This is a genomic window from Halomonas sp. NO4 (assembly GCF_010994375.1).
Taxonomy (GTDB): Bacteria; Pseudomonadota; Gammaproteobacteria; order Pseudomonadales; family Halomonadaceae; genus Halomonas.
The window spans coordinates 1-55,015 of record NZ_WHMA01000021.1; the positions used below are offsets into that span (position 1 = coordinate 1).

Consider the following 55,015-nt stretch of genomic DNA (forward strand, 5'->3'; position numbering starts at 1 on the left):
CCTCCGAAAAGCAATCTCTGCACCATCGCGAACGACCTTCCACTTATCGAAGGTGAGAAATTGATTAAATGAGGCGATGTGCGCATCCAGCTCGGGAATTCTCACGATGAAATTGGCCGGATTGAACACCGTCCGAATGCACTTATCTAGCTCTGGCGTTCCATTAATCGCTTCTAGGCGCTGATCGGTATACATCCACCGGGACGGGAAACCTTGGCCATACGAATCATTGAAGCCGAAACGGTTGAAAAACTGCACAAGCTTAGGGCCCGAACGGTATTCGGTCTCCTCGTTGATTAGTTCCCGCAGTTTTTCCAAAGATGTTGGGCTGAGATTCATATGACTACTATGCTTTCCGAGACACATAGCTGTTCAGCATTTCTTCGCCGTGCGGAGCATGGCGTATAAATGCCTGTTGGACTAAGCCGCCCATCAGGCTGCTACACAGCTTCTATAGGGTATTGTATTGGCCGGTGTGCGGCCTGAGACGTCAGGTCGCGCGCAGTCGGAGCTGTTGTGACGCGTTCGGGCCGTGATGTTGGCCATGATCCCAGTTCCCTCCGGGTCCAATTTGCCCCAACGTAGCGCGCCTGCTGGTCAAAATCCATCACCGGGACGAGCGCCGCCGCGACCCGCGAGCGGGCCGGATCGCCGAGTCCGTTGTGTGAGTAGGGCGTCAGCTCATGCTCGATAGCGTTGCTCCCTGTGGTTGTGGGGGCGGCTACGTTTGAGTCGCCGGGGCGAGAGGGTCCCGCTCACCCGCAGTGTCGGTTGCCCGCAGTGGGGGCAGGTATAGGCCGGCTCCGGGTCACTGGCAGGCGTACCGGCATCCGGTGTCACCTCGACAACTGCCAGAGCTTGGCGGATCTGTGCCAGGCGTCGTCGCCGGCAGCGATTGGCCAGAAAGCCGTAGTGTCGGACCCGCATCAGTCCCTTGGGCAGGACGTGGAGCAGGAAGCGGCGCACGAACTCCTCGCCATCGAGGACGAGCTGTTTACGCCGGTCACGGTCGCGGTAGTCCTTGTAGCGAAGGGTCACCTGGTGGTCGTCCACGGCGAGGATGCGGGCGTTGCTGATGGCGATCCGTCGCGTGTAGCGCGCCAGGTAGCGCACCACCGTGTCGGTGTGTTCGAGACAGTCCTTGCTGTAGACCACCCACTCGGTGGCCATCAGAGTGTTGAGCTGGTCATCGACGTCACCGGGCCGGGTGACCCGGTGGAGTTCGCCGGCAGTGGCGGCCTGACGCAGGGCACTGACCAGGTGCCCGCGAAAGTGGCGCGACAGGGCCCGGACCGGGAACAGGGTGTGGCTGCGAGCCCCATGCCAGCCGCCATCGTCGCCCAGCGCACCGCCGGGGACCAGGCAATGCAGGTGCACGTGCTGGCTCAGGTTCTGGCCCCAGGTGTGAAGCACGGCGCTCATGCCCATCTCGCCGCCGAGACGCTTGGGATCGCGACCGAAGGATCGGAGGGTATGCCAGGCGCTCTGGAACAGCAGTCGGTAGATCACCTCGGGGTGAAGCTGGACCCAGCCGTTGAGGCTGTGCGGCAAGGTGAACACGACGTGGTAGTAGCGCACTGGCAGGATGTTCGCCTGCTGACGCTCGGCCCACTGATGCATGGCGCGGCCCTGGCACTGCGGGCAGTGGCGATCGCGACAGCCGAAGTAGTGCGGCTGGGTGTGGTCGCAGTCCGTACACTGCAAGACCGTCCCGCCCATCGCCTCGGTGCGACAGGCGAGTAGGTGATGGCACACGCGTTGGCGCTGACGATCCAGGCCGGCCGGGTTGAGAAAGCGAGCCAGGGCCTGTTGGAGGGTGGCGGTCTCAGCCATGGCCCACCTCCAAGCCGGCCACCAGATCGATGGGACCCTGGCTCGCCCCCTGCTGGCCCGGCAGCCAGTGCAGGTAGCGCATCGTCGACTGAACGCTGCGGTGGCCCAGCAGCCGTTGAAGCTGATGGACGGGCATACCCTGCTCCAGGACATGCGTGGCGTAGGCATGGCGCAGGCTGTGAATGCCACCGATCCGTTCGACCCCGGCCTGGCGCTTGGCCTGGCTAAAGGCCTTCTGCGGCGCGCTCGGGTGCAGCGCACGATCCGGGAACAGTGCGCTCGGGAACAGCCAGGTCCGCGGCCGGTAGGCACGCCAGTAATCGCGCAAGCGATCGAGCAGGGTCGCCGGCAGCAGGACCATGCGATCCTTCGCGCCCTTGCCCTGCGCGACACGCAGCTGGCCACGCTGGCTGTCGATGTCGCTGACCCGCAGGTGACAGACTTCGCTCACGCGCAGTCCGCAGCCATAGCACAGTTCGAGCATCATGCGATGCTTGGGGTTGTGGCATGCGGCCAGGATCCGCCGGACTTCGTCGCGGGTCAGCAGTTCCGGAATCCGTTGTGGTGTCTTCGGCACCACGGGGGATACCTCAACCGACGGCCAGTGCAACACCTGGAGGTACAGGAACCGCACACCGTGCAGATAGACGCGGCAGCTGGCGGCGGACAAACCACGTTCCTGGACCAGATGATTGAAGAAGCATTGCAGGTCGTCGGTGCTCAACGTGTCTGGCGAACGGTGGAAATAGCGCGCCAAGTCCGTGATCACCATCAGGTAGGTATGGTGGGTGCGTTGCGCGAAGCCATGCTGACGCATGGCCTCGATCATCGTCTGTCGTAAGGCAGTCATCGTCGTCACTCCTGTTCATTGACCCTCGTGGGTCAATGAACAGTGTGGTTCGATGAGGCGAGGGACAGGATTCGACGACAGCTACCGCGAAGCGGTTTAGTTCAACAGGTATTAGACCGCGTGCCTGATATTTCACTTAAACGCGCATGCGCGTTTAACAATGTTATGTTGCACGCTCGAACACAATGCATCCTATTGAATCCCTATGTATTAAGTATAGCTAGGCAGTATAACACAGACCATCGTGGCAGCTGCATAACATGGATCGAGGTGGCCGCAGCCATTGCCCAGTTGTCGGCTTTGGGTCGTCATCTGACGCACATTGTTCATCAGCATGGACTAACATTCCTCATTCGGCCAATAACGGACATTCAGTTAACCCTGATATAACGATACAAGCAGGGTCATATTTTGCGTTTTGAGCGCAGCGAAGCAAAATATGTCCCACTGCCTGGACTTGTTACACTTATTAACTAGATGTCATCGTGCCAATCTAACCCGGAGTCGTCTAGCACGCTCCTGAAAAGCAGTTTCACCACCTTCCAAAATGTCTCGAACAGCCTTTCTAATATCTTCACTCTCTAATCCACCCGCTCGATATGTGATCGGTGGCAGACCTTCTGCTTGATGCGGTCCGGATTCTGCAATAATAATTTGGTCCGCATCGGTGTTAATAACTAGGTTCGCATTATGTGTAACCATAATAACTTGACGCTTTGCCTTCGCAGCGATAAAAAGCGGAACCAGCTCATCATTCACAGATTTCGGATCAAGATTCTCTTCTGGCTGGTCAATAATCAGTGGACGATCATCATTCTCATCTAAAGCCAAATAAAGAAGTAGTAGCACAACCCCTCGTGTCCCTGGTGATAGCTTTCGAATATCTACTCCATCATAAAGAATCTCGTATCGAATGGAGATGTGATCAGTTCCATAAAGCCACTGAGCAAACTTTTTCAACCATTCTTTGTACTCAACTTGTTGCTGTGGATTAAAGGGTGCATGCGCCAGGATATCGGCCAGGTAAGTGGAAACGAATTCCTTAATGGAAGATTGAATATCTATTGCGCTTCCATTTTCCCATGCGCTCTCTAACATCTCTCTAGCACGAGATGTTAGAGCGCCTCGTCCATTAAATGGACCAGCCTTACGGCGATCAAGAAGGTGCTCTTCAGCAAACTCTCCCCATCTGTCTACATCAACAATACGTCTAACATAAAACCCAAGTCTACCTAACGTACCGGAGGATGCTGAAAGCCGCTGCATTAGTGGCGCATACAGATCCGCAAGAGCAGTCTGCTCAGTTATGATTGCCTCAAAAAGTCTTTTATATGCGCTATCACGTTCAGCTTGAAGTTCCTTTCTTCGATCTGCAGCACCACGAGCATCTGTGAGCTTTTCTTCTAGTGACTTGAGGGCGGTATTCTCTTGTGCAATTCTTTTAGTAAGCGCGGCATATTGATCTCGAACTATTTTATCGGCACTGAAAAGCGCTTCCAATCTTGTCATCTCTGCAACGATTATTGCCAAACTTTGAGTGTTTAGGTCAACATCATCAGAAATGTATGGTGTATTTGGATCACCTATGGCAATGGGCTTTCCGCTAAGTTCAGAAATATGGTTATCCGCCCATTTAATGTACCCAGCAAGGCTCTCGTCTACATTTCCTTTATATACAAGCAGAAATTCGTTCCATTGTTGATCGTTAAGCCCACTTAGGTTATGTCTTTCTCTAACTTGACGAAGAAGTTCGGGTGCCTTTGTCTCTCGGGTGCTGGACACCTCATCCTGCATCGCTACGAAGGTCCTGCGCTGATTAGTAAAAGCCTGAATCCTCCCTCTCACAAATTGTACCGCTTCACTAAGCTCTGCATGACGTTTTACCTGAGATTCAGTCCCCTTAACAACAAGCTTCGCAAGGTCGGTATTATAATTCCGAATGAGCGCTTCCTTTTGAACAACTTGTTTGGAGAGAGTATCTACCAACCGCTCTTTTTCTAGCTCGGTAGAAATCCGCTCAGAAAGGTCAGCAATAGCCTCAGCCTCTCGGCTACGAGCCTGCCGGAATCTACTTGTTTTATTCTCGCGAAATTCCGAAAAATTAATCGCCCCATCACGCTCATCAAGCGAATGTGACTCCAAGATCACTCTCTCAATTTCGTCAATGAGACCGTCAGATATACCACTTGCTGAGCACAACTCTTCTACAAACTGTTGTGATAAATACCTTGCTCGAGGATAAGAAAAGTGGTTATTAGCGCTTTCTCCGTTAAGTGCACGATTTGATTCATCCCCGCCACCCCAAGAGAGTGTAACTGTTGCATTCCCTAGGTATTGACTTGCTCGCGTTAAGAAAGACGGACTGGCGTTACCTCTTCCACTCCAAGCGCTCCGCGTGATGGAATCGCACCCTGCTGCTATCATATCTGCTAAAGCTGTTTTGCCTGAGCCACGAGCACCAATGATTGCTACCAAGCCCGAATTTAGAGGAATCTGAGGGGTTTGTGTCCAAGGCGCGTTTGCTACATATGCGTTGGATATGATTTGCGATGGTATAGCAGATGGCGGTGGTTCATCTCCAACAAACGCACGACCTTCCGGATCAATGCAGGCTTGCCGCAATGAATCGAACTCCAATCCACCTTTAATCCAAGAAAATCGATTGGCTGTCGGCTGCCCAATGGTTTCTAAATGATGCGCGTCACTACCATGAAGGCATGGTTTACAGCCATCATACCGCGCCTTTAACTCGTCAATCGAAACGCTGCGCTGACCAAGCCAAAATTCCCTTTGGGCTGCACTGCTAGAGAAAATTATATGGGCGAATTTTTCAATCTCTTGCCGCATAGTTGTGTCTGCAGCTTGACGGACACCGGATGTACCATCACTTGCTCCTCCAGCTACAGCAATAAGAATGTTTTTCTTAGCCCAGTCACTTTGCTGGTAAACCTCACGCAGCTGCGTAAAATTAACTTTAAATTGTGTCACGCCATATTTTAGCGCAGCATGGTCGTCTATAATCGATGGATCTGCGCGTTTTCCAAGTCTAATTAGTTCACTTCGTGTGCAGTCGAACGTGTCACCATGTGCTTGGAATTGTAAACGGATTAGTATTCTCTGAATTTCAGAAATGTGCTCTGGGTCATCTGGGCTTACTAGCAAATGAAGATTTACAAACCCGGATTTAGCAGCCACATCTAATCGAAGTTCAATATTTGGAAAAATCAGCTGGACGTTAGGCAACCTACCTTCTGCTTTGTGACTCAATACTTCTTCGTATGTGTCAACTAAATAGTAATCGGTAACAGCGATAGCTTCGATTGTTGGGCTTGACACTTCAAGAGCAGTCAAATATTTACTCCATGCATCAACACCCTTAAATTGATCGTTAAGGACAGTGCCTGGAGCATGGATATGAGGTTCCCATCGTCTCCACAGTGAACCGCGACTTATCATCGCTCCTCCAAAAGTATTCTTAATGTCGCTTTAAATATAACGCCCGCAGCACGCGCGGCTTTGTAGTGAAGGCGAAGCCGCAACGGAAAAGCCGTCGCTGTGCCTGCGTTTGTTAACTGTATGTTGCACGCTCGCTTGCATCTCTTTCCTTATCGGGATCTTCTCGGCTGTTTGTGGCTGACAGGGCATCTAGGTACGCAGATGGAACTCCCGTTTCTTTCGCACCATTTATGACGTGATGTAAATACCAAGAGTAAGGCAGCAATGACGGATCTGTGTTCGTTGCATAGTAGGTAACAGCTTCATGGGTGTTCCATTGGGAACCACTTACCGTAATCCGCTTTTCTTCATAGCCGTAGCCCAGCCCCTCAGCTCTGTCTAGTACGCTTTTTTCGTCATTTGATATTTCGAACAGTGCGCCAATTACGTAGTCATCAGGATTTCCAGTAAATAGCGCATCGCATTTTCCTGAACCATCTTTCTTGCTTACCTTGTGAAAACGGAGAGTATGCTCAACAAGAGTGAACACTCCTATTCGCTCAGCACTTGGAACCCTCGCCTTCAACCTTGGGAGCGACATATTTGATCCATAAGCGAAATACTTCACGCTTCCTCCGTACAGTTAACAGTTGTATTATATAGCGTTCTCAATATTCCACTTTAACGCGCACGCGCGTTCAACACTGTTATACCGCACGCAACAACACTGACAACCTATTGAAAACCCAATGATTTAGGTATGGCTCGGCAGTATAACACCAATCATCGTGCATGCTACATATCAACAATAGTCGTGCTCGCCGCCTTTTGCGGGATGTCGGCTTTGGGTCGCAAGGTGCCCTATCAGGAAAATGCACCTCGCCCAAAAACCACTCTCATTAGTTTACATACTGAATACATGTCACCTTGCTTGCTTCTTGCGAGCCCGCTCCCGCCTTCTCTATCGCACTAACACACTGAAACATCTTATACGCTTGAAGTAATATTGGAGAGAGCAAAATTGCCATTGCAACCAATATGGCGGATAAGAGAATTGTTCGCTGCAAACTCATAACTCCTCCTATAGTGTTCGCAAAAGACAAAGTTTCATAACAAAGTTCCGGAAAGTTTTCATCATTCCCCCTCGTCAATAATCTGGGAAAGACCTTCATTTCCACCGGCTGCATAACACCGATGACGTGCCTGCTGCCTTTGCCGGCATGGCTGCTTAGGGACGATAGCTGCCATCAATCCGATCAATCACCATCTACGAGGCCATCACCAACACCACCCTTGGCTCGCGACATGAGTGCCAATCTCGACTGAAGCCCCGACTACAATACAGCTTCCACAGTCCAACATCACGATATCAGAACTGCTCAACCCCTCTGTCGTTGCACGCCATGCGAGTGCTTTGAAACGATCAGGCTTCTTTCATAGCATCCTTGTCTACGCCACCGCCATCGTGCGAGGCGCAGCCGGAGGCTCGCCATGATCAACAATGGCAAGATCTCGATAGAATGCCCCGAACAATCAGCCAGGCTTCGTCATGAGTGAATACCAGTACTACGAATTCCAGACAGTGGACCGCCTGCTGACGCCCGTCGAGCAGGCGAAACTGCGCGCCATCTCGACACGCGCGCAGATCACCGCCACCTGCTTCACCAACGACTACCAATGGGGCGATCTCAAGGCCGATCCGACGGACCTGCTGTTGCAGTATTTCGATCTGCACTTCTACTGCGCCAACTGGGGCTACCGACGCTTCGCCTTCCGCCTCCCCGAGGCCGCACTGAGCTCAGCAGAGCTCGATCGTTTTCCGTTGGATGACCTCGAGATCCTCGCGGTACGCCTCACACCACAGGGCTGGCTAGTCGACATCGACCATGAAGACGAAGAGGTCTGGTATGACGTCGATGATGGCAGCGGCTGGATGGCGCCGCTGGCCAGCCTGCGCAGCGACCTGCTGGCCGGTGACTACCGCGTCTTCTATGTCTGCTGGCTCTGGGCCGTAGAAGCCGGCTATATCGACGACGATGCTAAAGAACCGCTGCCCGGTATAGCCCCGCTCACCCCTGGCCTCCAGACACTCGGCGAATTCCTGGACCTCGATCCGCACCTGCTCAAGGTGGCGGCCCGGCGGGGAGAGAACGCCATAGCGGATCCTGAGGGTGTTCGGGACTTCATCGCCGCCTTGCCGGAAGACGAGAAGAACCGTTGGCTCGAGCGGATGGTCGCCCAGGACCCTCTCGCCCCGGTAGAACTGCGCCGACGTTTCCGCCAACAGGCGAGCGGAACCGTGTCGGCACCCTGCCGCCGTGTCGTCGAGCTGCGTGACCAGGCCAGGCAACTCGCCGCCGCCCATCGCCAGGCCGAACACGAACGCGCTGAACGCCTGCGCCGTCAGCAGCAAGCCGAAGCCGAGCGCTTGGTGGCGGAACGCCGCGCTCGGGTCGCGTCCTTGGGTGAGCGCGCCTGGCAGGAGGTTCAAGAACATGTTGCCAGTCGCCAGCCCCGTGGGTACGAGCGGGCCGTTCAGCTGCTGCGCGACCTGCGCGCGATCGCCGACGATCGGGGCTCCCACGACGACTTCGATCATCGGCTACGGGACCTCATCACCCTGCATCACCGCAAACAGCGCTTCCTGGAACGGCTGACGCAGGCAGGCCTGTACGGTGAAACCTGAACCGCGCAGTGCCCCCACGCTACCGCCAGGCGATGCCGCGTCGGGTTTCGCCATCCTGGTTGCTCGGGATGTTCCTTGTCGCCCATGACACTATGTAAGGGAAATGAGGTACCACGGGGCCCATCCTTTTGTATCGAGCCTACTAAAGAATGTTTCGGTTTGTGTAGCAGAACCATGGAGAAAATGTCGTATCAGGGGATGGGGGCGTTGCCAGAGGCGCAATGTTGGCGGTCATCACGGCGCTATAATTGTCAGGTCTGGGGGTCACTCCACGATCCCTCGTGCCTCATCCAGACGTTGCGCGATGCGGATCGCCGCCTCGAGCTCCGAACATCCCAACTCCCGCATCACCCGCATGCGCTCGGCCTTCTCCTCGCCCTCGGTGCCGGCGAGGGCCAGATAGAGGCTGGGCGGTACCACCCGGAACAGCGCCTCCAGACGCCCTGACAGCACCACCCCTTCGGTGTATTTCTTGGAGACCTTGGTGGCGGAGGCCATCAGCTTGCGCTGGGTGGCGGTGAGCTCCTTGAAGCGGCTGACCTGCTCGATCTCGTCGGGGGGCATGTAGAGGCACAGCCAAAACTCGATCATGTTGAGCAGCTTACGGGCTGCGTCCGGGAAGTCTTCGAGGTTCTGGGTGGCCATCCAGATCCAGTGTGAGAGCTTGCGCCCCATCTTGCCCACCTTGACCAGGTAGGGGCTGAGCAGCGGGTTGACGGTGAGCAGGTGGCACTCGTCGATGACCTGGACGATGGGCCGGCCGCTGTACTGGTCCCGCTCGGCCAGGTTAGTGATCATGTCGGTCACGCTGATCACCGCCAGGGCGAGTTGGGCCTCGTAGCCTTCTCTAGCGAAGTGGGCCAGGTCGATGATGGTCACGTCGCACTCCGGCCAGGCAGTCCCGGGGCGGTTGAACACCTCGCCGTCGAAGCCGTCGCAGAACAGCCCCATGGCCTCGCCCATGTCATAGGCGCGGCGCTGCCGCTCCTCGGGGATCGCCGTGTCGCGTGAGATCGCATAGAGCGCCTCGCGCACGTCCTGGGTCATGCAGTCGCGGCCTTCTGCCCGGCAGCGCTCCGCCGCCTGGTAGATGGCATCACGCACCATGCGCCGGTCGGCGCGGCGAAACTCCCGCTCCTCCTTGGGATCGCCGCCGGTGATCATCAGCCGGGCGGTGATCTCCATCTCGCCCAGCAGGTCGCGCTCCTCGTCGGGCTGCTCCTCCTCTTCCTCCAGCGGGGCCTCCTCGAAGGGGTTGGCGTCCTCGACATCGCGGGCCAGGCGCCGCTCCTCCACCTCGTTTTCCAGAAGCCGTGTGGCCGCCGCAAACGGCGGCAGCCTCGCCCCGCAGCCCGGCGACAGCTTGACCTGGTTGACGCTCATCCCCTTGCGCTCGAAATACTGGCCCAGCAGCCCGAAGCTGTTGCCCACCTCGATGATGAACAGTCGCGGGCGGTGCATGGCCATGACCTGGCTCAGCACACCGTTCAGGGTGGCCGACTTGCCGGCTCCGGTAGGGCCGAACACCAGCAGGTGGGCGTTGGCCGAGCGGTCCTCGAGGTTCAGCGGATCGAAGCTGAAGGTCTCACCGCCACGGTTGAAGAAGGTCATGCCGGGGTGGCCGGTCCCGCGGCCGCGCCCGAACACCGGCGCCAGGTTGGCCAGGTGGTGGACGTAGTTGAACTGGGTGTACCAGCGATTCTTGCGATCCTGCTCCGGGTCGAAGTTCATCGGCAGCCAGCGCAGGTAGGTGTTCAGGCCGGCGACTTCGTCCTCCGGATCCACCGGAGAGAGATTCACCTGCAGCAGCTGAGTGGCCAGCTCCATGCTGCGCTGCTGAAGATCCTGCTCGTCGTCGCCCATCAGATAAAACGCCAGGGTGCTCTGGTAGAGCTTGTGGTTCTGGCCCAGGTAGCGGCGGGCGGTCTCGCAGTCTTCGCGGACCTGGCGGGCCAGCACGCTGTCGCCCACCGCCTTGCTGTGCAGGCGGTTGATATGGTCCTCCAGGGGTTCCTGAGGCGTCGCTACAATGGTCAGCACCGCCTCGGTGCCCTCGGGCAGCTTGTCCATCAGGGCGTTGCTCGCCTGGCCATCGGAGCGGCGCACCTCGCCGGTGAGGTGCCCTACCACCGGCGCCCGGCGCATCTCCTCCACCACCACGCAGCACTGGGGCAGCCCATCGAACCACCACAGTCCGGTCTCCACATCGCCGCGGGGCGAGTTGAAGAGCATCCCCTCGGCCAGGTCGTAGTTCCAAGCCACGTCACTGGCATCCTCGGGGTAGTCGCACAGGGCGTAGAAGCGCGCCGGGTCATCGGGGGCCAGTCGCGGCCGCGGATTGAAGCGCGGCAGCAGCCAGCGGTGAAAGGCGCGCCCGTCATAGCGCTTCAGGCGCAGGCCCGCGCCGTGCAGCGCGGCGGCCAGCCGCTCGTAGACCTGATTGGCGGCCTGCTCGGGGGAGAGTCCCCGCTGGCGTTCCCCCGCCTGGCGCTTCTTGCCGAGCCAGCGGTAGAGCACCAGGCGCGTGCGGCGGGTCTGGCCCCGCCAGCGGGTCTGGGTCACGCCGTCATCCTGGAACAGCCCGCCCGGTTTGGAAATGGCCTTGAGGTGAGCGCCCATGCTCGCCAGCCAGTCCTGGGTGAACTCGGTCTCCCGGGCCCGCGGCCGCACATAGTCGCGCATGCGCTCCAGGTCGGGGCGAGCGTCGACCTCATCCTTGACGAAAAGCTGCACCACCCAGGGGTGCTGCTCATACTCCGGCAGGCTGTCCTGGAAGGCAGCCTCGATCTGGTCACGAATCGCCTCCAGGGACTCCGGGGCGCGGCCCTCGGTGGCAATGGGAAAGATCTCGGCCACCACGCCCACCGAGACCCCGTCCTCGAGGAGGAAGCAGCCCGATCCGGGCAGGTACTCCACCCAGGGCAAGTAGTTGCTGAACGAGGGCGCCCGGCGGAAGTGCGAGCGCAGCTCGGCAACGGAAGGTGCCTTGCCCCGGGGCAGAGCCAGCGGCCGGCCCTGCACGTCGCTGCTGAGCGCGACCAGCCCCTCTGGCTCGGCCGCCTGAGTCTTGTGCTCTTCGGACTCATCCCGGTCTGATAGCACGGCATCCAGCACCTGGCCTTGATCGCCCTCACCCGCCTTGGCGCTGCCAAACAGCCGGTTCATCAGGTCGTCGAACTGGGACATCAGAGAGCCCTCCCGTCGAGCCACTCCGCGGTGGGGCGAGCGCTCTCCCCGGGCATGGCGTATTGGATGCGCTGGTAGAGGGGAAATACCGTCGAGTAGCCGGGTACCGGCACCTGCTCCGTCCCGGCCAGATGGGGGAAGACGTACATCACCAGGTCCGGGTTGGGCAGGCGGCGGAACTGGCTGTAGATCTCGTTGCCCACATCCCGGCTGTAGCGCAGCTGCTCCGTGACCATGTCGTCGCTCTCCAGCGGGCGGCGCAGCTCGCTGCGCACGTCCAACAGGCGGCGTTCGCCGGTACTGTGGCCGGCCTGGTGCTGCCAGATGTCCCTCATGGTGGTATCGCCCACCGGCATCAGCTCTTCCTGGGAGGTCGCACAGCCCGCCAGCGCCAGGGTGGTCATCAAGCCCGCCAGCGGCATGGCGGCGCTACGGCAAATCGAGGTTGCCCGCACCAGAACGGTCATATCGCACCCTCCTTCCTTGGGTTTCATAGTCGATGGGCAGCTCACGCTCGATATGAATGGCCACCGGATGCCCCGGCGGCACATAGACGGCGTCGAAGGTCTGGCCGAAGCGCTCCTGCACCCACTCACGCACGTCCGAGACGCCCCCGGCCAAGGCCTGACTGGCGGCATAACGCCCGGAGTCGCCGGTAAGGCCGCTGACCACTCCACTACTGTCCACGCTGGTGGTCACCTCGTTCATGGCCATGGCATCGGCGCCGGCCTCGGCAGCGCCCAGGATGAAGCTGGTCAGCAGGAACTGCTGGGCATTGGTCTTGCGATCCCCGGGGATGCAGGGCAGGCCCCGCGGGTCGGAGAGCCAGCCGAGGGTGGTGCGGCCCGAACTGTCTCCGGAATTGACGTCCTCCGGGGCCGGCAGGGTACGCAAGGTGCCGTCTTCGAAGACAAAGGTCATCGAGTTGACCTGGCCGCGAACGCAGGAGAGCGTCCAGTCGCCGGTGGCGGTGCCGCTGACGATGGCGCTCTCCACCTCCGGCAGAGTGACGCCGTTGGCGGTGAGGTTCTCGCGCCCGATCACTACCTTGAACGGATAGGGGTCGTTAACCGTGCCATCGATCGGCACCCGGCCCAGCAGCGCCGTCATGGCCACCGAACCCATCAGGGTGGAGTTCTCCGGCAGGGTGTAGACGGGCTCCACGGTGGATTCATCGGGGCGCCCGGTCACCCGGCTCTCTACCGCACTCGAAGTGCTCCGGGCCGCCTCGTCCAGCTCATCCGCCACCTCACCGAAGCGGGTCGGGAAGGTGGCGTCTCCGCGCCCACGCTCCTCCTCCTGGGCGTCCAGGGGCTCGACCCAGGTCAGCGCCTGCGCCGAGCCGGGGCCCGAGTAGGCCGCCCCGTTAGGGCCACCGCCGCCCTCCAGCCCCAAGCCAATGGGCAGGTCATCATCGCGCTGCCCATCCACCTGGCGGCGCAGCTGGTCCAGCTGACGCTGCATCGTGCCCAGCATGGAGCTATCCGGCTGGGACTGACCGATCTCCTGACGCAGCCGTTCGCGCTCCCGGCGCAACGCCTCGTCGATGGCACCGTCCACGTCCTGGTTGCGGGTCATCAGCCGCTCGTTCTGGTCGCGCAGCGCCTGGGTTTCCGCCTGGGCCTGCTCCAGATCGCGACGCATGGCCTGGACGTGGCCCACCAGGGTGGCCACGGTGTCCCGCGGGGTATCCCCCTCGATGCCCAGCGCCTGCAGCTCATCGTCGCTCAGGGTCAGCGTCGGGTCTGCCTCCGCGGTCTCGGCATCCGTGCCGGCGTCGCCACCGCTCAGGCCGCGCACCACGATCAGCAGCACGATCACTAGCAGCGCCGGGACCAGCACCTTCAGCAGGGTATTGCTGCGCAGTGTCATGAGGTGCCCTCCTCGGCGTCATCCGTCTCCTCCAGCCGAATCAGAGCCCTGTCTAGGCCACCACGCCGAGTGACCAGGAATACCGTGGTGGTGTCCTCCACAGAGCCCCGCGGAGCCAGGTAGGGGTGCATGAAAGTCGCTGAGTAGAAGTCCCCCTGCAGCCAGCGCGGGTCGAGCTCGAAGGCGCGCTGCCGGTCGTTGTTCTCCAGCTTCACCGCGGTGACCGTCCAGCCGTTGAGCCGCCAGGCGCCCAGGGGTGTGGCGGTCACCGGCAGCGACGGCAGCAGGGTGCGCAAGGACTCAGGTAGCCGCATGGGCACACGGGAGACGCCGCGCAGGGGCTCCATGGTCCGCTGTGGCGCGTAGAGGGACTGGGCCGCATGCCGGGTCAGCAGCACAGGCACCGGCGTGGCGGTGGCCCGCTGAGGCTCACCGCCTGACGCTTGAGCCGCCGGCCGGGACGCCTCTGACGCCTGCGCCCCGCGGCTGCCCGAGGACGAACCCGGCGAGGCACGCGACGCGCTTGCCCTGGCCGGCGACGCCTCGCGGCTGTCCACCACCAGGATCTCCTCGCTGCTGGCTCCCTCGCGGGCCGAGAGGTCCAACAGCAGCACGTCCCCGGTCTCCACGTCCTGCACCCGCACGCGCTGGGTCTCGAAAGTCTCAAAGGCCTTCAGGTAGAGCACGCCGCCGGTGCTCTGCACGCGCAGCACCTCGGGGTTGGCCAGGGCCGGCGGCAGCCCCACGCGCACGTTGCGATCCAGGGTGACGATGCGCTCCTCATCCACCGGCAGCGGTATCTCCAGGGGGCGGCGCTCCCAGTGCATGATCTCCACGGCCATGGCTTCGCCGACCAGCGCCACACTCGCCAGGCAGGACAGTATCATCCGTTTCATGAGGAGCCTCCTTGCTTCGCTGCGTCTGGTAGAGACAGGCGCTGGGGAATGCCATCGAAACAGTCCACCTGCAGGCCCCAGGGGTTGCGCTGCGGGTCCACGTCGGCGCGCACGATGCGCAGCGGATAGCGAATGAACAGGTCGCGCACCGGCGTGCCGGCGTATTGCTCGTCGATGGCCATGTCCAGGGTCACCACCCAGGCGTCGCGACTGAGGATCTCCACGGCTTCGGGACGATAGCCTCGCCCGGGAATCTCGTAGATGCCGCGCACCCGCCCGGAAAGCTCCTGACGGCGGTTGCGGGTCTCGTAGTCGTTATCCAGGTAGCGCTGGCAGGAGGGGGTGAGAAAGGGCGAGTAGGCCTGCAGGTTGCGCCGGTAGTCGGTCTGGCCGTCGGCGGGCCAGCGGTTGATCTGCTGCCAGACATAGAACCCGAAGGCGTAGACGCTCGACGGGTCGACCTCCCACCAAGCGCGGGTGCTGCCGGAGCGCAGGTCGGGCGGGTTGTGGATGGTCAGGTTCTCCGGAGCCGACTTCCAGCCCCACCACAGGCCGGCACTCAACAGTGCCAGCACCACGATGACCAGGCGCAGGGTGGTGATATGGGCATCCCGGGCGCTCAGGGCGTGACGAAAGCGACTCATGGTCGTCCTCCCGGCTGGTAGCGCATCCGCCGCCGCGAGTAGGGGCCGGAGCGGGTGATCAGGGTCTCGCCGCCCCACAGGCGTATGCCCTGCCGGGCCAGGCGGAACTGAAGGCTGCGATAGAGCCAGGAGGCGGGACGGCCGCGACGCAGCCGCCGCATGACGGCGCCACCGAAGTAGAGCGCCATGCCGGCACAGGCGAAGGCCACGGTGGGCACCATGGCGATGGCCCCCAGCAGCCAGGCACCGATCGCGCCCGGTAGCAGGCCCGCGGCCAGGCCGCCCAGGGCCATCATCCCAACCTCATGCCCGGTCATCCCCCGAAACACCACCGGCGCGGCGTTCAGGCGGGTCGGCAGAAAGTCGAGACGGTTGGCCATCAGAGAATCTCCGCCGCCTTGGTGGCCAGCCAGATGATGGCGATGATCAGCACCACCCCAACCACGACCACCACGCCGAACTTCGACCACTCGCCGCGTACCCGGGCCTCGTTGAAGGTAGCGATGGCAGCGATGGCGACGATCAGGAAGGCCACCGTGGCCAGGATCAAGCCGCCCAGGGCGCCGAAATCGAACAGGTAGTTCTGCAGGGTGGTCAGCAGGCCATCCCCTTCGCCCCGGGACGGCGCCTCCATGGTGGGAAGCCCCTGCGCCATGGCCTGAGCAGGGACCAGCCCTACGGCAGCCAACGCGGCGAGGCCCCGGGTACGGGCACGAGAGAAGAGTGAACGCACGGTAGTCATAACGAGCTCCTTGTTGAATGACGGAAGTGCGAGGCCTGCGGCCTCAGAGGAAAATCCAGAACATCACCACGACCAGGAAGACGGCGCGCAGGGCGGCAAAGCCGAAGTCGTCGCCGCTGACGCGCCCCTTGGCGTAGCCTCGGTAGGAGGAGATGGCGCTCCAGCACGCCCAGAGCAGCACCACGGTGCAGCCCACCCCGGCAATCAACGTGCCCAGGGGTGGCGCATCGAAGCCGGCACCGGCGGCGAAGGCCTCCATCAGCGCATCTCCCGGAGGTAGTCCCCGGCAAGCGGCGCCGGCCGACGAGGGGGAAGACGCGGAGGTGACAGCACTTCATCGATGCCCTCGGCCACCGCTTCGATGTCATGGCGCAGACGCGGCACGTCCAGAAAGACGCGGGAGGTGTGGGGGTCGAATTCACCGACGCGACTCTCGAGCCGATCCACGATGCGCTGGATCTGGGCCAACTGATCCTGGATCAGGGCCAGATCCTGGCGGGCGATTTCATCGCGCACGCCGTCGCGCTCGTCGGCATAGGTAGCGCCGAACTGAGCGGTCAGCAGCATCAAAAACAGGGGCGACAGGGCCCGTGGCAAGCGGCGAAGCGTCATGGCAAGACAGTCCATCCGTTGGCTGGGATTGCCGTCATCCTGTCGCCTGCCAGGGTGCTGTGCAGCAGGAAACCATAAGAGCCGCACACGACGTTTATCTGTGCCAGTCCGCCGTAAATGACGCTGAAACAGACACGGAAATACCGGCGTTCAGCCAAGCTCCGGCCGGTGGCTGTGGCCCTGCTGGGATGCCTCAGAGGTACTTCTTGAAGCTCCCCGTGGCGATGCTGACCAGCAGGCCAAAGAGTGCCGCGCAGGGCAGCAGGAAGGCGTTGGGGTGAATGGCAAAGGGCACGCTCAGGTAGAGCAGCCAGCCCACCACGAAGACCGGCGTGATGGCCCGCTTGGCATGGTGGTAGATGAAGGCGGACTCGCGCCCCGCGCCGAAGCGGCGCAGGTCACGCCGCACCAGGCCATCGACGAAGCCCACCAGGGCCGCCAGGGCGAAGAGCGGCGAGGTCAGCAGCAGGATGACCACCCGGGTCAAGGTCATCAGCGTGACGTAGAGCGCCGCCTGCACGTAGACGTGCAGGGTGCCGAGCCAGCCGCCGTGATGGGCGCTGGTCTCGAGCCAGGCCGATATCCCGCTCTTCACGAACAGCCAGTCGTAGGCGCTGCTGACCGCCCCCGTCGCCAGGGCGACCGGGTCCGAGACCAGCAGCGAGCGGGTGAAGGTGGTATCCAGCCGGGCCACCTCCGCTTCCAGGGTCTCCAGGGCATGCTGGGCCCCGGGCTGGCTCCACCACTGCCAGTAGATCCCCGCCCATTCGATCAGCACCGACATCAACAGCGAGACCACCAGCACCGCCATGATCTGAAACGGCAGACCGAACAGCGTGGCCATCCAGCCGCGTCGCGTTTCCTGGGCGCCCTCTGTCGTGGCCATCTCAGTGCACCCTCACCGGTGTCAGCGAGCAGAGCAGCGACCAGCGGCGGTCGTGGTAGTGCAGAATCAGCCGCCCCTCATGGGGGTGCTCGCCCTGCTCCCACACCGGCGAGAGCCCCTTGCGATAGGCGCGCTGGGTCAGCTCGACGCGGTCGATCCCGATGACCACGTAGTCGAGCAGCCCGAACAGGGCCTGAGGCAGTTCACTCAGGGAGCCGCTCTCCAGGGAGACACTGGAGACGATAGCGGTTGCCGCGGTATCAGGCGTCATGGGCGTTGTCTCGATGATCATCGCGGTTCTCCATCTCTTGAGCCAGCGGCCACTCGTCGAGCAGCTGATCCTCGGCCTCTTCCCCCTGCCGGAGCGCTCTGTTCGCTTCCTCCGGCACACGCGGCGGCACCTGGGCATCGCTTCCCCGCACCGAGAGTTCAGCCCCCAGATCGCCCAGCTCCAGGTTCACCGGCGGCGGCATCACCGCGGTCCACCACTGCTCGCCGGTGGTGTAGTCGCGCTTCATGCGCTCGGCCAGCTCGGCGATGCTGCCGGGAATGTCCTCGTGCTTATCGGCCAGCGGCAGCGGCATGCGTACCTTCCAGAGCTGGCCGCCCTCGAGCAGGGCAAAGGCCTGCCCCTTGGGCAGTGAGACCACGTCCGCCGGCTCGATCATCGGCACCTGCACGGTGCTGATGCGGTCGCCGCCGGAGCTGGTGAAGTCGATATCGTTGGCGATGTCGCTGGAGTCGGAGGCCATGCTGACCAGCATGCGGCTGGCCACGTTGACCTGGCGCAGCTGCCGGGTCAGCAGCTCGGCGGTCTTCTCCTCGCGCACCCGCAGCATGACCAGGTTGTTGAAGTTGCCGACCACCTGGCCGGCCTTGGCGGCATTGCCGATCCGCGCCTCGATGTCGGAGAGGGTCTGGGTGTAGGCGGTGACCTGGATGCCGGCGCCGCCGCCCTTGTTGATGAGCGGGATGAACTCGTCGCCCATCAGCTCGTTGAACTCGTCGCAGTGCAAGTTGATCGGCACCTTGCCCATGCGCTTGCCGTTCACCGCCGGCAGGCCGTCGTCGATGCCGTGCTTGTAGATATGCCCAGCCACCGAGACCAGGTCGGCGAACATGGAGTTGCCCACCGCCTGGGCCACCTCGAAGTCGCTCATGGCATCCAGGCCCACGTAGACGATGCCGCGCTTCCGGATGATCTGCTGCCAGTCGATGATCGGCCTGGGGTCTTCGATGTCGTCGTAGTCCGGCGAGAGCAGCTCGGCGATACGCCCGGTGGTCAGCTTCTCCAGCAGCGGCAGGAGGGAGGCCACGATCTTGTCGAAGTAGGTCTTGTCGTAACGCACGGCGCTGCGCAGCCCCTCGAGCACGGCATCCACCACCTTGACCTGCTGCAGGTACTGCTCGATCGCCACTACCCGCTTGTCGCGCCCTTGAAACTGGCGGGGGATGTTCTTGTCGTTGAGCTTGCCCTCGATGGTGGTGATGCGCTCCCAGGCGTGCTGGTCGTGGCGGGTCAGGGTCTGCTGGGCGTACTCGATCATCAGCCCGTCGATGTTCACCACGTCCGAGAGGATCTGCTCATAGGTGGGGCGCTGCCCCAGGGCATGACGGGCCCGGGCCACGATGTTGACGAAACGCCAGGCGAACTCGCGGAAGGCGGCGCTGTTGCCCTCCCCGGAGAGCTGGCCGGCGAGCCGGGTGGCCACCTCGGAGATGCGCCCGAAGCGGCCCACGGCGTTGTAGCGTGCCGAGATATCCGGCCAGCCCAGGTGGAAGACGTAGAAGGCGTCGCCGCGGCCCGCCCGCTGCGCCTCGGCATACATGCGGATCATCAGGTCGGCATCGCCCTTGGGGTCGAAGGCGATCACCACGTCGCCGCGATGGATGTCCTGAGTGATCAGGATCTCGGCGAGCCGGGTCTTGCCCACCCGGGTCGTGCCCTCTACCAGGGTGTGGCCGACCCGCTCGCCCAGGGGCAGGTAGACGTCGCGCTCCTTCCACTCCACGGCATGCAGTGCCGCCATGCCGCCCACAGGCGGCAGCGGGCGCACCGGGTTCCAGGGCACATCGGCGGCGAGCAGCTTCACCAGCGGCCGACCGGCCCCATAGCGTTCCAGCCGATTCTCCAGTTCACGGGCCACGCGGTAGGCCGGCCCTGGGCGCAGATAGCGCTGCACGTGAGGCTGCTGGCTCTCATGCAGCCGCTGGGTGTGGCGCGCCTCCCACTTGAAGCCCTTGCCCATCCACAGCAGCCGCTGGCTGACCGGAATCTGCAGGCTGCGCAGCGCGAAGCGCGGCAGGCGCTTCATGTTGCGACGGTAGCACAGCACCACCCAGGCTTGCCGGGCACGCCACAGCCCGAAGGCAGAAAAGCCCGCCGCCATGCCGTAACCCACGCTCGGCGACAGGGCCAGGGACCAGGGCGCCATGATGCAGAGCACCGCACAGGCCAGGCAGACCAGGGCGGTGTTGAGCTCTACCGCCGGGCGCAGCAGCGCCTCCAGGGGGTGTGTCTGGTTCATCGCACGCTCCTATTGCTCCAGCCCTTGGGCGGTCACCAGCACCGGGTAGTGGGCCAGGCCCAGCCGCTGGGCCAGGTCGTCCCCCGGCGTGGGTCGCAGCTCGAGCCCCGGCGCCGCCTCGCGCAGGCGCTCAAGCCCCTCGGGCGTGGCCACCTCGACGATCAGCCCCACCGCGTTGAGCTCGCGCAGGATCTCTCCGCGGGCCTCCAGCCAGCGCAGCGACAGTGCATCATCCCCGACCAGGAAGAAGGGCGTCATGCGGCTCGGTAGCTCCAGCGGGCGAAAGCGCACCTCGCCGGGCGACAGCCGCTCACTGCTGACCGGCAGCATATCCGCCTCGCTGAACGGCACCGGCGCACGCGGATCCGGCGCATAGCCCTCCTCCTCCGGCACGTCGGCCATGCCGATGGCAACGAAGTAGGGGCGGGCTGGCTCCCCGCCATGGTCGGCGAGCACCTCCAGAGCAGGGCGCTCGGCCAGGGACATCCGGGGGATCGTCTCCGCCTGGGCACTGGCTGCGGCGAGCCCGAGAACCAGTCCGAGCCCCGTCACGGCGTACAGTACTCGGCGATAGCATTCACGCTGCAGCATCAGTCGAATCTCCCTCAGTTGGCTGCCAGCTGCCGCTGGCGAGACGTTCTCAGCCGCTCGAGCTCAGCGGCGACGATGCGGCGATAGCGGGCCGCCGGCTCCCCGCCGGCGGGACGGTGGTAGCGCCCGGCCGCCTGCACCCAGTCGCCGGTGGCATCAAAGTGGCCGCGCAGCAGGCGCGCCGCTTCCTCCAGGTTGGCGTAGGGATCCAGGGCATCGCAGGGTTGAGTAAAGCGCTTGCCGGCACCAAACAGCTGAGGCTGCCAGCGCACATTAAGCTGGGTGATTCCCACGTCCACGACGCGGGTCTCCTGCAGGGCCAACGTCAGCGCCTCGCAGGCCGCCTGGCGGGTCGCGAAATGAGAGCCCTCCCCCGCCACGTTCAGGGTCCATGGCCAGGGCCGGCGCCCCGCCTTCAAGCTGACCACCGATTCCGCGGTGGCCACCGCGTAGAGCACTTCGGGCGGGACCTGATGCAGGCTGGCGGCATCGAAGTAGGCCGGCGGCACCGGTGATGCCGTAGCCGGCGATGACAGCACTGCCAGGCCAATCGCCATACTCCCCATCCAATGCTTCAGCCTCATGCCTACCCCCTCCCTCACCTGGGATAGACCTGGGGCAGTGACCTCGCGGCAATGCCGCGCTCGGGGTCCGGCTGGCCGTGGTTGAGGGTGATATTTCTTGCCCGCACGCGGTCAGCCGGCACGCCCACTCGACGCGCCCAGTCGCGTATCACCGCGTCGTCGCCGTCACTGTCGAGCACGAAGATGTCCATCTGGGCGCCCTGTGCCATCAGCTCGCTGACGGTGCTGTCACAGCGCTCGCACTCCTCGGCCGCCACGTACACCGTCAGGCGGGCCTGTAGTGCGCCCTCATCGGTAAAGTGAAATGCCGAGCGCGGCCGCAGGGTGAACTCATCCACGGGCATCTCATCGGGGTAGAGGCGCTGCCAGGCCTCGTCGTAGGCGCGCTGGAAGGCCAGCTCACGCTCGGTGCGAGCGCGCTCCACCTCCACCAGCAGCTCCGCATAGCGGCGGCGCTCCTCGGCGCTGCGTGCCTCGACGCCGAGTGCGGTGATGGGATCCAAGTTGGGCGACCAGATCCCCCGAGGCCCCTCCATCAGCGACTCATAACGCTCCCAATCACGCTCGGTCAGCCTCCAGGCCTCGGCCTGCTCCGTGCGCGTGCGAGTTCGCTCGCTCTCGAGCATCCGCTGCGCCTCCTGAATCACGCCGGAGGCATCGGGGCGGCTCTCCGGGATGGACTGGGCATAGGCCTGGCTCCCCAGCAGCGTCATAGCCACGGTCGCCAAAGGCAGGGCAGCGCGTTGCATGAATGTCATCGCAGGATCTCCGGTGGCATCAGGGAATCTGTACGTCGACCGAGTGGCCGTTGTGGCGGAAGACCACGTGGGAGCCGCGAATCGCCGACAGCTCCCAGCCATCCTGGCGATCGCCCACGCCCAGCAGCCGGATGTCGCGCAGGCTCGACAGGCCGTTGGGTGACACGCCCACATAGGGGTGGCCACCGCGGGACTCGACGCCGGTGACCTGGAACGGAGGAGACGGCGGGGCCGCTGACCGCGGCGCCTGGCTTGCAGGTGCCGGGCGTGGCGCGGCCTGCTGACGCTGGTTCTGCTCGAGGCGCTCGCTCAGCGTCTGGATCTGCTCGTTCTGGGCGGTGACGCGCAGGTTAAGCTCGCTATCCAGGCGGCTCAGCTCCTCGGCCAGCCCAGCGAGGCGGGGCTCGAGCTGCTCCAGCTGAGCTTGCTTGGCAGCGATGCCGGCAGCGCTTTCCTTAACTCGCTGCTCGGCCAGTTCGAGGCGCTGATCCAGGTCCGTCAGGCGCTGCTCCAGAGTGGCCTGTTGGGACTCTACCCGAGCCAGTACCTCCTCTAGGGGCACCACCGCCCGCTGCACCTGGGACTGCACCAGGGATTCCGCCGCCACCTCGTCGGGAGCCGGTCTCAACAGCAGGGCCCCTGACACCACAGCGCCGACCAGGCTGACCGCCAGCAGGCCATAGAGGGCCTTCCTGCCGCCCTTCCCTGCTCCTCGCTTACCGCGGTGCTTCGCAGAGGAGGCAGGACCAATCGGCTTGTGGTCGGGCGACAGCTCAGTGGGCTCACTCATCGCTCACCTCCGCCACCGTCACGCTGCTCTCGTCACGGCTGTCGTCGTCATGGCCAGGCACGTAGCGGATATCCCGCACCTGATAGCAGACCTCTCTTGCCACCGGGTCGACCTCCAGCTCCCAGGCATCGCCGCCCAGCACCTGCAGGGCCTCGCGCAGCGGCATGGGGCCCAGCCGGTAGTGGGCCGCCGGTAGCGGCTTACGATAGAGGGTGCGCTGAGCGGGACCGGGTGCCGGACATAGCGAGTAGCCGGTATAGCGCAGGGTGTGATGCAGCGCGTCTTCCACGGTGGTGGTCATGGAAGCGGGAATACGCACGTCAATGGTCTGCTCCATGAGGTGGCGCTGGCCCAGCGAGGCTTGAGTCGCCACCAGCTGGTAGCGCCCGGTGCGAATCACCTCGACGGAAGGCAGCTCGTCGCTATAGATGTCCGGTGTCACGGCCTCGGTTGTCGGCGGGTTGAGGCCGGTGATCACTGCCCGATGCCGCTCGCCGTCTACGTCGAAGTACGGCAGCGAGAGCACCAGAGAGTCGGCGTTCGATGGTTCGGGAGTCTGTTGAGGCTGATGGGCACAGCCTGCCAGCAGCGTGGTGGCGATCAGCGCAGCGGTCGAGAGAGTGGGAAGGTTGATCATGCGTTGCCTCAAGGGAGTCCATTCAATGGCGTTGAGGCAGGAGGTTCTCGGGTTTGCGGGGGCGGGTCGATTGGAAAGCGTAATCAGGCGGGGGAAGGAAAAACGCCCCGGGGTGGGGCGTTCTTCGCGGGTTGACGATCGTCAATGCAGGGGCATGACGTGGCGGGGTCATTCCCGCCAGGGTGAGGTTGATCGAAGCGCTGTGGATCAGTGCATGGCCGGCGAATCGAAGGAGCCGGCCGCTTCTCCAGCGTGGGCAGCGGCGTAGCCGTTGCCTGCTTCAGGCGGCTCCGCTGAGGCAGCGGATCTGTCGTTGCTGGCACCCTGATCGTCGCGGCGGGGCGCCTGGTAAACCATCTCGCCGTTCACCTTGATCCAGCTGATGAACAGCAGGCGCGCCTTGAGACTGACGCCGGTCTGGCCAGCCTTGTCGCCTCTGGAGAAGACGAAGGTGTCCGTCCAGAGATCGCCCAGCTTGAAGCCCACCAGCACTTTGCGGCCCTGATACACCGCCTGACGGCAGCGTTTGACGAGCGCTTCGGCCTCACGGCCGCTGATCCGACAGTCGAAGCGGGTGTAGCCCACATCGTCTGCGGGGCCATTCAGGGCCGCGATATCGCATGCCCAGAACGCGTCTCCACGCTTCGGCTTTACCTCCCGGATGCGGTTGAGATAGCCAAGGCCAGTGATATGCAGATCGAAGAAGCCAGTAGTGGCACTCTGGTGAGTGGTGTCCGTCATGGTGTGTCTCCTCGGTGGGTTGCAGTTTGCGCCCGGGAGACACTCGCCCCCTCTGGGAAGTCGAATGGCTTCCCGGGTGGGCAAGGGGTGGATTCAGGCGCTGGCTCAGCCCATCAGCACGCAGTGGTGCCGAGAGCCCGCCAGGTTGGTATGGCAGCAGTCGCAGGATGATGTCGAGAACGCTTCGTCTTGCTCGCTATCGCCAACGACGAGGAAGTTCCCGTTGCGCTGCGCTGCGGCGATGGAGTGACGCACCTCCCGCTCGCGGGCGGCGGCGCTCTCTTCATCCAGGAAGTGATCCAGCCCGGTGGCATCGTCATTGGCGATGATCATCAGGCAGTCGTCACAGACCATGACACGGTCGTCGACAATCGTGGCCATGGGGCATTCCTCCAGGTTCCAGGGGGTCCGCCCCCTGGGGAGGCATCTCCCCGAATGGGTGGTAGCAGTGGCATCCAGCCCTGATGGGCGGCCTCGTTTCGGGATGCGCGAGGCCTTGGGAGGTGGCGTACCGCCAAGCGGCGCACCCTTGAAACGCCTGGGTGCCTGGGGTGTCTCGGTTGGAGCCGGTCGAGACCACCGGGCCGCCAGCGGCGGCACTTGCCTACTGGGAGGCTGCCTGTCACCTCGGCAGCACTTCCTCAATATCCCCACTCGCAAGACGCGGCACGCCACGTCTTGGGATTGAAGACCATAGAGGGCATCAATAGGGTCGTCGCCGTACCGACAAGCACCAGGATGTCCGCCATGCAACTGGAGCCAAGGCATGTCCCTCGTTGCCATGCTTCGCTCACGGTGGCACCCGAATCTCTTCGCGGACGCATTCGGTCAATCAAGCACAGATCCCTGTACAAAGGGCTCCCGTTGGTGATGCGGCGGGCTCCGCAGAAGGGCAGGCGTTTCCAGCGTGGAAACGTCAACCGGCCTGCCGGCTACCCTGGATCAAGGTAGCTGGCAGGCCGGTCGTCGTATGAGACAGGTGGCCAACCAACCAAGCTGGCCTAGGACTAAGGAACCTCGAACCCCGACTGTTGATGATGCAGTGTGAGCCGTAAAGGCTGGATGGGGCGTATTCGTCGCGCGAGGTGCGAATACTTCGGGGGAATGAGCGTTGGCGCTCAAAGGGCGTTGCGTGATGACCGTCAGCAACCAACGGGGTGTATTCATATTATTGAGGCTGCCCTCTCCACGGTCAAGGCGATACCGCTTTACGCCTGCTATCGGAGCCCTTCCTGGGCGCCTTATCGCGCAGCATTCCCTTTCACTCCGGGTAGCGCGTGCAGCCCCAGAAGGCACCGTATTTGCCTTGGCGCTTGCGCATGGGCGCCTGACACTCCGGGCACCTCTTGAGGTCTTGCTGAGGCATCGTCACCGTAGCTTCCCGCGCATGCTGGACCAGCTTCTCAACCATGCCGGCTTGTCGCGCCATGAAGTCCTGCAGCACCAGGCGCCCTGCCGCGACGTCATCCAGCGCCTGCTCCCAGAGCGCCGTCATTCCGGGGTTGGTGATGGCAGAGGGGAGTGCATCAATGAGCTGCTGGCCGGTGGGGGTGGAGACCAGTGCGCGCTTCTGCCGCTTGATGAAGCCCCGCTTCAGCAACGTCTCGATGATGCCGGCCCGCGTTGCCTCGGTGCCGATCCCGGCGGTCTCCTTGAAGCGGGCCTTCAGGCGCTCGTCTGTCACGAACCGGGCGGCATGCTTCATGGCGGCGATCAGGGTACCCTCGGTAAACGGCTTGGGCGGCGTCGTCTGCTTGGCCAACATCTCGAGGTGCTGCGCCTTGCAGGACTCTCCCTCGCTCAGGGCCGGCAGTGGGGGCGTCTCCCGGTCTTCCCCGCTGACCTCGTCCGACGCCGCTCGAGGGAAGAGCAGGCGCCATCCCTCCACCCTCACCTGCCGTCCCGAGGCCAGGAACGCCTCACCCTCCAGGTCCACCCCCACCTCGGTCTGATCATACTCGTGAGCCGGCAGAAACTGAGCCAGGTAGTGGCGACGAATCAGGTCATAGACGTTGCGCTCGGCGTCACTCAGCTTGGCCAGGTCACACGGCACCGCCGTTGGGATGATGCCGTGGTGCGCGGTGATCTTGCTGTCGTTCCAGACACGGCTCGTGCGGCTCGTTTCCAGGAGCTGGCTAAGCCGCGACAGCGTCTCATCCGAGTGCAGCAGCATCGTCATGATGCGCTCGGCATCCCCGAGCTGCGACTCCGGCAGATACCGGCAGTCGGTCCGGGGGTAGGTCGTGGCCTTGTGGGTTTCGTAGAGTGCCTGGGCGGTGTCCAGCACCTGCTGGGCACCGTAGCCAAAGCGGCGAGAGGCCTCCTGCTGAAGCGATGACAGGTCCATCACCAGCGGGGGCGACTCTTTCTTGTGGGTCGTCTCGAGGTGGCTGATGTGTCCCTGCTGCCCGGCGACTCTCTGGACCAGTGACTGGGCCGCGACCTCGCTGACGCAGCGCCCGGCGGCATCCAGGATCGAGGCGTCGAGTGGCTGCCACTTCGCCTGGAAGGTGCCGCCCGCCGTCTGGAACTGAGCCACGACTTCCCAGAAGGGTTGGGGCACGAAGTTCGCAATCTCCCGGTCGCGATCCACCACCAGCCGCAGCGCGGGCGTCTGAACGCGCCCCACCGAAAGCACGCCCTGGTGCCCCTGCCGCTGGGCCAGCACCGTATAGGCCCGGGTCAGGTTCATCCCGACCAGCCAGTCGGCCCGACTACGCCCCAGCCCTGCCAGATAGAGCGGATAGGTCGCCTCCCCGGACCTGATGCTGGCCAACGCCTTCCGGATCGAGGCATCGTCCAGAGCCGAAAGCCACAGGCGGGTCACCCTCCCCCGGTAGTCGCAGTAATCCAGTAGCTCGCGGGCGATGGTCTCCCCTTCCCGGTCGGCGTCGGTGGCCACCACTACCTCGGTCGCCTGGCCCAGCAGCTTCTTCACGACACCGAACTGCTTGCGGCCACTCTTCTTGACCTCCATCTTCCAGGTCGAGGGGAGAATCGGCAGCGCCTCCAGGGACCAGCGCTTGAGCGCCGGGTCGTACTCCTCTGGCGGCGCCTGCTCGAGTAGGTGACCGAACCCCCACGTCACCACGTTCCCGCCGCCGTGCAGGTAGCCCTCGCTACGCTGGCCAGCACCTATCACACGGGCAATATCACGGGCCTGCGAGGGCTTCTCGCACAGGAATACACGCATTGGCTCATCTCCCTCATGAACGTCGAGGGCAGCATGGCAAGTCCATAGAAGCGAGCGAAGAAAGAAAGGAAACGTCAGCGACGCGGCTTTGTACCACCAGGCATCAGGCTTTCGCCATCAGCTCAGCAGCGTCCATGACGTCACCCAGGAGAAACAGCATCTGGGTGCCAGACGAGCCGGCGCCCCTGACGATAGGCCGGGGTGGCGCATGGCCGCGAAGGTCGCGGCCATGCCGAAGGGCATGCTTGAGCTCGGTGACACGGACGCCGAGCAGCTGAGCCGCATGGCCAATGCCGATCCGCTCGTTTCTCAGCTCCTGTGATGTCACCAAGTACCCTCCTCCCTGCGTTAACGAAGCGCCGTGCGGAAGCGCTGCTCGAGCGCCTCGCCCATGGCATCTCCATCGTACCTGGCATTAGCAGTCGGCAGGTACTCCACGTTGATACGAGAGCCGCTACCGTCGCGCTGAATCTGGACCTTCAGCACGAGAGAGTGCTCAGCACCGTTGACGGTCTGTCTGGCGTAGTCGCTCATCTGATAAAAGGCGCCGGGCGTGGCATCAATGTGCCATGCATTATCCATCATCGCCCACTGGTCAGAGTTGCTGTTCGGGTTGAAGTCCGCCTCCGAACGGAATCCGAACTCAGAGCGCACCCTCGCATAGGCCGTATCCACGTCCAGCGGCGACGCCATGCTGAACCGCCCATGCCGATTGCCTGCAGCTGTTCCCTGGTCCCGGCCGGCTGCCACAGCGTCTTCTTCGATAGCAGGCTGCTGCTCGGGATCGTAATTGATAGGCTGCCCCGTCACCGGGTTATTGATGCAGGTCAGGCAGCGCCCTTGAGAGTAGAGGTGGTCCTGAGTGGTACAGCCCGCTGCCACAGTCACAATAGCGCCAAGCCCAACCCAACACAGGACTCTCTTCGCCCCCTTCATCGCTCTCCTCCTTGATTCATCCATGATCAATCAGCGGTTATTCCCCGTAGCCTTCCTGGCTCGCTCCCGGGCCGCTGGCATATTGCTCCGCCGGCTGCTGGTGGCTATGGGGGGTATCCATGATTACCTGGGCCACCCGATGAGGCAAGATGGCCACTCGCTCAGCCTGTACCTTGAAGGCCGTGCGCGTCTCGCCGTTCTGCTCCCAGCTGTCCTGAACCATCTTGCCCACCACCACGACCCGCATCCCTCGCTGATACAACCGCGACCACCGCTCTGCTTCCCGGTGCCACCACTCCACGTCTGCCCAGAAACCGCCGCGATCCACCACTTCCCCATCCTTGGGGGCCAGATTATCGAATCGCACATTGAGCCTGAGCAGTGTGCGGGGCGGCTGGTTGTCACGCACGGGGAAGGTCCTGACCTCGGGGTCACTGCCGATATTTCCCTCACCGTAGAAGCGTGTGCCCATGGGTATCCTCCTTGGTAGTTATCGCTGAAAAGAGACCGCGTGTTCGATATCCGCCAGCGCCTTACCGATTCGCTTGATCGACCAGTTGATCGTGGCCGCCTTGGCATTGAACACGCAGCGCTGGACTTCCAGGTCGATGACGGATTGCCGCATCGCCTCGGATATGTCATCACGTGACAAGAACGTCTCCAGCAGCCAAAGCCCCATGCTTCTCTGCTTGTTATCACGCCACTGAAGCGTTCTGGCCGGAATGCCTGATTTACCCCAAGGGGTCAGCCATAGATCGGTCGATTTCAGCAGACCGCCATTCGCCTGAGACGCCATATCGATCGCCTCCTGACGAGCCACTCTTGCCGAGTCTTCCAGCTCATCACGTAGACGAATCAGCTCTCCCTTACCCTTAAAGGGTTTTAAAAAACCCTTTGCGTAGCTGTTGAATGCGTCATTGCCATAGCTGTTCGATGCGGTATTCAAGCTGCCCCCTCACTCACTCTCAGTGATTCCACTGGAATCACCCAAGACCTGTCCTACGGCACTGCTGCCGAAGTGATTCCACTGGAATCACCCCAAGACCTGCCCTCCGGCGCCGTCGCCCAGGTGATTCCAGTGGAATCACCCCAGAGACCTCCTCCGGCACCACCGCCCTGGTGATTCCAGTGGAATCACCCCAGAGACCTCCTCCGGCACCGCCGCCTAGGTGATTCCAGTGGAATCACCCTGCCGACCCTCTGGCCACGCCCAAGACCTAAGCAAACTTGATGACAGTGGAATCACGCTCCCGGCACTCCGGCCACTACTCCTCCGCCGAGGGCGGTGGGTCACTTTCCACCGCGCCTGCGCCACTGGCCGCCTTGGCCTCCGCCGGCTTGGTAATCGGCGGCGCAAACTCGCTGCGGTGCTTCGCGGAGAGCACATCGTCGGGCAGCGCACCAAACTTCTCGATGGCATTTCGGGCCTTGGCGTTGTTGGCAGCGAAGTCGTCGCGGGTGGCACCGCTGAAGCCCGGGTACTTCTGTGTACTCGCACACAGGCTGCGCAGGAGGTGTCCGCCAACCCGGACGTACTCCTCCATCTGGCGCCGGCTGATCAGGGCAATGTGGTGGGCAAGCATGACGCGCCTGACAAAGCGGTCGAAGTCGATCAGCAGGCGCAGGGCGAGCCATCCATGCTGGCCGCCGGTATAGACGGGGATCTTGAGCGGCTGCTGGTTGAGGTTCTCCTCGACATCCAGCTCTGGCGGCAGCTGTGCCATCAGGCTATCGAGCTCCTGGAGACGCTGGTCCAGCTGAGTGCGAGTGTCGGCAAGCTTGGCATCCAGCTGCAGCAGCCAGTGATCCGCATAGGGGTCATCCTTGGCTGCGTTCTGCTTGATCGCACCGCAGATCAGCAGGAACTGCCGCATGCCGATTATCTGTGGGCGACCCGTCTCGACCCCACGGCCCTTCCAGATCCGTGCAGCGTGGTGGGTATGGAGCGTCAGCTCGATCTTGCTGCGCAGTGCTCCCAGGCGATCAACGGCCATATCGCGTCGTCCTCATGCTGATGTGTTTCCGCGGTATGGCAGGCACTGTCAATCAGTTGGTAAGTGGGAGACAGCGGAATCGTTAATGGCTGTTGAGTGAGTTTTTCCCGCCAGCCGGCCATAGCCCCAGCTTGCGCAGGCACTGCTCTCGGGCCGCCTGGGCCTCCTCGGGCGACGTGGTGCTGGACGGAGTGCTCGATGCCGTGGGTACTGAGGTCTGCGTAGGTGACTGAGTCGCAGCACGTGGTGCAGGCCGCTGCTTAGCGGGTGGAGCGCTCTGGCTCACACTGCCCGCCCGGCGTTCGGCCTGGGTCTGGGCGTAGCCGGTCGCCACGAATTCGCCGCCGATAGCGCGCTTGATCAGCCCCCGCAGGAAGCCCTTGGGGTTTCTCACCGAACCGCTGCTCACGCGGCCCGCCGCCTCATCGAGAATGGCTTGCTGGGTGTCGCCTGATAGACCCGACATCAGCAGCTGAGTCGCCTGACGCTCGCTATCATCCAGCGAGAGACACGCCGGCCAGTGCAGGTTCACGGCTGACGTACCTGTAGGTTTTACACAGTGTGAAGTACGTACTGTACGTGGAGAACTGCCCGAGTTTTCATGGAGAACGGCATCAATGGCCTCATAAGCTCTTGATTCCAGACTTGGTTCTCGATGAAAACCGGGGGAGTTCTTGTGGCTCACCCTGCCGGGTTCTCGCTGAGAACTCGGCGCTTCCCCCTGGTTCTTTTCCTGGGTAACGGCAGAGAACTGGGCAGCCCCACACCTGGCCGGCGACTGGTGCTGAGTCTTCCTGGAACGAGACGCCAGGGTATCGAGACGCGTCGGCAGCTCATGGAGCGCCCCGGCCTCCTGGAGCTCCTCGAGCACAATGGCGGCCACGGCCTTGACCACCTTGTTGTGATGATCCAGACAGCGGCACACATACTCAACGTAATCGGCATCCAGTACCGAGGCCTCGGCGGGAGAGAGGGGCTCATCGTGCAGGATATAGACGTTGCCGATGATGCGGCCATTCTGCGCGTTTCGCGCTCGATGCCCGAGGCTCACCCAGCGTGTCAGCCGGAGAACGGCGATGACGCGGGCGACCGTGGCCCGCGAGGCCTTCTGGCCCGGAGCCCCCCTCAGCAAGGGCTGCAGTTCGTCATAGGTCGGCACCGCGGTGGTTCTGTCCGGATTGACCAGCATCCGCATCATCTGCCAGCCGAGCTTGTCGACATGCCCAAGACACGGATCGAGCAGCAGCGCCCGCGGCACGGTCTCATGGGGATTCCCGAAAAACAGCAGCCCATCCAGCCCTGACGAAGCGTCACCTGCCTGGCCTGTCTCGTTGCCTGCAGTCGCAAACGCCGGGGACTCTCCCCGGCGCTGGGTCATCTCGGAAGCCGCTCGGCCAATCAGGCGATCCAGCCCCTGCCGAGTGGCATCGCGCAGCTGCACCATCACCGCTCTCCTTCTGGAGCCGCCCACTCCTCGACCGGGGGCGCCGTGCGCGGCTGGCCAGGGTCGCCCCACTGCTTGATGAGGTGCCACACCACCGCCAGCGGAATGTCGGTCTCCTCGGCGAGGGTGACCATGCCCTGTAGGTCATCAGTCGACCTGGGGTCCAGGGCGATATGCTGCCAGCGCTCCCAGGCATCGTGCTCGGCCTGCTCCGATGGCATCGCCAATCGCCCCTGCCGCGGCGCAATGCCCAGCAGCTGACGGCGCGTCGAGCAGTCGTTGCCGGTCAGGCCGAAGAAGGCCCCCATCATGCTGACGCTGGCCCCCAGTCTCAGGCAGCGGTCGATCAGGGTTTCCCGGTCCTGGTCGCGGTCAATACGCGCCAGAACACCGCGTAGCGCGGCATGATCCACCGAGAAGCGCGCGACCACAGGTCCCGCGCAGGCCAGCGAGTCGATGTCACTCGCTCTCAACCGACGCAGCGTTCGCAGCTCCTCCTCGCTGAAGCCGAGGGCCAGCGCTCGGCGCATATTGCCCTCTCGAAGAAACCCCATGACCTGGCTGAGCAGCGCCTGATTCAGGTTGGCGGATGAAGAGCTCATGACTGGGCCTCCTGTTGTACCTGCAGGTGTTCACGAAGGCGGCGGATCAGCCGCACCAGACGGAAGAAGCGAAGCAGTACGGCATCGTCCCAGGCGCTCTCGTCCACCTCTTCTCGGTGAGTGCCGAGCAGCGCTCCCCACAGGGTGGCGTCCGAGGGGTATTCGGGGTTGAGCTCGCCGCGCAGGCTGGCCAGCGCCTGCCAGGCTAAAAGAGCTCGGCGGTCGGCGGCGTCCGGCAGCGGATTGAGATCGAAGCCGATGCCGTTGTCATCGGCGATCACCACATCGCTGCCGCCAAAGCCACCCCAGCGGGCAATGACCTGGACCAGCTCACGGATGCGGATGCGCAGCGAACGGGGCTCATCCTCTACCCCTTCGATGAACCAGACGTCGGCAATGGGCGGAGTGGTCTCGCCGGAGAGCACCGGCGCCGCCAGTGGAGCCAACTGCTCGAAGTCGAAGCTGGGCACGCCGAGCTCACTTGCCAGGTGGTGGCGATAACCGCGCTTTCCCGGGCTCTCTTCCCAGCTTGACTGGGTCAGCCCTTCGAGGCGGGCGGCCTGTTCGGCCTCCGTCCGAGCGGCGCCCACAGGCCAGTCGATCTCCTCCTCAGAGAGCGAGGCCATGGGCGCAGGGCGAGGTACCGACGCCGGCTCTCCGAGCCCAGACACCACGGGAGACTGCGACTCGCTCAGCTGCTCCTTTTCACGCTCCAGCGCGGCGACCTGCTGGCGGAGCCGGAGCAGCTCGGCGCTCTCCACTCTCCCAGCGTCGGGATTCACGTCTCTCCCGCTGAGGGTGCGCGGTGACGGCAGCTGCTCGGTTTGCGGTTCAGGGCCAGGCTTGGGCGCCTTTGCCTTCTGCGCACTGCCCGCTGCCGGCTCGGCAGAGGTATCGGGCAGCGGTGGATAGAGCGAGGGTGGCTGGGCATCGGGATCGCGCATCTGCTGCAGCTCAACGTCCAGGGCCTCGAAGGCCTGGTGCTCTTCCAGGTCCCAGCGCCGCTTGCGATAGGTGACGATATTGTCGAGGGTCAGCTCGCAGACGTTGAAGTGCACGCCAGTGTGGTCGGCCAGCATGCCGCAAAGCCGATCCACCACGATGCCCCAGTTCATCTCGGTCTGACCCTCGTCATCGAACCAGGCAATGGTCTGGTGCCAAGCTTCGGCAAAGCCCTCGGGCTCGACCTCCTGGGTGCAGCGCTCCCAGATCAGCCGGCAGGCTTCCCGGTAGCTGATAAGCTTCTCGACCTGCGGCCTCCCCAGGCCGCTGTAGAGGGTGTTGGGCAGCGTGGGCAGCAGATGCTCGACGGTATAGAGCATCTTGCTGATATGGCTCTGGGCCACCTGGTAGCCGTCCTCCGACAGGCGCTTGACCAACTCGCGCTGCGATAGCAATTCACCGCTCTCTTCCTCGTACATCGCCTTGGCATCCATCACCCCCTTGGCTCGCTCGATCCAAAGCAGCTGGCCACGGTTGTCGTTCTCGCTGAGGTGACCCGTCAGCATCTTCACTTCCGACTGCCAGGGTCGGTATAGGGCATAAAAGGCATGGAAACGCGACTCACCGGTCTCTTCGTAGAGCTCGCGTAGGATCTGCAGGCGGGTATTGCCGCCGTCGCAGATGGTGTAGTGCTTCTCGCCCGGCCGCTGGGTCACCGGGGGCTTGTGCTTGAGACCCGCGGCACGGATCGAGGCCTTGATATCCTCATACTTGGGGTTCTGGACCTGCCGGGGGTTGTGCTCATAGGGCTTGAGCATGTCCAGGGTCACCCAGACCGCCATCTCCTGGTCTGGCGGCGTGACGGCGTCGACCGGCTGCCCCTGGCGCCTGGGTCCCGGCTGCGTCAGTCGGTCCCGCAGCTGTTGATCGGTAGGACGCTTCATAGGAGGGCTCCCTCTACGATAGACACGACGGAGGTGATGACAGTGGAATCACTCTTCATGGCGGTACCGCCTCTCCCACTCCGCACGGCGCAACTGGGAGCGCGCATTGAGCTCGGCGCGGCGGTCCTTGGTGGTGAAGGAGGTGAAGACCGGCGCACAGCCTGGCTTGCTGAATCGCAGGTGACCACCGCTAGTACGCTGCACTTCCCAGCCCTGGGTCGCGGCATAGCGAATCAGGCGCTGCATCCCCTTGCACCCCCGCGCTACGGAAAGCGACTTACTCATCTGCGGCCTCCTCGATCTCCCAGAAGCGTTTCAGCAAGGTGTCACCGCCTTCGATGAAGGTGTGGATCTCATGGCCGCTGTAGGTGGCCATCCGAATAACCGCGAGGGCGTCTGCCTGAAGGTCTGCATCGAGCCCTCGCAGCCGCTGCATCTCGAAAGGCCAGCGGTAGCCGTTGTAGAGCCCGAGCAGGAGGCGACGAAGATGGTGGGACTGACCGCTATGCCCCTGGGCCACACGGACCAGGGGCTCCAGAGCGGCAAGGCCCTGCTGTTCAGCCTCGAGCTGCCGCTGGCGAGTCTCGTGCATCACCTCGGCCAGGGCTTGGGAGAGCCGGGAACGGGGCTCCGGTGTGCGTACGCGGTACTGGCTCATGGGGTCACCTCCTGGTGCTGCCACGCCAACGGCTTGAAGCGCGCCGACTCTCCCTGGAACGCCAGGTGCACGGTGCCGGTCGGTCCGTTGCGCTGCTTGCCCAGGATCAGCTCGCCCAGGCCATGGCTGTCTTCGTTCTCGGGGTGGTAGACCTCGTCGCGGTAGATGAAGGCGATCACGTCGGCGTCCTGCTCCAGCGCACCGCTGTCACGCAGATCGGCCATGCAGGGGCGCTTGTTGGGGCGGGTTTCCAGCGAGCGATTGAGCTGCGACAGGGCAATGACCGGAGTGCGCAGCTCCTTGGCGGTTTCCTTGAGAATCCGGCTGACCTTGCCCACCTCGAGGGTCCGATTCTCGCTGCCCGGCTCCTGAAGCAGCTGCAGGTAGTCCACCAGGATCATCGAAGGGCGACCGAAGCGGCGCGTCATCCTGCGTGCGCGTGCCTTCAGGCTGGAGGCGGTGATGCCGGAGGCATCATCGATAAGCAGCTTCCCTTCCAGCTGGGTGAGCCGATTGACCGCGGCAGTCACCTTCGGCCAATCCTCGTCTTCCATCTTTCCGGTGCGCAGCTTCTGCAGGGAAACATTGCCCAGGCTGGCGATCAGCCGCAGCATCAGCTGTGCTTCCGGCATCTCCAGGGAGAAGATAAAGACCGGACCCTCAAGGTCCTCTGCCGTCAGCGCATGCTCCGCGAAGCCGAGCCCCATGGCGGTCTTGCCCATGGAGGGACGGCCGGCCAGGATGATCAGATCCCCGGGCTGCCAGCCCGCGGTCATGGCATCCAGCTCGCTCAGGCCGCTCGGGATCCCCGTCACTCCGCCCTGCGCATTGAAGGCCTGATCGATGACGTTGATGGCCTCTCCCAGCATCTCCTTCATGGAGCTCAGCCGCTCATGCCGGTCCTCCGTCAGGGCGAAGAGCTTCTGTTCGGCCTCCTCGATCAGCTCGGCGGCCGGGCGGCCCTTGGCATTCAGGGCCTGCTGGTTCAGCGTGAAGCAGGTATGGATCAACTGCCGCAGCGCATGGCGGTCCCGCACGATCTCGGCATAGGCCTCGACATTGGCCGCGCTGGGCGTATTGCGTGCCAGCTCCGCCAGGAAGGCGAGACCTCCCACCTGTTCAAGCTGACGCGCTTCTTCCAGCGCTTCGGACACCGTCACGACATCCATTGGCTGGTCGCGCTCCGCCAGCCCCTGAATCGCCTGAAACACCAGGCGATGGGCCTGCTGGTAGAACATCGCCGGCGCCAGGCGGTCAGCAACCTCATCCCACATGGCGTTATCCAGCAGCAGACCTCCCAGCACGGACTGCTCCGCCTCCAGGCTGTGCGGCGGCAGGTAGCCGGCCTCCGGACGCTCCTCGGCCACCCGGAGCTCAACCAGGTTCTCAATGGCACTCATCGTGGCAGCCCCCCTGCATGGCGGTGGTGCAGACCATGGCGTCGATCAACGGCTGCCACTCGGGGTTGAGCTCACAGGCCATCGCCTTGACCTGATCGGCGGCGGCGGGCGACTTGCGCCCGGCGGGCTTGCGCGGTTCGAACTGATGCGCCGGCAGGCCGGCGCTGGCGGCTTGTCGGAAGGCGACACCGGCGCGGATGGTGCTTTGCATCACGCTGACGCCCTGCTCGCCGGCGGCGAACATTTCGGCCAGCGTCTGGTGGATGCCCCGCGCATCGGCGGTCTCATCCAGACGGTTAACCAGGACGGAAACGGGGGGAACGGAGAGGTGGGTGAACTGGCTAAGCGCTTCGAGATCGCGCAGCAGGCCGACGGTGCCGCGCACAAACTCGCGGGCGGAGAGCAGCTCGGGGGTGATGGGGGAGAGAGCATGATCGGAGGCCAGGACGGCCATCTCCAGGGTGATGGAGCGGGCCCCCTGGGTATCAATCAGGATCAGGTCATAGCCCGACAGGCTGGAGAGCAGCTGGGCGAGACGGAAGCGGCCATCCGGCGCGTTGAGCAGCAGCTGAGGGAGCTGGCCGGCGTGATCGTTGGAGATCACCACATCCAGGTTGGGATGGGCGGTATGCGATATGACATGGGCAGGAGCGGTATCGCTGAGCGCGATCAGCTCGTAGGTGCCGCCGGGGGCTTCGGTGCGGAGGGGATAGTAGCTGGAGAGCGTGGGCTGGCTGTCCAGGTCGATGAACAGGACTTTGAGGCCCGCATCGGCCAACAGGCCACCCAGATTGGCAGTGACGGTGGTCTTGCCGACGCCGCCCTTGGTCGAAACAACGGAAACAACACGCATAACCTCACCTCGGTTCCAGATGGAATCAAGTGTGAGGCTGATGATCTGTAGCTATTACACGAAGACGGCTCGATCCACACCACCCCGAGCGGGGCTTCCACTTCTCGCTCGCAAGACGCTGATTTCGAGAAATTTACGTGGTGCCGGCACCAGGAGTCGAACCCGGGACCTACTGATTACAAGTCAGTTGCTCTACCAACTGAGCTATGCCGGCTCGGGACCGACCAAGGCGAGAAACGCGATCGGGGAATAGGTTGGCGTGGCTGGGGTACCAGGATTCGAACCTGGGAATGCCGATACCAAAAACCGGTGCCTTACCACTTGGCTATACCCCAGCATGTGGTGGCCAGAGACGGAATCGAACCGCCGACACGGGGATTTTCAATCCCCTGCTCTACCGACTGAGCTATCTGGCCGCTGCCAACGGGGCGTATTAAACCCCAGCCGACCTGGCGCGTCAACCCTTGGCGATTCAAAAAGATGGCGCCTCAGGCACAGGCCGCGTCACTGGCTGGGCGGTACATAGCCTTCGGCCTGATCGGTCTCGCGGTTGTCGAGGAAGCGCTCCATCTGGTCGTTGAGATAGGCGCGAGCCTCAGGGTCGAGCAGGCTGAGGTGCTTCTCGTTGATCAGCCGAGTCTGCAGGGCCTGCCACTCCTCCCAGGCCTGCTTGGAGACACTGGCCTGGATCTCCTGACCCTTCTTGCCCGGCAGCGGTGGAAAGGGCAGGGCCTCGAGCTCCTGCTGGTACTTGCGACAGAAAACGGTCTGGCTCATGGGGGACTCCTCAGGGGTGTATGACGTCGGGAAAGGCTGTCACGGGCCCGGCGTGGCATCCAGGGTGAAGGTGGCCAGGCTTGCCAGTAGCGACTTGACCGGCGCGGCCAGGCCGATGCGATCGGGGTCATCGGGATCGTACCAGCGCCGCGCCTCGCCCACCGAATCGAGGCCGTCGATGACGGCCGGTTGCGGGGTGATCTCCAGGCGGAAGTGGCTGAACACATGGGTGAAGGTGGCCCAGGGCGTCTCGAGGGCGGCACCCGGCGCGTGGACTTCCAGCCAGGCGCAAAGCGCCTGATCGTCGTCGAACTGCGGCAGGCTCCACAGCCCGCCCCACAGCCCGCTGGGCGGGCGCTGCTCCAGCAGCACCCTTCCGGCGGCATCGCGAAGCAGCAGCATGCGGGTGGTGCGGGTGGGCAGCACCTTCCGGGGCTTCGATTCGGGGAAGCGGCGCGCCTCGCCGCGGGCATGGGCGAGGCATACATCACGGAAGGGGCAGTGCGCGCAGTCGGGGGTGCCGCGCCGGCACAGGGTGGCGCCGAAGTCCATCATCGCCTGGGTGTAGTCGGCCAGGCGGCTGTGGGGCGTGTAGTGCTCGGCCAGCGCCCACAGCTGCAGGGCCACGGCGGTACGTCCCGGCCAACCTTCGACGGCGTGCAGGCGAGCCAGGCTGCGCTTGACGTTGCCGTCGAGGATCACCGCGCGGCGCCCGGTACTCTGGGCGATGATCGCGCCAGCCGTGGAGCGCCCGATCCCCGGCAGCGCGGCCAGGGCGTCGAGGCTATGCACCGGCAGCTCGCCGTCGTGCTCCGCCATCACCTGGCGTGCCGCCTTGTGCAGGTTGCGCCCGCGGGCATAGTAGCCGAGCCCCGTCCACAGGTGCAGCACGGCATCCTGATCGGCCGCCGCCAGTGTGGCCAGGTCGGGAAACCGCGCCATGAAACGCTCGAAGTAGGGGATGACCGTGGCCACCTGGGTCTGCTGCAGCATGATCTCCGAGATCCAGACACGGTAGGGCGTGCGCTCCCGCTGCCACGGCAGATCGTGGCGGCCCTGGGCGTCGAACCAGGCCAGCAGCCGCTGCTGGAACGTCTCCGCAGGCAGGATCAGTGTCGGTGTGGGGGTCATGGCTCTCCCGGCAGCGTCGTTACCAAAAGTCGTCACCAAAAAAAGCGCCGACAGGGGAGCGTCGGCGCAGGGACTGACAGGCTTGGGGTCAATTGAAGAGACCGCGCAGGGCATCGCGAAGTTCCTCGCCGGCCTCCTCGCCGATGCGCTGGTCGAGCTCTTCCAGGGCCCCGCCCAGGCGCTCCTCCACGGCCTCGCCGGCGCGCTGCCCGGCTTCGTCGCGCAGCAGCTCCGCCAGGGTCTGCTGGAACGCCTCGCGATCGAAGCGGCACCACTCGCTGCTGTCGCCGGAGTAGCGGCCGGAGCAGCGCACCGGCAGCGGCACACGCTCGAGGCGTGGATTGACCCGGCAGGCGGCATCGGCGGTGTCGACGAAGCGGGTGGCGGCACGCAGGTCGAAGCGCTCGGTCACCAGATCGAGCTCGCCTTCGCCGCTGACCGCGATGCCCGGCAGGGTGATCTCGATGTCGTCGCTGCGCGCCACGCCGTCGCGAATCGCCACGCTCAGCGCGGCCCGGTCGAAGCGCGTCTCGTCATTCCATTCGCGGGTCATCTCCTCGCCCTCGAGGACCGCGGCCACCGAGCACAGCTCGCGGGAGACGTTGACGTCAAGGATGGCCCCCTCCTCGACCCGGGCATTCAGGTCGCCGTTGAGATGGCGGCGCAGCCGCGGCCAGGTGTTGCCGCTGGTGGTGAGTTCGCCCTCGGTACTCAGGCGCCCCCGCAGCGGCGCCGGCTCCTCGCTGCGATTCAGCGCCTGGTGCAGCGGCTCGAGGCGCACCCGCGACAGCGTCGGTGCGAGCCGCCAATGGATGGGCTCGCGGGTCAGGTCGAGCTCGCCGGTGGCGGACAGGTTGCCGTCGTAGAGACGCGACGCGAAGCGCTCCAGGCGCTGGTGGCCCTCGTTGCCGGCCAGGGCCAGCTCCACCTGAGTGAAGTCGAGCCCCAGCAGGCGCAGGCGATCCAGAGAGAGCTCGCTGTCGAGGCTGAGCGCGGCGAGCCAGTCGGCAGGCACCAGCGGGGCTTTTTCGGCCTCCTGGGCGTAGGCTCGCCCGACACCCGGCAGCCCGAGGCCGGCGGATGCCTCGGCCGGTGCATCGTCGGGCGGCAGGTAGCCATCCAGGTCGAGGCTATCGCCCTGCAGGGCGACGTCCAGATACTCCCCGTCGAGTCCAGCCGCGAGGCGGCCGGTGAAGGTGCTGTCATCCAGCACCAGGGTCAGGCCGGTCAGCGCCAGGCGCGACAGGTCACCCTCGACGGGGCTGGTCAGCGCCACCTCGGTGAGCGCCTCCGGGTCGGCGGTGTCGGGCAGCTGGCCCAGTCGCTCCAGCCAGGGGCGCAGCGACAGCGGGGCGAGATTGAGCTGACCGCGGTAGGCCGGCGCCTCGCCCAGAGCGGTCAGGTTGAGGCTGCCGCTGAGGTTCAGCCCGTCGGGGCCGGTCAGCGCCAGGTCGCGCAGTTGGGCGCTCTGCTCGGCGAGGTCGGCGTCCAGAGCGAAGTCGAGGGTCAGCGGCAACGTCTCCTCGCCGAGGCGCGGATGCTGGAGGCGGCTCTCGAGCTGCGCGCCGGCAAGCGCCAGGTGCTGCTCGGCGAGGTCCAGGGCCAGGCGCTCGCCGCTGAGGGTGACGGACTGCGTCGGATCGATGCCCGCCGCCCGTGTGGCCGTGGTGAGGGTGAAGCCGGCCAGCTCGTAGTGCCGCTCGGCCAGGGCGAGGCGCGTCCGGCCGTCCAGCGTGATCTCGCTGGAAAGCGCCGGAGGACGCTCCAGTTCGCGCCAGTCCAGGGCGCCGTAGCGCGCCAGGCGGAACGAGGCGCGCAGCGGGAAGTCGCGCCGCGGATTGACGTTGGTGCCGGTGAGGCTGAGCGAGTCGAGCAGCCACTCCTGTTCGCTGCCCAGGTCGCGCAGCAGCACTTCTCCGTTGCGCACCTGCACGCTGGCCACGTTGAGCGCCACCGAGAAATTGCTGTCGCCGAGCAGATTGACCCCGGCGCTGGACGGGGTCGGGGTCGCCGCGGCGGCGTTGCGCTGCTCCTCCAGGCGCTCCAGCAGCGGCTCCCAATTGCCCTGCCCCTCGGCGTCGCGCACCAGGCGCAACTGGACGCCGTCCAGCGTCACGCCCTCGATGGCGACCTGGCCACGCAGCAGGGTAGCGAAGGAGAGGCTCACCTCGGCGCGGTCGAAGGCAAGGAAGGGAGCCTCGCTCTGCTGGTCGGGCAACCGCCCCTCGACGTCGGCGATGCTCACCCCTACCCGGGGATAGAACGACCAGCTGAGCGGCCCGTTCAGCGCGAGCTCCAGACCACTGTGCTCGCGGGCGAGCTCGACCAGGTGCGGCTTGAGGTCCTCCGGGTCGAGAAAGGTCGTGACATAGACCACGGCCGCAACGACCACCACACCCAGGATGCCGATGGCCGCCAGCAGCAGCTGAAAGAGTCGCTTCATGGCTCGCTGTCTCCTTGCGAGGGCGTATCCAATTCGAAGTAGTCGCCGGTGTCGTGCAGACGATAGCCCAGCCGCGAGAGCAGAAGCTGGTCGGCCAGCGGCAGCTGGGAGGCCGGGGCGCGCAGCTGCCGCCCCTGCTCGTGCGCCGCGCTGCTCACCAGCGCCAGCAGCCGCGAGCCGACGCCGCGGCGACGGGTGGTCTTGCGCACGCAGAGCTCCGAGAGCCACCACGCCTCGGCATCGGGGCGGATCGCCACGGCGCCCAGCAGGCGGTCGTTGAAGCGCGCGCAGCCGAAGAAATTCCCGGCGCCAAGGTGGTCGTGGACGAATTCATCGACCGGCACGGGGAGCCGCTCGGCCGGCGCATCGGCATAGATTCGCTGCAGATCCTGCTGCACCTGGGCATCCGCCTCCCAGGCGGCCTGATCGACGAAGTAAAGCGTTACCGGCATGGCGGGTCTCCCGGGGCCAGGGGGGACGCGGCGGGCGCGTTATGGGCGCATTGTAGCGGATGGGTGCGCCGATTCTCTATAATGGCGGTCCTGAGGTGGCAAGCCCGCGGCTTGCCCGCCCGGCCACCGGCCCCGTCGGTCGAGCCCGGGCCCAACCCAGGCCCAATCCCGAGAGACGCGCGCCAGCGCGGGAGAGTCCGACATGTCCGAGCGTAGTGCCACCGTCACCCGTGATACCCGGGAGACCCAGATCACGGTGACCGTCAATCTCGACGGCGAAGGTCGTCTCGCCGGCGAGTCCGGCGTGCCCTTCCTCGATCACATGCTCGACCAGGTGGCCCGCCACGGGATGATCGACCTGGACATCCAGGCGTTGGGCGACCTGCACATCGACGACCACCACACCGTCGAGGATCTCGGCATCACGCTCGGCCAGGCCTTCGCCGAGGCGATCGGCGACAAACGCGGCATCTATCGTTACGGTCACGCCTATGTGCCTCTCGACGAGGCGCTCTCACGGGTGGTCATCGACTTTTCCGGGCGCCCGGGGCTGTTCATGGACGTCGAGTTCACCCGCGCGGCCATCGGCCGCCTCGACACCCAGCTGTTCTGGGAGTTCTTCCAGGGCTTCGTCAACCATGCCCGCGTCACCCTGCACATCGACAACCTGAAGGGCTTCAACGCCCACCACCAGGCGGAAACCATCTTCAAGGCCTTCGGCCGTGCGCTGCGCATGGCCGTGGCGCCGGACCCCCGCATGGCCGGCCAGATGCCCTCCACCAAGGGTTGCCTGTGAGGCCGCCGCACGACCACAGGAGTAGCGCCCCATGACCATTGCCGTCATCGACTACGGAATGGGCAACCTGCATTCCGTCGCCAAGGCACTGGAGCACGTCACCCACGAGAACGTGGTGGTGACCCGCGATGCCCGCCGCATTCGCGGTGCCACCCGGCTGGTGCTGCCCGGCCAGGGGGCGATTCGTGACTGCATGGGCGAACTGGAACGCACCGAGCTGCGCGGCCTGGTCGAGGAGCTGCTGCAACGCCAGGCCAAGCCACTGCTGGGCATCTGCGTGGGGCAGCAGATGCTGCTCGACCACAGCGAGGAGAACGGCGGCATCGACTGCCTGGGCTTCCTGCCCGGCAAGGTGACGCGCTTCCCCGGGGACATGCGCGACGACCGCGGCCATCGCCTCAAGGTGCCGCACATGGGCTGGAACCTGGTGCACCAGCACCACGACCACCCGCTGTGGGCGGGCATCGACCAGGACGAGCACTTCTATTTCGTGCACAGCTACTACGTCGACGCCGCCGATGACGCCGCGGTGTTCGGCACCACCGACTACGGACGGGTCTGCGTCCACGCGGCCATTGGCCGCGACGCCACCTTCTCCGTGCAGTTCCACCCGGAGAAGAGCTCCCGGGCCGGGCTCAAGCTGCTGGAAAACTTTATTAATTGGGCGCCGTGAACCACGCCCGTCGCCGGTCTCTTCGCAGGCTCGCAACCGAGGACACGACATGCTGGTAATTCCCGCCATCGATCTCAAGGACGGCCAATGCGTCCGCCTCAAGCAGGGGCGCATGGATGATGCCACCACCTACGGAGACGACCCGGTGGCCATGGCCGAGCGCTGGGTCGACGCCGGCGCCCGCCGCCTCCATCTGGTCGACCTCAACGGCGCCTTCGCGGGCAAGCCGGTCAACTTTGATGCGGTCACCGCCATCGCCCGGCGCTTCCCCGAGCTGCCGATCCAGATCGGCGGCGGCATCCGCACCGCCGCCACCATCGAGCACTACCTCGATGCCGGCGTCAGCTACGTGATCATCGGCACCCAGGCGGTCAAGGAGCCGGCCTTCGTCGGCGAGATGTGCCGCGCCTTCCCCGGCCACGTCATCGTCGGCCTCGACGCCCGCGACGGCTTCGTGGCCACCGACGGCTGGGCCGAGGTCTCCCAGGTCAAGGCCACCGAGCTCGCCCAGCGCTTCGCCGGCGACGGCGTCTCGAGCATCGTCTACACCGACATCGCCCGCGACGGGATGCTCTCCGGCGTGAACGTTGCGGCCACGGCCGAGCTGGCCCGCGAGGGCGGCCTGCCGGTGATCGCCTCGGGTGGAGTCACCAACCTCGACGACCTGCGCGCCCTGATCGCCGCCGAGGAGCCGGGCATCCTCGGCGCCATCACCGGCCGCGCCATCTACGAGGGCTCACTCGACCTGGCCGCCGGCCAGCGCCTGTGCGACGACCTCGCCATCCAGCAAGGGGGGAGCTGACCCATGCCACTCGCCAAGCGCATCATCCCCTGTCTCGACGTCGACGCCGGCCGCGTGGTCAAGGGCGTCAACTTCATCGGCATCCGCGACGCCGGCAACCCGGTGGAGATCGCCCAGCGCTACAACCAGCAGGGCGCCGACGAGATCACCTTCCTCGACATCACGGCGAGCCACGAGGACCGGGACACCACCGTGGAGATGGTCGAGCGCATCGCCGGCGAGGTGTTCATCCCCCTCACCGTGGGCGGCGGCATCCGCACCTGCGACGACATCCGCACCATGCTCAATGCCGGGGCCGACAAGATCTCGATCAACACCGCCGCGGTGAACAATCCCGACTTCGTGCGCGAGGCCGCCGAGCGCTTCGGCAGCCAGTGCATCGTGGTGGCCATCGACGCCAAGCAGGTCTCCGGAAAGGGCGAGCCGCTGCGCTGGGAGATCTTCACCCACGGCGGGCGCCGCCCCACCGGCCTCGATGCCATCGAATGGGCGAGGAAGATGGTCGAGTACGGCGCCGGCGAGCTGCTACTCACCAGCATGGACCGCGACGGCACCAAGGCCGGCTTCGACCTGGGTGTGACCGGCGCCATCAGCGAGGCGGTGAGCGTGCCGGTGATCGCTTCCGGCGGGGTGGGCAACCTCGACCACCTGGTGGAGGGCATCCGCGAAGGCGGCGCCGACGCAGTGCTCGCCGCCAGCATCTTCCACTTCGGCGAGTACACCATCCCCGAGGCCAAGCGCTACATGGCCGAGCACGGCATCGATATGCGGCTTTGATACCAGTCCAGGAGGGCTTATGCGTCTGCGCCCATGGAGCGGAGCCATCACCTCACTGCTGCTCGGGCTGTCAGCGCCAGCCGCCGCCGGCGAGCGGTCGTCGTGGCCACCCGCCATGACGCTGGAACACGTCCTGGTGCAGACCAGCCTGTACACGGATCACTTCAGCCCCGACCCCGAGCACACCAACAACCAGCAGCTGATCGGCCTGGAGCTGCACAACCCCGACCGCTGGCTGGCCGGGGGCGCCCGCTTCAACAACTCCTTCGACCAGGCATCGCTATACCTCTACGCCGGCCGCGAGTTCCCCCTCTGGGAGCCTGCGCAATCGGTCACCCTGCGCGCCAAGCTGACCGCCGGACTCCTGCATGGCTACCGGGGCGAGTATCGCGACAACATTCCCCTCAATCGGTACGGGATCGCCCCCGCCGTGCTGCCGACGCTGGGCGTGCGCTGGCACCGCGTCGAGTCGGACCTCATCCTCTTCGGCACGGCCGGCGCCATGATCACGGCGGGCATCCGCTTCTGAACCCGCGTTTCACTCCGCCGAGAGCCCCAGATTACTGACGCCTTCGTTGCGCCCCAGGCGGCGCAGCCCCTTGAGGGCGTCGCGGTTGAGCGGTGCCTCGACCGCCTCGAGCACGGCGTCCTGGAAGGCGTTCTCCTCCTCCATCAGCGGGTGCTCGCGCACCAGGGCGGCCAGCCGCTGGGCATCCTCTTCGCCCTCGGTAAGCTCGATGAAGGCGCGCACGCCCCCCTTGGAGACCCGGCTGACCTCCAGCACTGCCTCCGGCGCCTCGCCGCGCAGGGTGTCGAGCAGTGCCCCAAGCGCCACCACCGCCTCCAGCGCGCGGCGTGCCCCGAAGCTGTCGTCGTCGCCCGGCGGCTCCAGCTCGGCAAGCTTCTCCGCCTGGCGCTCGAAGTCGATTCGCGCCTCGCGAACCGCAAGCCGCTCCCAGACCAGGTCGAGGATCACACGCAGGCCCTGGGGATCGCCCTGGCCGGTGGTGTCGGCATAGAGCGCATAGTTGGGCAGCAGGCGCTCGACCAGCGCCGCCATAAAGGCCTGCTGGTGGCGCGGCGACAGGCCCAGAAGTCGCTGATGAAAACCGCTCACGGCATCTCCTCGCAGGTTGTCTGTCATAAGGGCACACAGGCTCAAGGCCACAGGCGACAAGCCGGCACGCGGCCACGGGCATCGAACACCACGCCCTCGGCGACCAGTCGTCGGCGCTGTTCGATTGCACCGGCATGGTCGGCCAGCTTGCGCGAGGCGGTGATCACTCGGTACCAGGGCAGGCCGTGGCCGGCGGGCAGCTCGCGCAGCGCCCGGGCCACCAGCCGCGGCGTGGTGGCCTCGGTCATCGCCGCGATGCGCCCATAGGTGGTGACGCGACCGGGCGGGATCGCCGCGATGACGGTGTAGATCTGTTCGCGAAGCTCCGCCTTCATGTACCCTTGCGCTCCTTGGAACCGGCCGGCCGCGACGGCCGGCGAAACGGCACGATGAGGCCCGCATGCACTTCCATCTGCTCCAGCACTCCCCCCATCATGGCCCGGCGCGCATCGCCGACTGGCTGACCAGCATGGGCCACAGCCACACCGTGTTCCATCTGTATGCCGGCGAACTGCCGCCACGCCTGGCCGACGGCGACGCCCTGATCGTCCTCGACGGCCCCATGGGTGTCCATGACGATGCCGAGCACCCCTGGCTCAAGGGCGAGCGAAAGCTGGTCGCCCGAGCGCTGGATGGCAGCAAGCCGCTGCTGGGCATCGGCCTGGGCGCGCGGCTGATCGCCGCGGCGCTGGGCGCCAGCGTGGGGCGCGGCACCCGAACCGAACTGGGCTGGCAGCAGATCGAGCTGGCGCCGGAGAGTCCCTTCGACCTGCCCGAGCGCTTCACCGCCTTCCTGTGGCACCGCGAGGTCTTCGCGCTGCCCGACGAGGCGCTGCCGCTGGGCGCCAGCGCCGCCAGCCCCGTGCAGGGCTTCGCCTGGGACGGCGGCCGGGTGGTGGGCCTGCTGTGCCACCTCGAGGCGACCCGCGACAGCCTGGTCACGCTGTTCGAGCAGCCGTGGCCCGACGACGAGGCCAGGGTGTCCGCCGCCGACGAAGCCGAACTGCTCGACGATCCCAAGCGCTTCGACCGGCTGGCCCCGCTGCTCGACCGCCTGCTCAGCCAGTGGCTGCACCGCAGTGCCGGCTGAGGCGACTCAGGCAGGCAGCGCCGGCTCGTCCACCCGACGCGCGGCCTCGGCGCTCCACTCCCGGGCCGCGGCCAGGCAGCTCTCCCAGTCACCCACGTGCAGAAAGCGCGCCGCGTCGCGCTTCTCCAGCTGGTAGCGGTACATGGGGTCGTAGTATTCGGTCAAAAGCGGGGCCAGCCACGCCTCGTGGGCCTGGGGATTGCCGCGCTCGTGCTCGCGGAAGGCGAGCTGCTGCAGGCGCGAGAGCCGCGCTAGCCGCGCGCCGCCGAGGCGCTTTTTGAGCCGTGTCAGCGCCGTGGCCAGCTGCTTGCGCATCAGCGCCCAGCCCAGCCACTCGCCGAACTGCTGGCGGTGGATCGCCCAGAGGTCATCGATGTAGTCCTTCTGGATCTGGCGCAGCCGCCAGTCCAGCGGCATCTCCACGCGCAGCCGAGGGGCGGACTCCATGGCCTGCCAGAAGGCCAGCGGCAGGTTGGCCGAGCCGATATGGCGCGACTCGTCCTCCACCACCAGGGGGCCGGGCAGCGAGAGCAGGCGCTGGCCCAGATCATGCTCGAAGTCGATCTGCGACGGCGCCGGCAGGGGGTGACGGCCGAAGGCGGAGCCCTTGTGGCGCGCACAGCCCTCCAGGTCAAGGCCGTTGTCCAGCATCTGGATCAGGGCGGTCTTGGCGCAGCCGGTGAGCCCGCCCACCACCAGCAGCGGCTGATCGGCGGCGGCATCGATGCGCGCGCCGAGCGACTGGCGCATCGCCTTCCACCCGCCGCGGATGCGCGGGCGCAAGCAGCCGGCCTCGGCCAGCCACTGTTGGGCGATCTGCGAGCGCAGCCCGCCGCGAAAGCAGTAGATGAGGGCATCCGGATGCGCCTCGATGCACTGCTGCCAGGCGGCGACTCGCGCGGCCTTGATGCCGCCGCTGACCAGCCGCTCGCCCAGCGCAATGGCGGCCTGCTGGCCGCGCTGCTTGTACTCGATGCCGACGAGCCGCCGCTCCTCGTCGTCCATCAGCGGGCGGTTGACGGCACCCGGCAGCGCCCCCTGAGCGAACTCCACCGGGGCGCGCACATCGATCAGCACGCGCCTCTCGCGCAGCAGGGCGGGGTCCGGCTCGACCAGCGGCAAGGTCATCCGCGCACCTCGATCAGCGCCTCGCCCTTGGCCGCTACCACCTCGCCGAAAGGCGCGAGCTCGATGCCGTGCTCGCGGCCGATGCGCTCCACATCGTCCTCCCAGGAGGGGTGCACCGAGAGCAGCAGGCCGCCGGAAGTCTGAGGGTCGCAGAGCCACTGCCAGTGCGCCTCGTCCATGGCCGGCAGGCTCGCCCCCAGCGCCTCGCGGTTGCGGCGGGTGCCGCCGGGCACCGCGCCCTGGCGACGGTAGGCCTCGGCTTCGGCCAGCCGCGGCAGGCGGCGGAAGTCGATGCGCGCCGCCACGTCGCTGGCCGCGCACACCTCGGCGAGGTGCCCGGCGAGGCCGAAGCCGGTGACGTCGGTCATGGCGTTGACGCCCTTGACCTTGGCCAGCGCCATGCCGATGCGGTTGGAGCGCAGCATGGTCTCGCGGGCCAGGCCCTGGTGGCCGGATTCGAGCAGCCCCTGCTTTTCGGCGGTGGTGAGCAGACCCACGCCCAGCGGCTTGGTGAGAAACAGCAGGTCGCCGACCTGGGCGCCCTTGTTGAGCTTCAGGTGCTCGAGGTCCACCAGGCCGTTGACCGCCAGGCCGAAGATCGGCTCGGGAGAGTCGATGGAGTGACCGCCGGCGAGTGCCAGCCCCAGCTCGCGACACACGCCCTGGGCACCGCCTACCACGTCGGCGGCGATCTCGGGGCCGAGCTTGTCCAGCGGCCAGCCGAGGATGCCCAGCGCCAGCACCGGCGTGCCGCCCATGGCGTAGACGTCGCTGATGGCGTTGGTGGCAGCGATACGGCCGAAATCGAAGGGGTCGTCGACGATGGGCATGAAGAAGTCGGTGGTGGCGATCATGCCGCGGCCGTCGCCCAAGTCGTAGACGGCGGCATCCTCGCGCCCCTGGTTGCCTACGATCAGCCGCGAATGCGCCGCCCCGGGGCCGGCCTTGGCCAGGATGCCGTCGAGCACGTCCGGGGCGATCTTGCAGCCACAGCCGGCGCCGTGACTGTACTGGGTCAGGCGGATGGCGCTCATCATGATCTCCTCTGCTGGTGATACCGGCATTCTACATCATCACTCCGTGACACCCTCACAGCGCCTCCAGGGCGTCGGCGAGCTTCTCCACGCCGACCACCTCCATCCCCTCCGGCGCCCGCTTGGGCGCATTGGCCCGCGGCACGATGGCCCGCGTGAAGCCATGCTTGGCCGCCTCGACGATGCGCTCCTGGCCGCTGGGCACCGGGCGAATCTCTCCGGAGAGCCCCACCTCGCCGAACACCACCAGCTCGCGTGGCAGAGCGCGCCCCTGCAGGCTGGAGACCACCGCCAGCAGCACGGCAAGGTCGGCGCTGGTCTCCAGCACCTTGACACCGCCCACCACGTTGAGAAAGACGTCCTGGTCGCCGGTGAAGAGCCCGCCATGGCGATGCAGTACAGCGAGGAGCATGGCCAGGCGATTGGGATCGAGACCCACGGCCACGCGGCGCGGATTCCCCAGCGCCGACTCGTCGAGCAGCGCCTGTACCTCGACCAGCAGCGGACGGGTGCCTTCCCAGACCACCATCACCAGGCTGCCGGGGGCCAGTGCCTCGCTGCGCGACAGGAAGATGGCGCTGGGGTTCTTCACCTCCTTGAGGCCGTGCTCGAGCATGGCGAAGACACCCAGCTCGTTGACCGCGCCGAAGCGGTTCTTCTGGCCGCGCAGGGTGCGAAAGCGCGAGTCCGCGCCGCCCTCGAGCAGCAGCGAGGCATCGATCATGTGCTCGAGCACCTTGGGGCCGGCCAGGGTGCCGTCCTTGGTGACATGGCCCACCAACAGCAGGACGGTGTGCGACTGCTTGGCGAAGCGGGTCAGGACCGCGGCGGACTCGCGCACCTGGGCCACCCCGCCAGGAGCCGAGGCGATGTCCTCGAGTTGCATGGTCTGGATGGAGTCGATGACGAGTATCTCGGGGCGCTCGCGCTCGGCCACGGCAAGGATGGTCTCGACGCTGGTCTCGGCGAGCATCTTGAGTCCGGCCACCGGCAGCTGCAGGCGGTGGGCACGCATCGCCACCTGGGAGAGGGACTCCTCGCCGGTGACGTAGAACACCCGGTGCGCCTGGGCCAGCTTGGCGGCTGTCTGCAGCAGCAGGGTCGACTTGCCGGCCCCGGGATTACCGCCCAGCAGCACCGCCGAGCCCGGCACCAGGCCGCCGCCCAGCACGCGGTCGAACTCCTCGAAGGTGGAGGAGAGCCGCGGCACCTCGGAGAGGTCCACGTTGGCGAGGTCCACCACTTCGCGCGACAGGGCGCCGGCATAGCCCGCCCGCCCCGCAGGAGTCGCCGTCGCGGCCCCGGGACGCGACGGCGCCAAGCGCACCTCGCTGAGGGTGTTCCACTCCTGGCAGCTCGAACACTGCCCCTGCCACTTGCGGTATTCGGCACCGCACTCGGTGCACACGAAGGCGCTCTTTGTCTTGGCCATGCGGGCTAGCTTCCTCCCTGCGAACATGGCGGTCGGCCTGGCCGACGTGACCAGAACGACGGAGGGCAGCCCGGGGGCTGCCCTCCTGACCTGCCGAATCGAACGAGCTCGATCAGATGCGCTGGAGCTGCAGCGCCTCGTTATTCTGGAAGCGCCGCCGCTGGGGGTCGATCAGCTCCAGGGTATTATCGTCGACGCGCAGGAAATAGTAGACCTGGCCTTCGCCGTCGGGGGTCAGCTCGTAGACCGTGGCGTCCGGATTTTCGGCCGTCCCCTCGAGGACTTCCCAGTTGCCGGCGTAGTTCTCGTCCGGCGGCTCCTGGGGGTGTTCACGATAGCTGGCACGCAGGTTGAAGGTACGTTCCTCCAGGGCGCTCTGCTCGTCGCCAACCATGCGCACGTTCAGGTCGATGCCCGCACAGTTGCGACAGGGCAAGGTGCCCTGATAGGCCACCTCGGCATCTTGCATTTCTGGGCCGGCGGCCCGGTCTTCGGTCGGCCCGGCGGCACAGCCCGCCAGGAAGGCCAGCATGGCCGAGCCGGCCAGCAAGGTCCTCATTCGCATTTGCATACTCCTAACCAAGGGGCTCCAAGCCGTGAATCACGACGACCGTTACTACAGCATAACGCGTCACGCCCATTGCGGACAGCCTGTCGCCCCCAGGGTTCCCGCTCACTGCCCCACCCCGGCATGGACGAACTGAAACACCAGGGCGAGCACCACCGGCATGACCACCAGGCTACCCAGGTTGCCGATCAGTACCAGCGACGCCACCGTATGGGGTTCCTGACGATACTGCTCGGCCACCAGGTAGTTGAGCACGGCCGGGGGCAGGGCCGCGAACACCCAGAGTGCCGCCGCCTGCAGCCCGCTGATCTCGAGCCACAGGATCATCGGCCAGGCCAGTATCAGGCCGGAAAGTGGGCAGAGCACCGCGCCCAGCAACCCCGTTTTCCAGGCGGAGAAATCAACGTCGAGCATGCGCACGCCGAGGGCAAAGAGCAGCAGCGGTATGCTCACGCCTCCCAGCATGTGCAGCGCCTCGAGCAGCCAGGCGGGCAGCGGCACCCCGGCCAGGTTGACGCCAAGACCGGCCAGGCTGGCGAGCATGATGGGCAACCGCAACAGGCGGCGCAGCGACGTCCGAGGACTCAGCATGTAGAGCCCCACCGTGAAGTGCAGCATCATCTCGACGATGAACAGCACCACCGCCGCCGGCAAGGCCGCCTCGCCGAAGGCCAGCAGCAGCAGCGGGATGCCCATGTTGCCCGAATTGTTGAACATCATGGGCGGCAGGCAGGTCTTGACCTCGAGTCCCAGCCAGCGCACCAGAGGCCACAGCAGAAGCCCCGAACCCAGCACCACCACCGCACCCGCGAGGGCCAGCTTCACGTACTCTTCCAGCGGTGCCTGGCCGTCGGCGAGCACGGCGAACACAAGCATGGGTACGAACAGCTCCATGTTGAGGGTGTTGAGGTTGCTGATATCCGGCGTACGCAAGCGGCCATAGAGCGTACCGCAGGCGGCAATCAGGAATACCGGCAGCAGGGTGGCGAGAATCTGCGACGTCATGACCGCTCCCGGGTCTGTGCATGGCTGACAAAGGGCCAAGCCTAGCATGACGGTCGCTTGCGCGGTCACGCCCCAGCGGTCACCATGACAGCCATGTCCTGCTGCCAAGAGCCGAGCGAGAACCCATGAGCGAGTTCTGGAGCCCCTCCGTACGCGAGCTGACCCCCTACGTTCCCGGTGAACAGCCGCGTGAGCGACTGATCAAGCTCAACACCAACGAGAACCCCTATCCGCCGGCGCCTGGCGTCGAGGCGGTGCTCCGCGAGTTTCCAGCGGACCACCTGCGACTCTACCCCGACCCCGAATCGCGAGCCCTGCGCCAGGCCCTAGCCGACGAATATGGGGTCGAACAGGAGCAGGTCTTCGTCGGCAACGGCTCCGACGAGGTGTTGGCGCTGGCTTTTCAGGCCTTCTTCTGCCACGGCCAGCCGCTGGAGATGCCGGCCATCACCTACAGCTTCTACCCCGTCTACTGCCGGCTCTACGGCATCGAACGCCGCTCTTACGCCCTCGACGATCACTGGCGCGTGGACCTCGACGCCTTCACTGCCGAAGGCAGCGGCGTGATCTTCGCCAACCCCAACGCACCCACCGCCCATAGCCACGACCGCGCGGGGGTCGCGGCGCTGCTTCGCCGCATCACCGAGCGCGTCGTACTGATCGACGAGGCCTACGTGGACTTCGGCGGCGAGAGCGCCGTGCCGCTAGTGGCCGAGTACCCCAACCTCCTGGTCACCGGCACCTTCTCCAAGTCGCGCAGCCTGGCCGGCGTGCGCCTGGGCTATGCCATCGGATCACGCGAACTGATCGAAGGGCTCGAGCGGGTCAAGGACTCCTTCAACTCCTACCCCATCGACAGCCTGGCCAGCGCCATCGGCATTGCCGCTCTGGCCGATCGCGAACATTTCGACGCCTGCCGCGAGCAGGTCATCACCACCCGTGAGCGCACCCGGCAGCGGCTCGAAGGGCTGGGCTTCGAGGTCCTGCCTTCCCAGGCCAACTTCATCCTGACACGCCATCCCGAGCAGGAGGCCGCCCAGCTGTTCGTCGGCCTGCGCGAGCGCGGCATCCTGGTACGCCATTTCAACACCGAGGCGCTGAGCGACTTCCTGCGCATCTCCATCGGCACCGAGGACGAAATGGACAGCCTCATCGAGACGCTGGAAGCACTCTGCCGTTGATCCCCCCGAACGACAGAAGCCCCGGGTTCGTGCGAACTCGGGGCTTCTGTCTGCCTGGCGATACGGCGCTGGTTTTCCGATAAAGACCCTTTCCGGGATTCCGCGACGCTCCACGGGCAGCCTCTAAACGAGAAAACCCCGAGCTCGTATGAGCCCGGGGTTTCGGGATAAGGTGCCTGACGATGATCTGTAAGCGTTCGGGCATCACCGCTTGTCAGTGATCAGACGGTGTGCTGCCAGTGGTGGGGCAGGAGCTCGTGGAGCTGGCTGGCCTTGTGCGTCGGTAGCCGTTCCAGCACGTCTCGGAGGTAGGCGTAGGGATCGTGGCCGTTCAGCTTGGCGCACTGGATCAGGCTCATGATGGTGGCAGCGCGCTGGCCACTGCGCAGGGACCCGGCGAATAGCCAGTTCGAGCGCCCTAGTGCCCAGGGACGAATCAGGTTCTCGCCCCGGTTGTTATCAATGGGGAGCTGCCCGTCATCGAGGTAGCGCGTCAGCGCCGCCCACCGTTTCAGGCTGTAGTCCAGCGCCTTGGCCGTCGCCGAGCCGTTCGGCACCTTCTCCCGATGAGCCAGCATCCAGCGGTGCAATGCGTCGGCGATGGGCCTCGCTCGTGTGTCGCGTAGTCGTTGGCGCTCTTCCGCAGTCAGCGACTGGGCGTCACGCTCCACCTGGTAGAGCTGGCCGATCAGTTCGATGGCCTGACTGGCGATCTGGCTCTTGCCGGCCACGTGCAGGTCGACGAACTTGCGCCGGGCGTGGGCCATGCAGCCGATCTCGGTGACGCCGTTGGCGAAGCTCTGCTTGTAGCCGCTGTAGTCATCACAGACCAGCTTGCCTTGCCAGTCGCCGAGGAAGTCGCGGGCATGCTGGCCGCCGCGCCCTTCGCTGAAGTCGTAGACCACCGCCTTCAACCCGGCGTAGGGCGTGGTGGCGTAGGCCCAGAGGTAGGCGCGGTGGGTTTTCTTCTTGCCCGGGGCCAGCATCGGCACCGGGGTCTCGTCGGCATGCAGCGCCGGCTCGGCGAGCAGCAGGTCGCGCAGCGCATCGACCAGCGGCTGGAGTCGCACGCCGCAAATGCCGACCCACTCGGCCAGGGTGGAGCGCGGAATCGGTACGCCGGCACGAGCGAAGATCTGCTCCTGCCGATACAGCGGCAGGTGATCGGCATACTTGGCGATCAACACCTGGGCCAGCAGGCCCGCAGTGGGGATGCCTTTGTCGATGATCTGCGCCGGCATCGGTGCCTGGATCAGCGTCTCGCACTGGTCGCAGACCCACTTGCCGCGGATATGGCGCTCGATGTGGAACACTGTTAATGGCCAAGTAAATTGACCCAGTACCGGCCAACGCTTTTGACCCACCCTCGAGG

55 protein-coding genes, 3 tRNA genes and 1 pseudogene are annotated in these 55,015 nt (G+C 64.8%); 8 read left to right on the forward strand and 51 right to left on the reverse strand.

What is annotated here, in order from left to right; all coding sequences use genetic code 11:
• From FEF15_RS13550 to FEF15_RS13570, 5 genes are all read right to left on the reverse strand, one after another.
• On the reverse strand, positions 1-339 hold a 339-nt coding region (locus FEF15_RS13550), incomplete at its 3' end, for a hypothetical protein (RefSeq protein ID WP_205598535.1).
• A gap of 342 nt (positions 340-681) precedes the next feature.
• On the reverse strand, positions 682-1,833 hold the full coding sequence (locus FEF15_RS13555; RefSeq protein ID WP_205598536.1) for an IS91 family transposase: 1,152 nt from the start codon (positions 1,831-1,833) through the stop codon (positions 682-684).
• Complete coding sequence (locus FEF15_RS13560; protein WP_205598537.1) at positions 1,826-2,662, reverse strand: site-specific integrase; 837 nt, start codon at positions 2,660-2,662, stop codon at positions 1,826-1,828. The genes FEF15_RS13555 and FEF15_RS13560 overlap by 8 nt, the downstream gene beginning before the upstream one ends.
• Positions 2,663-3,163: 501 nt before the next feature.
• Positions 3,164-6,139 (reverse strand): TrlF family AAA-like ATPase, encoded by a 2,976-nt coding sequence (locus tag FEF15_RS13565; RefSeq protein ID WP_163559708.1) that lies wholly within the window; start codon positions 6,137-6,139, stop codon positions 3,164-3,166.
• Between the two features lie 112 nt (positions 6,140-6,251).
• Positions 6,252-6,746: a gamma-glutamylcyclotransferase family protein gene (locus FEF15_RS13570; RefSeq protein WP_163559709.1), complete on the reverse strand. Its 495-nt coding sequence runs from the start codon at positions 6,744-6,746 to the stop codon at positions 6,252-6,254.
• 921 nt (positions 6,747-7,667) lie between these two features.
• Between FEF15_RS13570 and FEF15_RS13575 the strand changes: the two genes are divergently transcribed.
• The gene (locus tag FEF15_RS13575) at positions 7,668-8,804 is read left to right on the forward strand and encodes a cell envelope integrity protein TolA (protein ID WP_163559710.1); all 1,137 of its coding nucleotides are present in this window, start codon (positions 7,668-7,670) and stop codon (positions 8,802-8,804) included.
• A 264-nt stretch (positions 8,805-9,068) separates the two neighbouring features.
• Here the strand turns inward: FEF15_RS13575 and FEF15_RS13580 are convergent, their stop codons facing one another.
• From FEF15_RS13580 to FEF15_RS13765, 38 genes and pseudogenes are all read right to left on the reverse strand, one after another.
• Entirely contained in the window at positions 9,069-11,990 is a 2,922-nt protein-coding gene (locus FEF15_RS13580) for a conjugative transfer ATPase (RefSeq protein ID WP_163559711.1), read from the reverse strand.
• Positions 11,990-12,412 carry a TIGR03751 family conjugal transfer lipoprotein gene (locus FEF15_RS13585; protein WP_163559759.1) on the reverse strand — a complete coding sequence of 141 codons (423 nt, stop codon included), beginning with the start codon at positions 12,410-12,412 and terminating at the stop codon, positions 11,990-11,992. Before FEF15_RS13585 ends, FEF15_RS13580 begins: the two co-directional genes overlap by 1 nt.
• Before the next feature lie 7 nt (positions 12,413-12,419).
• A complete protein-coding gene (locus FEF15_RS13590; protein WP_163559712.1) occupies positions 12,420-13,862 on the reverse strand; it encodes a TIGR03752 family integrating conjugative element protein in 1,443 nt (480 codons plus the stop codon).
• Complete coding sequence (locus tag FEF15_RS13595; protein WP_163559713.1) at positions 13,859-14,758, reverse strand: TIGR03749 family integrating conjugative element protein; 900 nt, start codon at positions 14,756-14,758, stop codon at positions 13,859-13,861. Before FEF15_RS13595 ends, FEF15_RS13590 begins: the two co-directional genes overlap by 4 nt.
• On the reverse strand, positions 14,755-15,402 hold the full coding sequence (locus FEF15_RS13600; protein WP_163559714.1) for a PFL_4703 family integrating conjugative element protein: 648 nt from the start codon (positions 15,400-15,402) through the stop codon (positions 14,755-14,757). Before FEF15_RS13600 ends, FEF15_RS13595 begins: the two co-directional genes overlap by 4 nt.
• A complete protein-coding gene (locus FEF15_RS13605) occupies positions 15,399-15,782 on the reverse strand; it encodes a TIGR03750 family conjugal transfer protein (RefSeq protein ID WP_163559715.1) in 384 nt (127 codons plus the stop codon). Before FEF15_RS13605 ends, FEF15_RS13600 begins: the two co-directional genes overlap by 4 nt.
• Complete coding sequence (locus FEF15_RS13610) at positions 15,782-16,144, reverse strand: TIGR03745 family integrating conjugative element membrane protein (RefSeq protein ID WP_163559716.1); 363 nt, start codon at positions 16,142-16,144, stop codon at positions 15,782-15,784. Before FEF15_RS13610 ends, FEF15_RS13605 begins: the two co-directional genes overlap by 1 nt.
• A gap of 43 nt (positions 16,145-16,187) precedes the next feature.
• Complete coding sequence (locus FEF15_RS13615) at positions 16,188-16,403, reverse strand: TIGR03758 family integrating conjugative element protein (protein ID WP_163559717.1); 216 nt, start codon at positions 16,401-16,403, stop codon at positions 16,188-16,190.
• A complete protein-coding gene (locus tag FEF15_RS13620; RefSeq protein ID WP_163559718.1) occupies positions 16,403-16,756 on the reverse strand; it encodes an RAQPRD family integrative conjugative element protein in 354 nt (117 codons plus the stop codon). The genes FEF15_RS13615 and FEF15_RS13620 overlap by 1 nt, the downstream gene beginning before the upstream one ends.
• A 193-nt stretch (positions 16,757-16,949) precedes the next feature.
• Positions 16,950-17,642 (reverse strand): TIGR03747 family integrating conjugative element membrane protein, encoded by a 693-nt coding sequence (locus FEF15_RS13625; protein WP_163559719.1) that lies wholly within the window; start codon positions 17,640-17,642, stop codon positions 16,950-16,952.
• A gap of 1 nt (position 17,643) precedes the next feature.
• Positions 17,644-17,934 (reverse strand): hypothetical protein, encoded by a 291-nt coding sequence (locus FEF15_RS13630; RefSeq protein ID WP_163559720.1) that lies wholly within the window; start codon positions 17,932-17,934, stop codon positions 17,644-17,646.
• 190 nt (positions 17,935-18,124) lie between these two features.
• Positions 18,125-20,170 (reverse strand): annotated as a pseudogene (gene traD, locus FEF15_RS13635) (type IV conjugative transfer system coupling protein TraD); the annotation flags it as partial.
• Between the two features lie 9 nt (positions 20,171-20,179).
• Positions 20,180-20,761 carry an integrating conjugative element protein gene (locus tag FEF15_RS13640; RefSeq protein WP_163559722.1) on the reverse strand — a complete coding sequence of 194 codons (582 nt, stop codon included), beginning with the start codon at positions 20,759-20,761 and terminating at the stop codon, positions 20,180-20,182.
• A 14-nt stretch (positions 20,762-20,775) separates the two neighbouring features.
• Complete coding sequence (locus tag FEF15_RS13645) at positions 20,776-21,345, reverse strand: transglycosylase SLT domain-containing protein (protein WP_163559723.1); 570 nt, start codon at positions 21,343-21,345, stop codon at positions 20,776-20,778.
• Between the two features lie 14 nt (positions 21,346-21,359).
• Positions 21,360-22,103, reverse strand: a complete 744-nt coding sequence (locus FEF15_RS13650) for a TIGR03759 family integrating conjugative element protein (protein WP_163559724.1) — start codon at positions 22,101-22,103, stop codon at positions 21,360-21,362.
• A 19-nt stretch (positions 22,104-22,122) separates the two neighbouring features.
• Positions 22,123-22,893 (reverse strand): type II toxin-antitoxin system HicA family toxin, encoded by a 771-nt coding sequence (locus FEF15_RS13655; protein WP_163559725.1) that lies wholly within the window; start codon positions 22,891-22,893, stop codon positions 22,123-22,125.
• Positions 22,886-23,530, reverse strand: coding sequence for a PilL N-terminal domain-containing protein (locus FEF15_RS13660; RefSeq protein ID WP_163559726.1), 645 nt, complete (start codon positions 23,528-23,530; stop codon positions 22,886-22,888). Before FEF15_RS13660 ends, FEF15_RS13655 begins: the two co-directional genes overlap by 8 nt.
• 207 nt (positions 23,531-23,737) lie before the next feature.
• Positions 23,738-24,271, reverse strand: coding sequence for an STY4534 family ICE replication protein (locus FEF15_RS13665; RefSeq protein WP_163559727.1), 534 nt, complete (start codon positions 24,269-24,271; stop codon positions 23,738-23,740).
• 105 nt (positions 24,272-24,376) lie between these two features.
• Positions 24,377-24,652, reverse strand: coding sequence for a hypothetical protein (locus FEF15_RS13670; protein ID WP_163559728.1), 276 nt, complete (start codon positions 24,650-24,652; stop codon positions 24,377-24,379).
• Between the two features lie 880 nt (positions 24,653-25,532).
• On the reverse strand, positions 25,533-27,464 hold the full coding sequence (locus tag FEF15_RS13675; RefSeq protein WP_163559729.1) for a DNA topoisomerase III: 1,932 nt from the start codon (positions 27,462-27,464) through the stop codon (positions 25,533-25,535).
• 348 nt (positions 27,465-27,812) lie between these two features.
• The gene (locus tag FEF15_RS13680; RefSeq protein ID WP_163559730.1) at positions 27,813-28,400 is read right to left on the reverse strand and encodes a hypothetical protein; all 588 of its coding nucleotides are present in this window, start codon (positions 28,398-28,400) and stop codon (positions 27,813-27,815) included.
• Between the two features lie 37 nt (positions 28,401-28,437).
• The gene (locus tag FEF15_RS13685; protein ID WP_163559731.1) at positions 28,438-28,872 is read right to left on the reverse strand and encodes a single-stranded DNA-binding protein; all 435 of its coding nucleotides are present in this window, start codon (positions 28,870-28,872) and stop codon (positions 28,438-28,440) included.
• A gap of 18 nt (positions 28,873-28,890) precedes the next feature.
• Positions 28,891-29,346, reverse strand: coding sequence for a DUF3158 family protein (locus FEF15_RS13690; RefSeq protein WP_163559732.1), 456 nt, complete (start codon positions 29,344-29,346; stop codon positions 28,891-28,893).
• Between the two features lie 319 nt (positions 29,347-29,665).
• Positions 29,666-30,394: a PFL_4669 family integrating conjugative element protein gene (locus FEF15_RS13695; RefSeq protein ID WP_163559733.1), complete on the reverse strand. Its 729-nt coding sequence runs from the start codon at positions 30,392-30,394 to the stop codon at positions 29,666-29,668.
• Positions 30,395-30,476: 82 nt separating this feature from the next.
• Positions 30,477-31,838 carry an STY4528 family pathogenicity island replication protein gene (locus FEF15_RS13700; RefSeq protein WP_163559734.1) on the reverse strand — a complete coding sequence of 454 codons (1,362 nt, stop codon included), beginning with the start codon at positions 31,836-31,838 and terminating at the stop codon, positions 30,477-30,479.
• The gene (locus FEF15_RS13705; RefSeq protein ID WP_163559735.1) at positions 31,838-32,440 is read right to left on the reverse strand and encodes a DUF2857 domain-containing protein; all 603 of its coding nucleotides are present in this window, start codon (positions 32,438-32,440) and stop codon (positions 31,838-31,840) included. Before FEF15_RS13705 ends, FEF15_RS13700 begins: the two co-directional genes overlap by 1 nt.
• A complete protein-coding gene (locus tag FEF15_RS13710) occupies positions 32,437-34,326 on the reverse strand; it encodes a ParB family protein (RefSeq protein WP_163559736.1) in 1,890 nt (629 codons plus the stop codon). The genes FEF15_RS13705 and FEF15_RS13710 overlap by 4 nt, the downstream gene beginning before the upstream one ends.
• A 48-nt stretch (positions 34,327-34,374) precedes the next feature.
• Positions 34,375-34,611 carry a hypothetical protein gene (locus tag FEF15_RS13715; RefSeq protein ID WP_095623388.1) on the reverse strand — a complete coding sequence of 79 codons (237 nt, stop codon included), beginning with the start codon at positions 34,609-34,611 and terminating at the stop codon, positions 34,375-34,377.
• Positions 34,604-34,984 carry a hypothetical protein gene (locus FEF15_RS13720; protein ID WP_163559737.1) on the reverse strand — a complete coding sequence of 127 codons (381 nt, stop codon included), beginning with the start codon at positions 34,982-34,984 and terminating at the stop codon, positions 34,604-34,606. Before FEF15_RS13720 ends, FEF15_RS13715 begins: the two co-directional genes overlap by 8 nt.
• Positions 34,981-36,384 (reverse strand): replicative DNA helicase, encoded by a 1,404-nt coding sequence (gene dnaB, locus FEF15_RS13725; RefSeq protein WP_163559738.1) that lies wholly within the window; start codon positions 36,382-36,384, stop codon positions 34,981-34,983. Before dnaB ends, FEF15_RS13720 begins: the two co-directional genes overlap by 4 nt.
• Positions 36,371-37,237 carry a ParA family protein gene (locus FEF15_RS13730; protein WP_163559739.1) on the reverse strand — a complete coding sequence of 289 codons (867 nt, stop codon included), beginning with the start codon at positions 37,235-37,237 and terminating at the stop codon, positions 36,371-36,373. The genes dnaB and FEF15_RS13730 overlap by 14 nt, the downstream gene beginning before the upstream one ends.
• A 138-nt stretch (positions 37,238-37,375) precedes the next feature.
• Positions 37,376-37,451 (reverse strand) — tRNA-Thr (locus FEF15_RS13735).
• 46 nt (positions 37,452-37,497) lie between these two features.
• Positions 37,498-37,572, reverse strand: a tRNA-Gln gene (locus FEF15_RS13740).
• Between the two features lie 5 nt (positions 37,573-37,577).
• Positions 37,578-37,653 (reverse strand) — tRNA-Phe (locus tag FEF15_RS13745).
• Positions 37,654-37,741: 88 nt separating this feature from the next.
• Positions 37,742-38,014: an oxidative damage protection protein gene (locus tag FEF15_RS13750; RefSeq protein WP_163559740.1), complete on the reverse strand. Its 273-nt coding sequence runs from the start codon at positions 38,012-38,014 to the stop codon at positions 37,742-37,744.
• A gap of 39 nt (positions 38,015-38,053) precedes the next feature.
• Complete coding sequence (gene mutY / locus FEF15_RS13755) at positions 38,054-39,145, reverse strand: A/G-specific adenine glycosylase (RefSeq protein ID WP_163559741.1); 1,092 nt, start codon at positions 39,143-39,145, stop codon at positions 38,054-38,056.
• A gap of 88 nt (positions 39,146-39,233) precedes the next feature.
• A complete protein-coding gene (locus FEF15_RS13760; protein ID WP_163559742.1) occupies positions 39,234-41,588 on the reverse strand; it encodes an AsmA family protein in 2,355 nt (784 codons plus the stop codon).
• Entirely contained in the window at positions 41,585-42,040 is a 456-nt protein-coding gene (locus FEF15_RS13765; RefSeq protein WP_163559743.1) for an acetyl-CoA sensor PanZ family protein, read from the reverse strand. The genes FEF15_RS13760 and FEF15_RS13765 overlap by 4 nt, the downstream gene beginning before the upstream one ends.
• 202 nt (positions 42,041-42,242) lie before the next feature.
• On the opposite strand from FEF15_RS13765, the gene hisB reads away from it, so the two are divergent.
• Genes hisB through FEF15_RS13790 form a run of 5 tightly spaced genes read left to right on the forward strand, consistent with a single transcriptional unit; the run spans position 42,243 to position 45,617 of the window.
• Positions 42,243-42,836, forward strand: a complete 594-nt coding sequence (gene hisB, locus FEF15_RS13770; protein WP_163559744.1) for an imidazoleglycerol-phosphate dehydratase HisB — start codon at positions 42,243-42,245, stop codon at positions 42,834-42,836.
• A 31-nt stretch (positions 42,837-42,867) separates the two neighbouring features.
• On the forward strand, positions 42,868-43,509 hold the full coding sequence (gene hisH / locus FEF15_RS13775; protein WP_163559745.1) for an imidazole glycerol phosphate synthase subunit HisH: 642 nt from the start codon (positions 42,868-42,870) through the stop codon (positions 43,507-43,509).
• 49 nt (positions 43,510-43,558) lie between these two features.
• Complete coding sequence (gene hisA, locus FEF15_RS13780) at positions 43,559-44,311, forward strand: 1-(5-phosphoribosyl)-5-[(5-phosphoribosylamino)methylideneamino]imidazole-4-carboxamide isomerase (RefSeq protein ID WP_163559746.1); 753 nt, start codon at positions 43,559-43,561, stop codon at positions 44,309-44,311.
• A gap of 3 nt (positions 44,312-44,314) precedes the next feature.
• On the forward strand, positions 44,315-45,088 hold the full coding sequence (gene hisF, locus FEF15_RS13785) for an imidazole glycerol phosphate synthase subunit HisF (RefSeq protein WP_163559747.1): 774 nt from the start codon (positions 44,315-44,317) through the stop codon (positions 45,086-45,088).
• Positions 45,089-45,107: 19 nt separating this feature from the next.
• Positions 45,108-45,617 carry a hypothetical protein gene (locus FEF15_RS13790; protein ID WP_163559748.1) on the forward strand — a complete coding sequence of 170 codons (510 nt, stop codon included), beginning with the start codon at positions 45,108-45,110 and terminating at the stop codon, positions 45,615-45,617.
• A 9-nt stretch (positions 45,618-45,626) separates the two neighbouring features.
• On the opposite strand, the gene FEF15_RS13795 is transcribed toward FEF15_RS13790, so the two are convergent.
• Positions 45,627-46,205, reverse strand: a complete 579-nt coding sequence (locus tag FEF15_RS13795) for a YjaG family protein (protein ID WP_276208213.1) — start codon at positions 46,203-46,205, stop codon at positions 45,627-45,629.
• Positions 46,206-46,246: 41 nt separating this feature from the next.
• A complete protein-coding gene (locus FEF15_RS13800) occupies positions 46,247-46,540 on the reverse strand; it encodes an MGMT family protein (protein ID WP_163559750.1) in 294 nt (97 codons plus the stop codon).
• A gap of 65 nt (positions 46,541-46,605) precedes the next feature.
• Between FEF15_RS13800 and FEF15_RS13805 the strand changes: the two genes are divergently transcribed.
• A complete protein-coding gene (locus FEF15_RS13805; RefSeq protein WP_163559751.1) occupies positions 46,606-47,295 on the forward strand; it encodes a type 1 glutamine amidotransferase in 690 nt (229 codons plus the stop codon).
• 6 nt (positions 47,296-47,301) lie between these two features.
• Here the strand turns inward: FEF15_RS13805 and mnmH are convergent, their stop codons facing one another.
• The 5 genes from mnmH to FEF15_RS13830 form a co-directional block, all read right to left on the reverse strand.
• Positions 47,302-48,423 carry a tRNA 2-selenouridine(34) synthase MnmH gene (mnmH, locus tag FEF15_RS13810; RefSeq protein WP_163559752.1) on the reverse strand — a complete coding sequence of 374 codons (1,122 nt, stop codon included), beginning with the start codon at positions 48,421-48,423 and terminating at the stop codon, positions 47,302-47,304.
• The gene (selD, locus tag FEF15_RS13815) at positions 48,420-49,457 is read right to left on the reverse strand and encodes a selenide, water dikinase SelD (RefSeq protein ID WP_163559753.1); all 1,038 of its coding nucleotides are present in this window, start codon (positions 49,455-49,457) and stop codon (positions 48,420-48,422) included. Before selD ends, mnmH begins: the two co-directional genes overlap by 4 nt.
• Positions 49,458-49,512: 55 nt before the next feature.
• Complete coding sequence (gene radA, locus FEF15_RS13820; protein WP_163559754.1) at positions 49,513-50,889, reverse strand: DNA repair protein RadA; 1,377 nt, start codon at positions 50,887-50,889, stop codon at positions 49,513-49,515.
• A 112-nt stretch (positions 50,890-51,001) separates the two neighbouring features.
• A complete protein-coding gene (locus tag FEF15_RS13825; RefSeq protein WP_163559755.1) occupies positions 51,002-51,454 on the reverse strand; it encodes a copper resistance protein NlpE N-terminal domain-containing protein in 453 nt (150 codons plus the stop codon).
• A 108-nt stretch (positions 51,455-51,562) separates the two neighbouring features.
• Positions 51,563-52,462: an AEC family transporter gene (locus tag FEF15_RS13830; RefSeq protein WP_163559756.1), complete on the reverse strand. Its 900-nt coding sequence runs from the start codon at positions 52,460-52,462 to the stop codon at positions 51,563-51,565.
• Between the two features lie 125 nt (positions 52,463-52,587).
• On the opposite strand from FEF15_RS13830, the gene hisC reads away from it, so the two are divergent.
• Positions 52,588-53,643 carry a histidinol-phosphate transaminase gene (gene hisC, locus FEF15_RS13835; protein ID WP_163559757.1) on the forward strand — a complete coding sequence of 352 codons (1,056 nt, stop codon included), beginning with the start codon at positions 52,588-52,590 and terminating at the stop codon, positions 53,641-53,643.
• A gap of 221 nt (positions 53,644-53,864) precedes the next feature.
• On the opposite strand, the gene FEF15_RS13840 is transcribed toward hisC, so the two are convergent.
• The coding region (locus FEF15_RS13840; protein ID WP_163559758.1) for an IS66 family transposase at positions 53,865-55,015 on the reverse strand (1,151 nt) is incomplete at its 5' end.

Coding starts and splice junctions, on each gene's coding strand:
- FEF15_RS13555 (WP_205598536.1), bottom strand. CDS start 1,833: ATGGCTGAGACCGCCACCCTCCAACAGGCCCTGGCTCGCTTTCTCAAC.
- FEF15_RS13560 (WP_205598537.1), bottom strand. CDS start 2,662: ATGATCGAGGCCATGCGTCAGCATGGCTTCGCGCAACGCACCCACCAT.
- FEF15_RS13565 (WP_163559708.1), bottom strand. CDS start 6,139: ATGATAAGTCGCGGTTCACTGTGGAGACGATGGGAACCTCATATCCAT.
- FEF15_RS13575 (WP_163559710.1), top strand. CDS start 7,668: ATGAGTGAATACCAGTACTACGAATTCCAGACAGTGGACCGCCTGCTG.
- FEF15_RS13580 (WP_163559711.1), bottom strand. CDS start 11,990: ATGTCCCAGTTCGACGACCTGATGAACCGGCTGTTTGGCAGCGCCAAG.
- FEF15_RS13585 (WP_163559759.1), bottom strand. CDS start 12,412: ATGCCGCTGGCGGGCTTGATGACCACCCTGGCGCTGGCGGGCTGTGCG.
- FEF15_RS13590 (WP_163559712.1), bottom strand. CDS start 13,862: ATGACACTGCGCAGCAATACCCTGCTGAAGGTGCTGGTCCCGGCGCTG.
- FEF15_RS13595 (WP_163559713.1), bottom strand. CDS start 14,758: ATGAAACGGATGATACTGTCCTGCCTGGCGAGTGTGGCGCTGGTCGGC.
- FEF15_RS13600 (WP_163559714.1), bottom strand. CDS start 15,402: ATGAGTCGCTTTCGTCACGCCCTGAGCGCCCGGGATGCCCATATCACC.
- FEF15_RS13605 (WP_163559715.1), bottom strand. CDS start 15,782: ATGGCCAACCGTCTCGACTTTCTGCCGACCCGCCTGAACGCCGCGCCG.
- FEF15_RS13610 (WP_163559716.1), bottom strand. CDS start 16,144: ATGACTACCGTGCGTTCACTCTTCTCTCGTGCCCGTACCCGGGGCCTC.
- FEF15_RS13615 (WP_163559717.1), bottom strand. CDS start 16,403: ATGGAGGCCTTCGCCGCCGGTGCCGGCTTCGATGCGCCACCCCTGGGC.
- FEF15_RS13620 (WP_163559718.1), bottom strand. CDS start 16,756: ATGACGCTTCGCCGCTTGCCACGGGCCCTGTCGCCCCTGTTTTTGATG.
- FEF15_RS13625 (WP_163559719.1), bottom strand. CDS start 17,642: ATGGCCACGACAGAGGGCGCCCAGGAAACGCGACGCGGCTGGATGGCC.
- FEF15_RS13630 (WP_163559720.1), bottom strand. CDS start 17,934: ATGATCATCGAGACAACGCCCATGACGCCTGATACCGCGGCAACCGCT.
- FEF15_RS13640 (WP_163559722.1), bottom strand. CDS start 20,761: ATGCTGCAGCGTGAATGCTATCGCCGAGTACTGTACGCCGTGACGGGG.
- FEF15_RS13645 (WP_163559723.1), bottom strand. CDS start 21,345: ATGAGGCTGAAGCATTGGATGGGGAGTATGGCGATTGGCCTGGCAGTG.
- FEF15_RS13650 (WP_163559724.1), bottom strand. CDS start 22,103: ATGACATTCATGCAACGCGCTGCCCTGCCTTTGGCGACCGTGGCTATG.
- FEF15_RS13655 (WP_163559725.1), bottom strand. CDS start 22,893: ATGAGTGAGCCCACTGAGCTGTCGCCCGACCACAAGCCGATTGGTCCT.
- FEF15_RS13660 (WP_163559726.1), bottom strand. CDS start 23,530: ATGATCAACCTTCCCACTCTCTCGACCGCTGCGCTGATCGCCACCACG.
- FEF15_RS13665 (WP_163559727.1), bottom strand. CDS start 24,271: ATGACGGACACCACTCACCAGAGTGCCACTACTGGCTTCTTCGATCTG.
- FEF15_RS13670 (WP_163559728.1), bottom strand. CDS start 24,652: ATGGCCACGATTGTCGACGACCGTGTCATGGTCTGTGACGACTGCCTG.
- FEF15_RS13675 (WP_163559729.1), bottom strand. CDS start 27,464: ATGCGTGTATTCCTGTGCGAGAAGCCCTCGCAGGCCCGTGATATTGCC.
- FEF15_RS13680 (WP_163559730.1), bottom strand. CDS start 28,400: ATGAAGGGGGCGAAGAGAGTCCTGTGTTGGGTTGGGCTTGGCGCTATT.
- FEF15_RS13685 (WP_163559731.1), bottom strand. CDS start 28,872: ATGGGCACACGCTTCTACGGTGAGGGAAATATCGGCAGTGACCCCGAG.
- FEF15_RS13695 (WP_163559733.1), bottom strand. CDS start 30,394: ATGGCCGTTGATCGCCTGGGAGCACTGCGCAGCAAGATCGAGCTGACG.
- FEF15_RS13700 (WP_163559734.1), bottom strand. CDS start 31,838: ATGGTGCAGCTGCGCGATGCCACTCGGCAGGGGCTGGATCGCCTGATT.
- FEF15_RS13705 (WP_163559735.1), bottom strand. CDS start 32,440: ATGAGCTCTTCATCCGCCAACCTGAATCAGGCGCTGCTCAGCCAGGTC.
- FEF15_RS13710 (WP_163559736.1), bottom strand. CDS start 34,326: ATGAAGCGTCCTACCGATCAACAGCTGCGGGACCGACTGACGCAGCCG.
- FEF15_RS13715 (WP_095623388.1), bottom strand. CDS start 34,611: ATGAGTAAGTCGCTTTCCGTAGCGCGGGGGTGCAAGGGGATGCAGCGC.
- FEF15_RS13720 (WP_163559737.1), bottom strand. CDS start 34,984: ATGAGCCAGTACCGCGTACGCACACCGGAGCCCCGTTCCCGGCTCTCC.
- dnaB (WP_163559738.1), bottom strand. CDS start 36,384: ATGAGTGCCATTGAGAACCTGGTTGAGCTCCGGGTGGCCGAGGAGCGT.
- FEF15_RS13730 (WP_163559739.1), bottom strand. CDS start 37,237: ATGCGTGTTGTTTCCGTTGTTTCGACCAAGGGCGGCGTCGGCAAGACC.
- FEF15_RS13750 (WP_163559740.1), bottom strand. CDS start 38,014: ATGAGCCAGACCGTTTTCTGTCGCAAGTACCAGCAGGAGCTCGAGGCC.
- mutY (WP_163559741.1), bottom strand. CDS start 39,145: ATGACCCCCACACCGACACTGATCCTGCCTGCGGAGACGTTCCAGCAG.
- FEF15_RS13760 (WP_163559742.1), bottom strand. CDS start 41,588: ATGAAGCGACTCTTTCAGCTGCTGCTGGCGGCCATCGGCATCCTGGGT.
- FEF15_RS13765 (WP_163559743.1), bottom strand. CDS start 42,040: ATGCCGGTAACGCTTTACTTCGTCGATCAGGCCGCCTGGGAGGCGGAT.
- hisB (WP_163559744.1), top strand. CDS start 42,243: ATGTCCGAGCGTAGTGCCACCGTCACCCGTGATACCCGGGAGACCCAG.
- hisH (WP_163559745.1), top strand. CDS start 42,868: ATGACCATTGCCGTCATCGACTACGGAATGGGCAACCTGCATTCCGTC.
- hisA (WP_163559746.1), top strand. CDS start 43,559: ATGCTGGTAATTCCCGCCATCGATCTCAAGGACGGCCAATGCGTCCGC.
- hisF (WP_163559747.1), top strand. CDS start 44,315: ATGCCACTCGCCAAGCGCATCATCCCCTGTCTCGACGTCGACGCCGGC.
- FEF15_RS13790 (WP_163559748.1), top strand. CDS start 45,108: ATGCGTCTGCGCCCATGGAGCGGAGCCATCACCTCACTGCTGCTCGGG.
- FEF15_RS13800 (WP_163559750.1), bottom strand. CDS start 46,540: ATGAAGGCGGAGCTTCGCGAACAGATCTACACCGTCATCGCGGCGATC.
- FEF15_RS13805 (WP_163559751.1), top strand. CDS start 46,606: ATGCACTTCCATCTGCTCCAGCACTCCCCCCATCATGGCCCGGCGCGC.
- mnmH (WP_163559752.1), bottom strand. CDS start 48,423: ATGACCTTGCCGCTGGTCGAGCCGGACCCCGCCCTGCTGCGCGAGAGG.
- selD (WP_163559753.1), bottom strand. CDS start 49,457: ATGAGCGCCATCCGCCTGACCCAGTACAGTCACGGCGCCGGCTGTGGC.
- radA (WP_163559754.1), bottom strand. CDS start 50,889: ATGGCCAAGACAAAGAGCGCCTTCGTGTGCACCGAGTGCGGTGCCGAA.
- FEF15_RS13825 (WP_163559755.1), bottom strand. CDS start 51,454: ATGCGAATGAGGACCTTGCTGGCCGGCTCGGCCATGCTGGCCTTCCTG.
- FEF15_RS13830 (WP_163559756.1), bottom strand. CDS start 52,462: ATGACGTCGCAGATTCTCGCCACCCTGCTGCCGGTATTCCTGATTGCC.
- hisC (WP_163559757.1), top strand. CDS start 52,588: ATGAGCGAGTTCTGGAGCCCCTCCGTACGCGAGCTGACCCCCTACGTT.